Source organism: Sphingomonas sp. Leaf34, from assembly GCF_001421805.1.
GTDB lineage: Bacteria > Pseudomonadota > Alphaproteobacteria > Sphingomonadales > Sphingomonadaceae > Sphingomonas.
Window position 1 is genome coordinate 1 of sequence record NZ_LMLC01000005.1, and the last position, 56,497, is coordinate 56,497.

The window sequence follows — 56,497 nt, forward strand, 5'->3', positions numbered from 1 at the left end:
CGACCGAAGCAACCAGACCATGGGGCCGTTCGCTGCGGTGACATCCCTTTAGGACCACGCCACAAACCCGTCAAACGCTTTTTTACAGTCCCGTGGCAGTTTTTGAATTTCTGGCGCCACAGCGCGCCCCAGGCCTCGCCCTCGTGCACCTACGGCGACCATCTCAGCGCAGATCCAAGCTGGCCACAAGCGAGCGTGCCACATGGTCGTAAAACAGGATGCCCGACGCGCGCGGTCTTGGACGAGCGGCAGATCGGGATGACCGCGTCAGAACCGGGGTTTGTATCGGGCCATGGTTGGCGAATGCGTTTGCAGGCATCGTGAACGATTTTGCGAAGGGGCTGGTCGTAAATCGTTGGATAGTGGCAAACCGCCGACAGCGGTCACGCCCGAGACAGCTCAGCGCGTTGCATCCTTACCGACGAGCGCTTCGAAGGCCTCGATCGGAAGCGGCGTACGGAACTGGCAGCCGGCGGTAAAATCGTCGGCCCACATGATCTCGGCAACGACCTGTCCGATCTGGGGAAGGGTCAACCAGATACTGGTACCGCGCTTGAGCGCCGAATAGGTCTGCAGGCGTGCGCCGTGCACCGAGAGATCGACGACCTTGCACAGCGTCCGTCCCGCCTTGCCGATCCGCACATCAAGCGAAACCGGCGCACGCGGGGAGCGGCGCCGGCTTGAACTTTCTGCGGGTTCGAATTCGGCGGCGAACATGATGACCTCGTTCTTATGAACCCGGTCTAGTCGCCGATGGCTAACGCTGTGTTAACAAACGCAGCCATTTTGGAGAGATTCGAACCCGTTTTGAGAAGTTTACGTACTTACTTGCGCAGCGTGAGACCGCCTCCGAAGCGCTTGTTGAAGCGCGCAACCTGCCCGCCAGTGTCCAGCATCGTGCCACGGCCGCCGGTCCATGCCGGATGCGCGAGCGGATCGATCTCAAGCGTCATCACGTCACCTTCCTTACCCCAGGTGGTGCGAGTCTGGTACTTGCTGCCATCGGTCATCTGGACGGTGATCATGTGATAATCGGGATGCGTATCGGCCTTCATGGGACTTCTCCGGTAGGTGGCTGGTTCCGACCAGCCTGAAATGGAAGGCGCGCCCGTACACGGACGCGCCTGAATTGACAAGATTGCCTCGATGTCAGGCCTTGGGTGGGTCGGCGATCATCGCCGTGAAGTTCGCCTCGGCCACCAATTGCCCATCGACCAGGGCGCGGCCGGCAAACTTGCACACCGCGCTGCGCTTCTGGACGAAATTCACCTCGAGCTTGAGCAGCACGCCAGGTTCGACGGGCTTACGAAACTTCGCGCCGTCGATCGCCATGAAATAGACAAGCTTGCCCGAGCCCGCGAGCCCCAGCGACTCGACCGCGAGAATTCCCGCAGCCTGCGCCATCGCCTCGACGATCAACACGCCCGGCATGATCGGCCGACCGGGAAAATGCCCCTGAAAGAACTGCTCGTTCATCGACACCGCCTTGATCGCGGTGATCGACGTGTCGAGGATCAGATCCTCGACACGATCGACCAGCAGCATCGGGTAGCGATGCGGCAAGGCCGCCATGACGCGCCCTATGTCGAGCGGGCCCATGCCGGTCTTGCCGTCGGACTCAGCCGCGTTGTCGGCAGTGTCGATCTCGGTCATCGGTTCGGCTTAGCGACCCTGCGGGGTGCGCGTCGCGGCTGGCGCACGCGCGGCTGGCGCCGCCGCGGCGCCCTGCTGCTGGCCACCCTGCTGGTTCGGCTGCCAGTTCGCGGGCACGGCCGTGCTGACCGATGGCACCAAGCGATCGAGCTCGGTCGTGATCGCGGCGGTGATGTCGGCGGTCGGCTGTGCGAACAGCGCAGCCTCAGGACGCAGCAACAGGCTGACGTTCTTCGCGCGCACCGCGGCAGTCACGGCGTCGCTGAGCTTCGCCTGGATCTGCTCGATCGCATATTGCTGTGCGCGCTGCGCCGGCTGCGTCAGGCGAGCGAGTTCCTGGTTGGCGGCATTCTCGCGCGTCTGGATCGCCTGAGCCTGCGGACGAAGCGTCGCTTCGGTCGCGCCGGGCGCACGCTGTGCGGTCTGGAACGCGGTGACCAGCGGCTGGAGCTCGCGCGCGACGGCCTGGCGGCGCGTCTCGGCCTGGTCGAGCTGTGCCTTGTAGGTCGTCTCGATCTGGGCGCGAGCCGCGTTCCAGGCCTTCGAGTTGGCGATCGCGCCCTGCGCGTCGGCAACGGCCACGCCCGAAACCTGTGCATCAGCAGCGGTCGCGGTCATGGCAGCCGGTGCGACGAGCGCTGCGGCGAGGAGAAGCGTCTTGAACGTCGTCATCAGAACTGTGTCCCTACGTTGAAAGTGATAAGCTTGGGGTCGTCACCCTTCTGGGTGAGCAAGGCCTTGGCGAGATCGATCCGGAGCGGGCCGAACGGCGAGTTCCAGTTCACGCCGATACCGACCGACAGACGCGGCTTGGCCGAATTGCCGAGGAAAGTCTCCTGGAATGGCGCGGTACCCGGCGCGACCGTGTTGGACTCGCCACCGACACACCCTGCGTTTCCGGTGGTGGGCGTCGCGGAATAGCCCGCGGAGCACGTCGTCAGGCGAGTCACCGGTACCGTCGTGCCCGTCGGGGTGTAGACGTTGTTGTACAGGATGTTGTTTGCGCCGTCGCGAAGCGGCAGGGCCTGGTAGACCCGGTTACCATTTTTATCGAGCGTGAACGGAAAATCTGCGGTCGGGAGCGGCTTCTTGATACCGAAGAGGCTGCCCACCTGCGCATAAATCGACGGACGCAGCCCCAGCTCGCGTGCACCCGACCCCAACGGGATCTCGATCTCCGCGCGGGCCAGATAATAAGCGCGGCCACCGAGCGCGTCGTCCTGCAGCTGGTCGCGGCTCGTCTGCACCGACTGCGTGCCGTCGGCATTGTTGATATACGCCGCTCGCAAGACGCGGGGTCCGACGCCGCGAATGTCGAAGCCGCGGAACTGCGGTTCGCCAAGATAGAAGCGATCGGTGATGCGGATGGGGTCGCGTCCGGGGCCCGGGCTCTTTTCGAGCGGATGGATATAACCACCCTCCGCAATGATCGAGCCGATGAAGCCGCTACCAAGGTTCGCGTATTTCGATCCTTCGAGACGCGTACGGAGGTACTTCACATCGCCGCCAAGCCCGGCGAAATCCTGGCTGAACGAGAAACGCGAGCCCGCGGTCGGGCGCAGGCGACTGTTGAGCGTATCGCGGCTGAGCGAGTAGCCGATCGACGACGTCCAGCGATTGCCGATCGCATCGCACAGATAGTTACCGGCCTGGAGCCTGTTACACGTGCCGTCCGCGTTCAAGAACTGGTTGTCGAGCGTCACCTGATCGTACGACAGACCATAACGACCCGACAGCGACCAGAATTCGGTGAGCGGCACACCGGCGCGCAACTGGAAGCCGGTCGAGACCTGCGAATAATTGGTCTGGCGATCGTTCCCGCTGAAGCTGAACGAGTTGTAATCGCGACGGAAGATGTCGCCACCGAGCGCGATGTTCTTGTCGAACAGATACGGCTCGGTGAAGCCCAGCTCGACCGACTTCGAATAGCTCGAATAGTTCACGCCCGCACGCAGTTCCTGACCCTTGCCGCGGAAGTTGCGCTGCGTGATGTTCGCCTGGATAATGAAGCGTTCGAGGCTCGAATAGCCTGCCGACAGCTGGAGCTCGCCGGTCGACTTCTCTTCGAGGTTGGTCTCGAGAATCACGCGGTCGGGCGCCGAACCCGGCAGCTGCTTGATCTCCATCTTGTCGGCGAAATAGCCGAGCGAGTTGATGCGATCCTGCGAGCGCTTCACCTGGAAGCTGTTGAACGCATCGCCCTCCGCCAGACGGATCTCGCGGCGGACGACCTTGTCCTGCGTCTGCGTGTTCCCGTTGATATCGATCCGCTCGACATAGGTCCGCTTGGCTTCGGCGATGTTGAAATTAATCCCCATCGTCAGCGTTTCGGCGTCCTTCTGGAACTCCGGGTTCACCTCGGTGAAGGCGTAGCCGAACAGGCCCGCGGTCTGGCTAAGGTTATCGACCGAATCCTCGACCAGCTTGGCGTTGTACCAATCACCCTTCTTGAGCGGCAGCGTAGCGGCGAGCTTCGAGTTGTCGAAGTCGCGGATCTGGCTGTCGACGGTGACGTCGCCGAACTTGTAGCGCTTCCCTTCTTCCACCACGTACGTGATGATGAAGTCCTTTTTATCCGGCGTCAGTTCGGCGACCGCCGAGGTGACGCGGAAATCGGCATAGCCCTGCGTCAGGTAGAACTGGCGCAACTTCTGCTGGTCGTAGGACAGGCGATCCTGATCATAGCTGGTCGCCGACGACAGGAGGCGGAACAGCCGCGCCTGCTTGGTCGCCATCTGGCCACGGATCTGATCGTCGGAAAACACCTCGTTGCCGAGGATGTTGATCTGGCGGACCTTCGACTTCGGCCCTTCGCTGATCTCGAACACGACGTCGACGCGGTTCTGGTCGAGATTGACCATCTTCGGGTCGATCACTGCCGCGAAGCGCCCCTGACGGCGGTAGAGTTCGATGATCCGCGAGATGTCCTGACGGACCGCGGTGCGCGTGAAGATCTGGCGCGGCGCGAGCTTGATCTCTTTGGTGATCTTGTCGCTCTTGAGCGCCTTGTTGCCCTCGATGATCACGCGGTTGATGATCGGGTTCTCCCGGACGCGCAACACGATGTTACCGTCTTCGACGCCGGCGATCGAATAATCCGCGAACAGGTCGCTCGCCTGAAGATCCTTCAGCGCCTGGTCGAGCGTCTCGGCGGTGTAGGGAATGCCAAGCCGAAGCTTGGTGTAGGACAGCACCGTCTCGGGCTCGATGCGCTGCGACCCTTCGACCCGCAAAGTCTTGATCGTCCGGACGGATACAGGCGCCGTTACCGGCGTTACAGCATTCGTCGCACCGTTGACCGCGTTGCGCGCGGGCGGCGTGGTCGCCGATGGCGTAGCCGGTGCCGTAGGCGCCGTCTGCGCGAACGCGGGCACGCCGGACAGGATCGTGCCTGCCAAAAGCAGGGCGCCCTTCCGCGCGAAATCGTAACCGTTGATCGCTGTCACCAAACCCACCCTAAAAACGTGCACATACAAGGCGCGCCCGCCCTGCCCTATCGAGGTCAGCCGATCAAGCCAGCCAGATTCTTCCAGAGCCCGAAATTGCCGAGATCGTTGAAGGTCACAATCAGCATCAGCGCCAGGATCGCCGCAAGGCCACCGCGATACGCCCATTCCTGCACCTGCGGCTCGACCGGGCGCCTGCGCACCGCTTCGATCGCATAGAAGAACAGATGACCGCCATCGAGCATCGGCACTGGCAGCAGATTGATGAACCCCAGATTGATCGAAACCAGCGCGATCAGGAACACATAGGCATCGAGCCCCAGCGACATCTGCTCGCCCGACACCTTGGCGATGCTCAGCGGGCCGCCGAGTTCCTTCACCGACCGACGCCCGGTAACGACCTGACTGAGCGTCTCGACCATCATAGAGACGATCTGCCCCGTGCGCTTCACCGCGACGACCGGCGCCTCGATCAGGCTGACGGGGACGATCACGGGCTTGGCGCCGGCGATCCCCAGCCGACCGATCTTGTATTCGTTGCCGAACCGATCGCGCTGGAGCTCGGTGCCGATCACGAGATCGCGCGAGACCGTCTGGTCGCCGCGCACCGCATCGATCTGCGTGCGCTCGCCGGCGCGGATGCGCGCGAAGCGAGCGAGGTCGTCGAACGTCTCGACCGACCGCCCGCCGATCGCGGTGATCCGGTCGCCGACCTGCAATCCCGCCGCCGCGGCCGCGCTGCCGGGCACCGTGCCGCCAACGACCGGTGGCATGCGGATGTCGCCATAAGCCAGGGCGAAGCCACCGAGAATCAGGATCGCGACGACGAAATTGACGACCGGCCCTGCCGCGACGACGATCGCACGCTGCCATACCGGCTTCGATTGGAAGGTGCGCTGGCGCTCGTCGGCCGGCAGCGACAGCCATTCGGCCGAGGGCTGGCTCGCCGGGTTCATATCCCCCGCAAACTTTACATAGCCGCCGAGCGGGAGCCAGCCGAACTTCCAGCGGGTGCCGCGGCGATCGGTGAATCCGGCGATCTCGCGACCGAAGCCGATCGCGAACGCATCCGCCTTGATCCCGAAAAAGCGTCCGGCGAGGTAATGCCCCATCTCGTGCACGAACACGAGCGGCCCGATCACCAGGGCGAACGACAGGACGGTCAACAGGATACCGGGTGTTTCGATCAAACCGCGCAATCCTTCACACGCTCGCCCGCCAGGACCCGCGCCTCGGCGTCGATCGCCAGTACGGCATCGACGCTGTCCGGTGCGGCCGGGTTGTAGCGTTCTAGCGTATCCTCCACGATTGCGGCAATTTCGAGGAAACGAATGCGGCGCTTGAGGAAGGCCTCGACCGCGACCTCGTTGGCGGCGTTGAGGATCGCCGGCCGCGCGCCCCCCGCATCCAACGCCTCGCGCGCGAGTCGCAGCGCCGGAAAGCGCACCGGATCGGGGGCCTCGAAGTCGAGTCGGCCGATCGCCACCAGGTCGAGCGGCGCCATCGGCGTCGCCATCCGGTCGGGCCATGCTAGTGTGTGGGCGATCGGCGTCCGCATGTCGGGGGGACCAAGTTGCGCCAAAACGGACCCATCGACGTAATCGACGAGGCTGTGGACGACCGATTGCGGGTGGATGACGATCTCGATCCGGTCGTGCGGAATCGGGAACAGCCGTGCGGCCTCGATCAGTTCGAGGCCTTTGTTCATGCAGGTCGCCGAATCGACCGAGATCTTCGCGCCCATCGACCAGTTGGGATGCTTGACCGCCTGTTCGAGCGTGACGCCGCGCATCTGCTCGGTCGTCCAGTCGCGAAAGGGGCCGCCGCTGCACGTCAGGATGATCCGGCGGACGCGCTCGGGCCGACTCGCGTCGAAACACTGGAAGATCGCGTTATGTTCGGAATCGGCAGGGAGCAGCGTCGCGCCGGTCCGCTTCGCCGCGGCGAGGATGACGTCGCCCGCGGAGACCAGCGGCTCCTTGTTGGCGATGACGACGGTGCCCCCCTGCTCGATCGCCGCCATCACCGGCTTCAGCCCCGCGCACCCGACGATCGCGCCCATCGTCCAGTCGGCGCCCGACGCTGCCGCCTCGGCGATCGCCTCGGCGCCGCCACCCGCACGGATCCCCGTGCCGGCCAGCGCGTCACGAAGATCGGGAAGGCAGCCCGCATCGGCAACGACGGCAAATTCCGCCTTGGTCCGGATCGCGGCGGCGGCGAGCTTGGCCACGTCGCAATTCGCGGTCAGCGCGACGACGCGGAAACGGTCGGGCTCCCGCTCGATCAGGTCGAGCGTCGACGAGCCGACCGAGCCGGTCGCGCCCAAAATCGTGACGCTCTTCATGCGTAGAAATGCGGCAACAGGACGAGGAACGCTGCGACCGGCGCGACCGGGACCAGTCCGTCGAGCCGATCCATCACGCCGCCATGCCCCGGCAGGATATTCCCGCTGTCCTTCACACCCGCCACCCGCTTCATCCAACTCTCATAAAGATCGCCCATCTGCGCCAGCACGGCGAGCACGGGGGTCGCGAGCGCCAGCCGAATCGGCAAGCCGTGCTGCGTGTGCAGGACCGCCGCGACCGCACCGGCCAGCACAACGCCACCAATCAGCCCCGACCAGGTCTTGTTCGGGCTGATCACGGGCGCGAGCTTGGGCCCGCGCAGCGTCCGCCCGGTGAAGAACGCACCGATGTCGCACGCCCACACCAGCGACAGCGCCCAGAGCGTATAGAGAATGCCGTCGTCCTGCCGCCGGATGATCATCAGCGCCAGCACGGGAAGCCCGCAGTACAGGATACCAAGCGCGAGCTGCGGCCGGCGCGTGGTGATGACGACGAAGAACGCCGCGCCCGCGAGCAGGCCAAGCGTGAAGAAATCATGGATCACAAGGATCAGCGATGCGGGTGCCATCAGCGCGAGCGGCACCGACAGCGCGAACTGCGTCATCCGCTTGGTCTTGGCGTCGGCACCGTGCAGCGTCGACCATTCCGCCATCATGAACAGCGCAGCAACCACGCCCAACAGCCAAAACGCGATCCCGCCAAGCGTCAGCGCAAGGCTGGCAACGACGATCATCGCGACGCTGGCGATCATCCGAAGTTTGAGGTTTGAAGGCGTTCGCAGCACCTGATCGGGCGCGTTCGCCGGGTCTGGCAGAGTCGTCAAAAGGCCACTCCAAACCGAGTATTTTTCCCCGCCCCCCCGCGCTCGCGCGGGAACAGCGGAGTCACAGACCACCGTAGCGGCGCTGGCGTTGCCCGAACGCCGTGACCGCATCGGCGAGCGCGGCGGCATCGAAATCGGGCCAGAGCGTGTCGACGAAGAGCAACTCGGCATAGGCCGCCTGCCACAGCAGAAAGTTCGACAGCCGTTGTTCGCCCGAGGTGCGGATCATCAGATCGAGCGGCGGCAGATCGTGCGTATCGAGTTCCGCCTCGATCGTCGTCGCGTCGATGCTCGCAGGGTCGAGTGCACCGTCGCGCGCGCGCTCCGCCAGGCGCCGCGCGGCCCCCACCAACTCGGCATGCGCGCCGTAGTTAAGCGCGATCGCCAGAATGGGGCCGGTATTGCTCGCGGTCCGCGCGATCGCATCGTCGACCATTGCCACCAGATCGGGCGAGAAGCTGTGATAATCGCCGATCACGCGCAGACGGACGTTCTCGCGTGCCAGTTCGTCGAGATCGCTGCGGATGAAATGCCTGAGCAACCCCATCAGGTCGCTGACCTCTTCGGGCGGACGCCGCCAATTCTCCGACGAGAACGCGTAGAGCGTCAGCGCCTCGATCCCCATCGCGCGGGCGGCGCGCGTGATCTTGCGCACCGCCTCTACGCCGGCCTTGTGCCCGGCGAAGCGCGGCAGGAACCGCTTCTTCGCCCAGCGGCCATTGCCGTCCATGATGATCGCGACATGACGCGGCACCGCCCCGCCCGACGGGACGGCAGCCAACGGCGCAGGCGAAGAGGCCAACGGCCTCACTTGCCCAGGATTTCCTTTTCCTTGGCGGTCGCGGTCGCATCGAGCTCGGCGATGATGCTGTCCGTCAGCTTCTGAACTTCGGTCTCGTGACGCTTGCGCTCGTCCTCGCCGAACACGCCCTTCTTCTCATCGACCTTCAGCGAATCCATCCCGTCGCGACGCACGTTGCGCACCGCGATACGCGCCTTCTCGGCATACTGGCCGGCGAGCTTGGCGAGCTCCTTGCGGCGCTCCTCGGTCAGGTCGGGGATCGGCAGACGCAACGTCTGGCCGTCGACGATCGGGTTGAGCCCGAGGCCGGCCGAACGGATCGCCTTGTCGGTCGGGCCGACGTTCGACTTGTCCCAGACCTGCACCGACAGCATCCGCGGCTCGGGCGCGGACACGGTCGCGACCTGGTTCAGCGGCATAGACGAGCCGTACACCGTCACCATCACCGGATCGAGCAGCGCGGTCGACGCACGGCCCGTGCGCAGGCCTGCCAGATCGCTCTTCAGCGCTTCGACGGCACCGGCCATGCGGCGTTCCAGGTCGCTCTTGTCATACGCTGCCATCTTAACTCTCCTGCTCGTTCTGAACGACCGTCGACACGCCATCACCCGCCAGGACCGCGGCGAGATTGCCGGGTTCGCGGATGTTGAAGACGACGATCGGGATATTGTTGTCGCGGCACAGCGCGATCGCGCTCGCGTCCATGACCTTGAGGTCGTCGGACAGCACGCGGCTGTACGACACCGTTTCGTAACGCACCGCGTCGGGGTGAGTCTTCGGGTCGGCGTTGTAGACGCCGTCGACCGATGTGCCCTTGAACAGCGCGTCGCACTTCATCTCAGCGGCACGCAATGCAGCGCCCGAATCGGTGGTGAAATAAGGGCTGCCGACACCCGCCGCGAAGATCACGACGCGGCCCTTTTCGAGGTGGCGTTCGGCGCGGCGGCGGATGAACGGCTCGCACACGCTCGCCATCGGGATCGCGGACTGGACGCGCGTGTCGACGCCGATCTGCTCTAGCGCGTTCTGCACCGCGAGCGCGTTCATCACAGTCGCGAGCATGCCCATGTAATCGCCGGTCGCGCGGTCCATGCCGCGTGCCGCGCCGGCCATGCCGCGGAAGATGTTCCCCCCGCCGACGACGATGCAGATCTCATAGCCCTTGGCCTTGATGTCCGCGATCTCCTGCGCGACGCGCGCGGTTACTGTGGGATCGATCGACAGGCCGGACGGTCCCATCAGGACCTCGCCCGACAGTTTCAGCAGGATACGGTTGTAGCGCGGAGGCGTCATAAATCTCGAATTGTGATTGGCGGGGCGGCGCGGACCTTAGGCGGCGGGGGCGGCGATGGGAAGCGCTGCGCGGCGGTTGCACCGAATCTGGACGGCAAAGCGACGGAAAATCATCCGTCGCAGGAGTGCGCACAAGACATTACCGGCATTCCCGCGGAGGCGGGAACCCATAGCGGCTGGCGTCGCGATCGATCACCGCCCGGGGAGGATATGGATCCCCGCCTGCGCGAGGATGACGAGGCAGGTGGAGTGCCACCGCCTTAATCCTTCGCCCCTTGGGGAGAAGGTGGCCCGGCAGGGCCGGATGAGGGGGCGTGAGGTTCGAGACCTTGCCACTCCCCTCACCCCTCCCACGGCCAAGTAGCCGCGAGCCCCTTCCCTCTCCCCGGAGGGGCGAGGGAGGAAGTCGGCTTAGGCCTGCGGAACGCCCGAAGCGGCAGCGACTTCGGCGGCGAAGTCGGACTGTTCCTTCTCGATGCCTTCGCCGAGCTGGAAGCGGACATAGTCCACCAGCTTGATCTCGGCGCCCGCATCCTTGCCGGCCTTGGCGACGACGTCGGAGATCTTGGTCTTGCCGTCCATCACGAACAGCTGGCTGACCAGCGCATGCTCCTTGCGGTACTTGGCGATGCCGCCCTCGACCATCTTGGCGATGATGTCGGCAGGCTTGCCCGACTCGGCAGCCTTCTCGGTCGCGATCGCGCGCTCGCGCTCGATCTCGGACTCGTCGAGGTCGGCTTCGTTCAGCGCCTTCGGGAACGCAGCGGCGATGTGCATCGCGAGCTGCTTGCCGAGCGCCTGGAGAACCTCGTCTGAAGCCTCCGATTCAAGCGCGACGAGCACGCCGATCTTGCCGAGGCCGGGCGCGGCTGCATTGTGGATGTAGGGCACGACCGCGCCCTTGCTGACTTCCAGCGTGCGCGAGCGGCGCAGCGACTGGTTCTCGCCGATCGTCGCGACGTTGTTCGTCAGGACTTCCTCGACGGTCTTGCCCGATGGCATCGCCTGCGACTTGAGCGACTCGATGTCGCCGCCCTTCGCGAGCGCGATCTGCGTCACGTCACGGACGAACGACTGGAACTGGTCGTTCTTGGCGACGAAATCGGTTTCCGAGTTCACTTCGACCGCTGCTCCCTTGGTGCCCGACACGGCGACGCCGACCAGGCCCTCGGCCGCGGTACGGCTGGACTTCTTGGCGGCAGCAGCAAGACCCTTGGTCCGCAGCCAATCCATCGCCTGATCCATGTCGCCGGCGTTCTCACTGAGCGCCTTCTTGCAATCCATCATGCCCGCGCCGCTCTTTTCGCGCAGATCCTTGACCATTGCTGCCGTGATATCGGCCATGTCTCTCATCCTTGTTTAGGTCTGAATGTAGTTGCGGGCGAGGTAAGGCGAATGCCCTACCCCGCCCGCATGACGGTTCGGCGACGACGCTTACGCGTCGATCTGGCGCTCACCCTCGGCTGCGAACTCGGCAGCGGTATCCGCATTCGCCGCAACCTGCGCCGTGTCGGCGGTTGCCTCGACGACCGGCTCAGCGACGGCCTCTTCCTTCGGCGGCTCGATCATCGCGCCGATGTCGGTGCCGGTGCGGCGCTGCTGCTCCTGGCCGCCACGCGTCGCGGCGATCGCGATCGCCTCGCAGTACAGGCGGATGGCGCGGGCAGCGTCGTCGTTCGCGGGAACCGGGAAGGCGATGCCGTCCGGCGACACGTTCGAATCGAGGATCGCGACGACGGGAATACCCAGCGTGTTCGCTTCCTTGATCGCCAGCTCTTCCTTGTTCGCGTCGATCACGAACATCACGTCGGGAATGCCGCCCATGTCGCGGATGCCGCCAAGCGAAAGCTCGAGCTTGTCCTTCTCGCGGGTAAGCTGAAGGACTTCCTTCTTGGTCAGGCCGACGGTGTCGCCCGACAGCATTTCCTCGAGCGTCTTAAGACGCTTGATCGAACCCGAGATGGTCTTCCAGTTGGTGAGCATGCCGCCCAGCCAGCGATGGTTGACGAAGTGCTGACCCGAACGACGCGCGGCGTCCGCGACGGGATCCTGCGCCTGGCGCTTGGTGCCGACGAACAGGACCTTGCCACCACCGGCGACGGCCGACGAGACGAACTCGAGCGCGCGCGCGAACAGCGGCACGGTCTGCGAGAGGTCGAGGATGTGGACGCCGTTACGATCACCGAAGATGTAAGGCTTCATCTTGGGGTTCCACCGGTGAGTCTGGTGGCCGAAATGCGCGCCCGTTTCAATGAGCTGCTGCATGGAGACGACTGGTGCCGCCATAGGGATATATCCTTCCGGTTGTGCCTCTGGGAAGCGGATGACGTCCTGGCCGAATGACCGTGACGCACCGGGCTATGATGCTTCCCATGCGGGGTTAGAGGCGCGCCCCTTAGCGTGGCTTTATCCGAAAGGCAATCGCTCAACCACAGCTTGACTCATGGAACGCAATGAGAACATAAAGGGCTCAGAGAGGAACAGATGTTCGACTCGGCGCGGAATCACCCCGGCAGGGCGAGATTCGAAATGCGACGAGTGGAACGATGTTTCTGACCAAGTGTTTGCGGATATTAGGAATTTGTTCGCAACTCATAGGAAGGCGGACGTGATGTTGGTTCTGAGCTTCATGGTTTTTGCAGGTGCATTCGCGGTCGCAGGCATGATGATCGTATCGTCGATCGCGCCGCAATGGGATCGCATTGTCCGGCTCGCGCTGGGCAATGTCGAACCCGCCTTCCAGCCGCTCCGGACGCTTGCTGTCGCCGAGCGCCGGATCGCCGTCAGGCGCTGGGCGTCGACGAAGGCTCCGTCGTCCGCGCGCCGCTGGAACGCTGCCGCCTGATCTTGGCATAGCTGGCGATGCTGAACGGCATTGAGATCAGGTACAGGACGCAGATGATGCTGAGCGTATGCCACGGCGCGCTCACCATCGCGGCACCGAGCAGGACGACGAGCGCGAGTGCCTCGAACCGCACGTTGCTGCGGAGCTTGAGCGAGCCCCAGGAATAGGTCGCGACGCTCGACACCATCAACAACGCGATGAACGCGACCCACGGCGCGACGAAATAGGGCGATGCGAAGCGCGCCTCGTCGGTCCAGAACCAGAAGAACATCGGCATCAGTGCAAGGCCGGCACCCGCGGGCGCGGGCACGCCGGTCAGGAACCCGGCCGATTTATGCGGCTGATGGCTCTCGTCGATCTTCGCGTTGAACCGCGCGAGGCGCAGCGCGCAGAATACCGCGAAGATCAGCGCGCAGATCCAGCCCACCCGCGGCAGCGCTGCGAGCGACCAGAGATAGACGATCAAAGCCGGCGCGACGCCGAACGAGATTGCGTCCGACAGCGAATCGAGCTCGGCACCGAACCGGCTCTCGCCATGAAGCATCCGCGCGATCCGGCCGTCGAGGCCGTCGAGCACGCCCGCGACCATGATCATCGCAACCGCGCTTTCCCACTGCCCTCCGATCGCGAATCGCACGCCGCTGAGACCCGAGCAGAGCGCGAGCGCGGTTACCGCATTCGGCGCCACCGCGCGCAACGGAAGCCCACGCGGCGCACGGCGCGTGCGGCCGAAGCGGCCACGCCCGCGTCCTTCGATCGAATCGGTCGAGCCGTCGTCAATGTCGTTGCGGTCCATCACTGCGCGATACCCCCGACAGGCACGCCACCGACGCGACCGAGAATGGTCTCGCCCGCGATGCTGCGCTGACCAAGGCACACCTGCGGCACGACATGGTCGGGCAGATACACGTCGACACGGCTGCCGAACCGGATCAGGCCGATCCGCTGCCCGGCTGCGACCATGTCACCCGCCTTCACGAAGCCGAGGATACGGCGCGCGACGAGGCCGGCGATCTGCGTGAAGCCGATCCGCATTCCGCTGCGGTCCTCGACCACGAAATGCTGGCGCTCATTTTCTTCGCTCGCCTTGTCGAGATCGGCGTTGAGGAACTTGCCCGAGATATAGACCACCTGACGGATCGTCCCCGCGATCGGGGTGCGGTTGATGTGCACGTCGAACACCGACATGAAGATCGAGACGCGGACCAGCGGCGCGTCACCCAGACCATTCTCGCCGGCGAGTTCGCGCGGGATGGGAACGCGCTGGATCATCGTGATCAGCCCGTCCGCCGGTGCGACGACCAGCCCCTCGCCCTGCGGCGTGGTGCGGACCGGATCGCGGAAAAACGTCGCGACCCAGATCACCACGCCGACCATCGGCCAGAACAGCACGTGGCTGACGATCGTCAGCAGCAGCGTGATGCCGGTCGCGATCGCGACGTATTTGTGGCCTTCCGGATGGACTGCGGGAAATCGCCATTTGACCGTGGAGGTCGTGACGGGCGGCTTGTCGAGCGATGCCATAACGCGCGGGTCTATCCGTGCACGACGCGCGATACAACGATGAACCGGCTTTTCCTGACAGGGCCAACGGTTGCGCAATGCTCGCCTCGGGGGGTGCCCAACGGTTGATCGACGCGGCGCGCTCCCCTAGACGCTCCCCAAACCCCTCCCCGAAGGACGCGCACATGGCGAAGATCAAGGTTAAGAATCCGATCGTTGAGATCGACGGCGACGAGATGACGCGGATCATTTGGGAATGGATCCGTGAGCGCCTGATCAAGCCGTATCTCGACATCCAGCTCGATTATTACGATCTCGGCGTCGAGCATCGCGACGCCACCGACGACCAGGTCACGATCGACAGCGCGCTCGCCACGCAGAAGCACGGCGTCGCGGTCAAGTGCGCGACGATCACGCCCGACGAGCAGCGCGTGACCGAATTCGGCCTGAAGAAGATGTGGAAGTCGCCGAACGGCACGATCCGCAACATCCTGGGCGGCACGATCTTCCGCGAGCCGATCGTGATCAAGAACGTCCCCCGCCTGATCCCGGGCTGGACTCACCCGATCGTCGTCGGCCGTCACGCGTTCGGCGATCAGTATCGCGCGACCGATTTCCTCGTCCCCGGTCCCGGCAAGCTGCGTCTCGTGTTCGAAGGCGATGACGGCGCGACGATCGACCGCGAAGTGTTCCAGTTCCCGTCGGCAGGCGTTGCGATGGCGATGTACAATCTCGACGATTCGATCCGCGATTTCGCCCGCGCGTCGATGCATTACGGCCTGAACCTGAAGTGGCCGGTGTACCTGTCGACCAAGAACACGATCCTCAAGGCCTATGACGGCCGCTTCAAGGATCTGTTCGCCGAAGTGTTCGAGGCCGAGTTCAAGGACAAGTTCAAGGAAGCGGGCATCGTCTACGAGCACCGCCTGATCGACGACATGGTGGCCTCTGCACTCAAGTGGAACGGCGAGTTTGTCTGGGCCTGCAAGAACTATGACGGCGACGTCCAGTCGGACCAGGTCGCGCAAGGGTTCGGGTCGCTGGGTTTGATGACCTCGATCCTGCTGACCCCGGACGGCAAGACCGTCGAGGCCGAAGCCGCGCATGGCACGGTCACGCGTCACTTCCGCATGCACGAGCAGGGCAAGGCAACCTCGACCAACCCGATCGCGTCGATCTTCGCATGGACCGGTGGCCTGAAGTATCGCGGCAAGTTCGACGATACGCCCGACGTCACGAAGTTCGCCGAGACGCTCGAGCGCGTCTGCGTCCAGACCGTCGAGAACGGCCACATGACCAAGGATCTCGCAATCCTGATCGGCCCCGACCAGCCCTGGATGACGACCGAGCAGTTCTTCGAGCAGGTCCGCGCGAACCTTGAAACCGAAATGGCCAACTGGGCATAACTATAGCCCGACTATAGACAGGCCGATCGCGATCGTTTCCGACGCGATCGGCCTGTACTTCTCCGACTACCCAACCAATACATCACCCGGGGCGTCCCAGACGCTCCGGGTTTTTGCGTTTGGCGACGATCCGGAGACAGCAGATGCCTATCACGTCAAAGAACTATGTTTGGCTCGATACCGTCGGCACCTTGCCGCGCGTGGTGACCGAGGCGCGCAAGCTGGTCGGCGTCCTCGAAAAACCCGGTGCCGTTAACAACCCGACGATCCTCGGCTGGGCCGACGAACTCGGCGGCAAGGTCGAAGACGTGTTCACCGCCGATTCGATTCCCTGGTGCGGGCTGTTCATGGCGATCGTCGCCAAGCGCGCCGGCAAGACGCCCCCGGTCGATCCGCTCTGGGCGTTGAACTGGGGCAAGTTTGGCGAACCCGCGGGACAGCCGGCGCTGGGCGACGTGCTGACCTTCATCCGGCCGGGCGGCGGCCATGTCGCGCTGTATGTGGGCGAGGATTCCGACGCCTATCACGTGATCGGGGGCAACCAGAGCGATCAGGTGTGCTTCGACCGCTTCGGCAAGGATCGGCTCAAGGCCGCGCGGCGGACCCCCTATATGAACAAGCCCGAGAGCGTGAAGCCCTATGTGCTCGCGGCGAAAGGCGGTCTTTCCACCAAGGAGGACTGATGCGGCTTCTAACCGCACCGCCCTGCCCCTAGGGTAGGCGGATGGCACTCAGGCTCGACAATCACGGTTTCAGCGATGCGCTCGTCATTCTCGGCGCTGCCGGGCTGGTGATCCCCGCATTTGCCCGATTCAGGGTGAGCCCGGTCATCGGGTTCATCCTGGTCGGATTGCTGGTCGGTCCCGCCGGGCTTGGAGCCCTCACCGGCGTCGCGCCGTGGCTGTATTACCTCACTATCTCGAACCCCGAATCGATCGAGCCGTTCGCCGAGTTCGGGATCATCCTGCTGCTCTTTTCGATCGGGCTCGAACTATCCTTCAAGCGGCTATGGTCGATGAAGCGGCTGGTGTTCGGTACCGGCGCTGCCGAGCTGATCGGCTCCGCGCTGATCATCGGCGTCGCGCTCCACTTTATCGGCCAGGGATGGGCGGGCGCGATCGGGCTCGGTTTCGCGCTCGCGCTGTCGTCAACGGCGCTGGTCCTGCCGCTCGTCGGTACCACCGGCGCGGTCGGCCGCGGCGCGTTCGCGATGCTGTTGTTCGAGGATCTGGCGCTCGTCCCGATCATCTTCGTGCTCGGTGCGCTCGCGCCGACCGCGAGCGCCGATGGCTGGGCGGACATCGCCGGGGTGGCTTTGCGCGGGGGCCTGACGGTGGTCGCGATGTATGTTGGCGGGCGTGTCGTCCTGCCCCGGTTGTTTGGCCAGGCCGCGCGGACCAAGAGCCCCGAGCTGTTCCTTGCGGCGTCGCTGCTGGTCGTCATCGTCGCCAGCGTTGCGACCACCGCCGCCGGGCTATCGCCGATCGTCGGCGCGCTGCTCGCCGGGCTGCTGATCGCCGAGACAGAATATCACAGCGAGGTCGAGGTCATCACCGCGCCGTTCAAGGGCCTCGCGCTCGGCGTGTTCCTAATCTCGGTCGGCATGAGCCTCGACCTGCGCCTGATTGCGCAGAATTGGCCGTCGCTGCTGCTCGCGGTGACGGGCGTCGTCGCGGTCAAGGCGATCGTGACGTTCCTGTTCCTGCGCGTCGCCAATTCGCGGCGCGGCGTGGCGGCGGAAACCGGCCTGCTTATGGGGAGCCCGTCCGAGACGACGCTGATCGTGCTCGCCACCGCCGCGCAGGCACAGCTGATCCTGCCCTCGACCGCGGCCTTTTGGCAGACCGTCACCGCGATCGGGCTGACGATCACCCCGTTGCTCGCCAAGCTCGGCCGCACCGTCTCGCGTCACCTGGAGAGCCGGTCGGTAGCCGATCCGGGCGATATCGAGATTGACGACGAGGGGCCGGGCACGGTCGTGATCGGCTTTGGCCGGGTCGGGCGGATGGTGGCGGACATGCTCGCGGTCCACGGGCAGAAATATGTCGCGGTCGAGGCGGATATCGATTCGGTCGAAGCCGCGCGGCGACAGGGACACCCGGTGCTGTTCGGCGACGTCTCGCGCGCGGAACTGGTCGATCGGCTGAAACTGCACACCGCCAAGGCGCTGATCCTGACGATGGACGACCCAGTGCTGACGGTACGGCTCGCGCGGCGGGTGCGCGCGTTGGCGCCCGACCTGCCGATCGTGGCGCGTGCCCGCGATACCGCGCATGCCGCCGAGCTGTACCGCGCCGGCGTGACCGACGCGGTGCCGGAGACGCTGGAGAGTTCGCTCCAGCTGGCCGAGGCGGTGCTGGTCGATCTCGGCGTGGCGATGGGGCCGGTGATCGCCTCGATCCACGAAAAGCGCGACGAGCTCCGGCAGGAGATCAAGAAGGCGGCGGACATGCTGGTCGAGCCGCGCATCAGGAAGGCCAAGCGCACGCCGCGCTCGGTTTAGTGCCTCCCGTCAGTCGGTTGTTTGCCCGCGAAGGCGGGAGTCCAGTCTGGGTCCCCGCCTTCGCAGGGAGACGGGGTTTGTGGATTGCTGAAGTGCCATCCCCCAAGACGGGCGGCGAGCTCAGCCATGCCAACCCCCGCACCACCCCGGCGAAGGCCGGGGCCAAGTTGGAAAGGTCGTTGTAACGGAGATCCGCGTCTCGTTATCGCCGTCCCCCAACTGGGCCCCGGCCTTCGCCGGGGTGGTAGAGGGGTGGTGACTGCCTAACCCATCCCTCTCCGCGCCCCTGCCATCTGGTCTGGCGCGAGCCCCCCTAGCGATGGGCAACGCGCGGCTCTGGCGCAGAGGCGTTCAGCCTAGGCCACGCTCGCCCGGCTCGTCATAAGCGGCTGGATCCGCGTCCCGAACGCCTCCACCCCTTCGAGGAAATCGTCGAAGGTCAGCAACACGCCTCCGGTGTTCGGCACCGCGGCCATCTCGTCGAGCATCCGCGCGACGCTTTCGTACGAGCCGACCAGTGTGCCCATGTTGATGTTCACCGCGCCTTCGGGGGCGGCGAGCTGGCGGACGTTGGTGTCCGTGTTGTGCGTGTCCTTGGCGCCCTGATCCATCAGCCAGGCGATCGCCTCGACATCGACGCCGGCGTTGTAATGCTGCCACTTGGCCATCGCTTCATCGTCGGTTTCGGCGGCGATGATCATGATCAGGACGAAGACCTGCACGTCGCGGCCGGTCTTCGCGGTCGCGAGCGCGAGGCGTTCGTTGTTGACTGCGAACGCCGTAGGCGTGTTGACGCCCTTGCCGAGGCAGAAGGCATAGTCCGCCCATTTGGCGGAGAAGGCTAGGCCGTCATCGGACGATCCGGCACAGATGATCTTCATGTCACCGGTCGGCCTGGGCCAGACGCGGCAGTCGGTCATCTGGTAATAGTCGCCCTTGAAGTCGGACGTTCCCTCCTCCCACAGCTCGCGCAGGATGTGCGCATATTCTTCAAGCATAGTGTAGCGATTGCGGAAATGCGTGTCGCCGGGCCACATGCCCATCTGCGTATATTCGGGCGGCTGCCAGCCTGTGATGAGGTTCAGCCCGAACCGGCCATGGCTGATCGAATCGATCGTGTTGCACATCCGCGCGGCATAAGCGGGCGGGATCAGCAGCGTCGGGCAGGTCGCGAAGATCTTGATCCGCTCCGTGACCGCGGCGAGCCCGGCCATCAGCGTGAAGCTCTCCAGCCCATAGTCCCAGAACTCGGTCTTGCCGCCAAAGCCGCGCAGCTTGATCATCGACAGCAGGAAATCGAGGCCATGCTTTTCGGCCGCCTGCGCGATCGCCTTATTGAGGTCGAAACTGGGTTTGTACTGCGGCGCAGTCTCGCTGATCAGCCAGCCATTGTTGTTGATGGGAACGAAGACGCCGACCTGCATTGGATGCTCCCTATTCGTCGTCGAGCCAGTCGAGCAGCCACATGTTGAAATGCGCCGCACGCGTCACGTTGCACGCGTGCGCGCCGACCGCCATCCGCGCGAGCTGCGCGCCGGGGATGCCCGCCGCGAGCTTTTCGGAGGCGGACGGCGGCACCAGCATATCGTCGTCGGACGCGACCAGCAGCGTCGGCACGCGGATCTCGTCGAGGCGGCCGGCGATGTTGAAGCGCCGCACCGCCGCCACCCGCCGCTCGATCATGTCCGCACCGGGGAAATGCGCGAGCATCGCCTCCTCCTCGTCCTGAAGCTCGTCGTGGTGATCGGCAATCCATTGCGGCGGGTAGAGGAACAGCGGCTGCGCGTGGAGATACGCGCGCGGGCCGCTGTTGCGCAGCAGTGCGAGCCGCGTGTCGAAACAGCGCGCGGTGTGGAGGTCGAGCTTGGCCCAGCCGTTGATCACGACGAGCCGGTCGAGCCGGGTGGGCACTGTGAGCGCGAGCGCCAGCCCGATATGCCCACCGAGCGCGTGGCCGATAAAGGTGCAGCGATCGAGCCCGATCGCATCCATCAGCGCGACGACGTCCGCGGCCATCGCCTCCACGGTCAGGTCGCCCGCGACATGGCGATCGGAGCGCCCGGTGCCGCGGTGATCATAGGTGATCACGCGGTGCCCGGCGCCGAGCGCGGCGAGATTGGGCTGCCAATAGCTGCCCGATCCGCCAAGACCGCTCGACAACAGGATCGCCGGGCCGTCCGGCTGGCCGTTCGACTCCCAGTGGATGCCGCCTGCGTTGGGCATCAGGCGAGGTGGGCGATGCTGGCGATCTCGACAAGGCAGTCGGGTTTCACCAGCTCGGTCTTGATGCAGTAGCGTGCGGGCTTGGGGCCGGGGAAATACTCCGCATACACCGTGTTGAACGCGGCATAGTCGGCGAGGTCTTTCAGGAAGATATGGTTGAAGGCGATATCCGCCATCGTCGCGCCCGCGGCCTCGAGCGTGGCCTTGATCGTCTCCAGCACCGCGCGGGTCTGCGCTGCGGCGTCGCCGACATGGAGCACGATGCCCCCCTCGCCCAGCGCCAGCACCCCCGAGACGTAGACCGTGTTGCCGGCCTTCGCCGCCGCCGAATAGGGCGCGATCGGAGTCGGGAACTGCGGCGGGTTGACGGCGTCGAACGGCATGTGTTTTCCTTCTACGTGCTCACCATCGCCAAGCCGTTCCCCCGCGAAGGCGGGGGTCCAGGGTCGCAGGCGATATCGTTCGTGATTCCTGGGCCCCCGCGTTCGCGAGGGAACAAGGGATCGCCGATCACTTCGGCAACTGCCCGAACGAACCGTAGAAATCGCCGACGGTGCTGACCCAGCCGAAGAACTTCTCGACATTGTAGACGGTGGCAGCCTGCATCTCGGGCGGGCCGAGATGGTGCGTCGCATCCTCCAGCATCACGCCGAAATATTCGAGGTGGAAGCCGTCGCGCAGCGTGCTCTCGACGCAGACGTTGGTGGCGATGCCGACGAAGACGAGGTTGCGGATGCCGCGGCTGCGCAGGGTGCTGTCGAGCTGCGAATTGAAGAACGCCGAATAGCGCGTCTTGTGGACGCGGATGTCACCCGGCTGCGGTTTCAGCGCGTCGACGATCTCGTAATCCCAGCCGCCGCGGGCGAGGAACTGGCCCTGCAGCTCGGGGCGCGCGCGCATCGTCTTGAGCGCATTGGATTTGTGCCAGTTGGGCGAGCCGGGGCCGCCGGCCTCGATATAGTCGGGGTCCCAGCCGTTCTGGAGGAAGACTACAGGCATCGCTGTGGCGCGGGCCGTGGCGAGGACCTTGGCGATCTGCGCGATCGTGGCGGCCGCGCCGGCGATGTCGAAGCCCGCGGTGTCGACATAGCCGCCGGGCGACGCATAGGCATTCTGCATGTCGATGACGATCACCGCGGTTTCGGCGGGATCGAGACGCAGCGCCTCCGGCCGCGCGGGCAGCGTGACGGCATTCGCCTCGTTCGCGCCGGTACGCAGGATCGGGGGGCCGACTGTCATTGTGACAAGCTCGCTGGATCGTAGGCATTGTGCAAGTGCGAAATGTTGGGGCGGGTTAGTACGCCGTGGTGCCTCCCTTCGGCGTATTGACCAACCTCTCCCGTCCGCCGCTTCGCCCGATCCGTCATCCCAGCGAACGCTGGGATCTCTGCGTGGTGTGCGCCGAGACCCGAACCGGGAGATCCCAGCTTGCGCTGGGATGACGGACGTTGCTGTGGCCGACTTCGGTGTCTCAAACGTCAGTGGCGCGGCGAGTCAGTCGAACGCCGCCGCCTTACGCCGCCGCCAGCGCGAAATCCTTGAAGCGGTCGCGCAACGCCGTTTTGAGCAGCTTCCCCGTCGCGGTGTGCGGCAGCTCATCGACGAAGACGATCGCGTCGGGGAGCCACCATTTGGCGACGTGCTTCGACAGGTGATCGAGGATCGCCTGATCGCCGACGTCGCCGCCGGGTTTGCGCACCACGATCAGCAGCGGGCGTTCGTCCCATTTGGGATGATACACGCCGATCGCCGCCGCTTCCGCGACGCCGGGACAGCCGACCGCAGCGTTTTCGAGATCGACCGAACTGATCCATTCGCCGCCGGACTTGATGACGTCCTTCGAGCGATCGGTGATCTGCATCGTGCCGTCGGTGTGGAGCATCGCGACGTCGCCGGTGTCGAACCAGCCGTCCGCGTCGACCGCATCCGCGTCCGCGCCGAAATAGCGCTGGACCACCCACGGCCCGCGGACCTGGAGCTTGCCCGCGATCGAGCCGTCGCGCGGGAGGACCTTCCCCTCGTCGTCGACGATGCGCAGTTCGATCCCGAAGGGCACGCTGCCCTGCTTGCCGACGAGATCGAGCTTCTCGTCGTGCGTCATGTCGTCCCAGTGCGGCGGCGCGAAGCCTGCGGTGCCGATCGGCGAGGTCTCGGTCATGCCCCAGAGATGCTTCACGGTGGCGCCCATTCGCATGATCCGGTCGATCATCGCGCGCGGCGCCGCCGATCCGCCGATCGTCACCTGCTTCAGATGGCGCGGCGCATCGCCGGTCGCGTCCATATGGCCGAACATCGCAAGCCACACGGTCGGCACGCCGGCGGAGTGCGTCACCTTCTCGTCGTTCATCAGCCGGCACAGCACCGTGGGATCGTTGACCGCGGAATAGACCACCTTCGCCCCCGACAGCGCGCAGGCGAACGGCAGCCCCCAGGCAGCGGCGTGGAACATCGGCACGACCGGCAACACCACGGCATTGGGGGACAGATCGAACACCCAGGGCGCGACCTCGGCCATCGCGTGGATCATCGTCGAGCGGTGCGTGTAGAGCACGCCCTTGGGATTACCCGTGGTGCCGCTGGTGTAGCAGAGCATGCACGGATCGCGCTCCGGCCCTTCGACCCAGTCATAGTCGCTATCCTCGGCGTCGAGCAGCGCCTGGAAGCCGTCGGCGCCGAGATCGTCGAAGCAGATATAGTGGCGGACGCTGGTCCATAGCCCGCGCAGCCGGTCGACGAGCGGCTGGAACGCCTTGTCGTAGAGCATCACGCGGTCTTCGGCGTGGTTGGCGATGTAGACGAGCTGTTCGTCGAACAGGCGCGGGTTGATCGTGTGGATCACGCCGCCCATCCCGATCGTGCCGTACCAGGCGACGAGGTGATGCGCGTGGTTCATCGCGAGCGTCGCGACGCGATCGCCGGCCGCGACGCCGAGCTTTTCGAGCGCCTGCGCGAGCTTGCGCGCGTCGCGCGAAACGCCCGACCAGGTCGTGCGGGTCTCGCGGCCGTCGGCCCAGTAGCTGACGAGTTCCCGATGGCCGTGTTCGCGGGCGGCGTGGTCGATCAGCCGGGGGACTCGAAGCTCGAAATCCTGCATTCCACCACGCATTCACGCTCTCCCAAGCAGTTATCCGACCAGAGCGAGCCTCGTTTCAGAGGTCTTTAGCTCTACCTTGGTCACACCGTGCAACGACTCGATGTGCTCCGCAAGTTCGCCGTCGAGCAGGAAGTCGCGGCCGAGCAGCACGCACAGCTCGCCATCGGGCAGTTGCGCCTTCACGCGAACCTCGCCGCGCGCACCGCGATGGTCGGCGAGCAACGATGCGAGCCCGGCGAACGCGGCCATGTCCGAGATCGTCACCACCACCTGGAACCGCGCGAGGTTGGCGAGTCCCTCGAACGGCTGGATGCGTTTGATGCTGATGCGCGGCGTGTCCTCGCCGGGCTTGCGATCGAGCTCGACGGTGATGAGCCCGCAGCCGCCGGCCTTGGCCGCCTCCTCGAGATCCTTCGAGACCTGCTCGTCGAAGCACGTCGCCATGAACTGGCCGCTCGCGTCCGAACACTGCGCCATCATGAAGCGCTTGCCGCGCGCGGAGGTGCGGTAGCGCGCGTCCTCGACCAGCACCGCCATCGTCGCGCCCGCGCGGCTGCCGTCGTCGGGGATGTTGAGCTCGGACAGCGCGGTATAGGCGCGCGCGCCGTGGCTGTTGGCGATGTGGCGGTGGCGATCGACCGGGTGCGCGGAGAAATAGAAGCCGAACGCCTCCTTCTCCTGATCCATCCGCTGGCTGAGCGTCCAGCGCACCGACGGCGGTAGCTTGATCGCGTCGCCCGCGGGCTCGGCATCGCCGAACAGACCGCCCTGCCCGCTAGTCTTCTGCTCGTGCGTGCGCGCGGCGATCGCGAGGATCGTCTCGGCGGTCGCATGGATGCCGGCACGATTGGGCTCGAACGAGTCGAACGCGCCCGCGGCGGCGAGCGTCTCGAGCTGGCGCTTGTTGAGCAGCCGCGGATCGACTCGCTTGGCCAGCTGGTCGAGCCCGGCGAACGGACCGTTCTCGACGCGCTCGACGACGAGCTTCTCCATCGCGCCTTCGCCGACGCTCTTGAGCGCACCGAGCGCATAGCGGACGGCGAGCCCGTCCTCATGCGGCTCGACGTCGAACTCGGCCTGACTCGCATTGATGCACGGCGGCAGCGACGTGATCCCGAGGCGCCGCATGTCGTCCGTGAAGATCGCCAGCTTGTCGGTCTGGTGGAGGTCGTAGCACATCGAGGCGGCGAAGAATTCGTGCGGGTAATGCGCCTTCAGCCACGCGGTCTGATAGGCGAGCAGCGCATAGGCGGCCGCGTGGCTCTTGTTAAAACCATAGCCCGCGAACTTGTCGATCAAGTCGAACAGCTCGTTGGCCTTGGCCTTCGGAATGTTGTTCACCTTGGCGCAGCCCTCGACGAAGATCGCGCGCTGCGCGTCCATCTCGGCCTTGATCTTCTTGCCCATCGCGCGGCGCAGCAGATCGGCGCCGCCGAGCGAGAAGCCGGCGAGGATCTGCGCGGCCTGCATGACCTGTTCCTGGTAGACGAAGATCCCGTAGGTCTCCGACAGGATCGTTTCGAGCGCGGGGTGCGGATATTCGATCGTCTCGGTGCCGTTCTTGCGGCGGCCGAACGACGGGATATTGTCCATCGGGCCCGGTCGGTACAGCGACACGAGCGCGATGATGTCGCCGAAATTGGACGGGCGGACCGCGGACAGCGTGCGACGCATGCCTTCGGATTCGAGCTGGAACACGCCGACCGTGTCGCCCTTCTGGAGCAGCGCGTAGACGCCCGCGTCATCCCATTCGAGCGCGTCGAGATCGACCTTCACGCCGCGCTTGGCGAGCAGCTGGACGCCCTTCTGGAGCACCGAGAGCGTCTTCAGCCCGAGAAAATCGAACTTCACGAGGCCCGCGCCCTCGACATATTTCATGTCGAACTGCGTGACGGGCATGTCCGAGCGCGGATCGCGGTAGAGCGGCACGAGCTGCGCGAGCGGCCGGTCGCCGATCACCACGCCAGCCGCGTGCGTCGACGAGTGACGCGGCAACCCCTCCAGCTTCATCGCCAGATCGAGCAGTTTGCGCACACCATTGTCGTTGGCATATTCCTTGGCGAGCTCGCCGACGCCGTTCAGCGCGCGCTCCAGCGTCCAGGGATCGGTCGGGTGGTTGGGGACGAGCTTTGCGAGCCGGTCGATCTGGCCATAGCTCATCTGCAGCACGCGGCCGGTATCCTTCAACACCGCGCGTGCCTTCAGCTTTCCGAAGGTGATGATCTGCGCGACCTGATCGCGGCCGTATTTCTCCTGGACGTAGCGGATCACCTCGACACGCCGGGTTTCGCAGAAATCGATGTCGAAATCGGGCATCGACACGCGTTCGGGGTTCAGGAAGCGCTCGAACAGCAGCCCCAGCTTGATCGGATCGAGATCGGTGATCGTCAGCGCCCAGGCGACGACCGAGCCTGCGCCCGAGCCACGGCCCGGGCCGACCGGAATGTCGTGATCCTTCGCCCATTTGATGAAGTCGGCGACGATCAGGAAATAGCCGGGAAACCCCATCTGGACGATCACGTCGACCTCGAACGCGAGGCGCTTGCGATACACCTCGCGCCAGCCGTCCTCGCCTTCCCCGTGAAGCTCGGTGATCCGCGCCAGACGCTTTTCGAGACCGGCCTCGGCGTCGTCGCGCAGCAGCTTGGCCTCGCCTTCGATATCGCCGGCGAGGCTGGGGAGGATCGGCTTGCGGTACGGCGCCATCACCGCGCAGCGCTGGGCGACGACGAGCGTGTTGGCGATCGCCTCGGGCAGGTCGGCGAACATCTCGTGCATTACCGCGGCCGGCTTCATCCAGGCCTCTGGACAGCTGCGGATGCGGTCCTCGGTCTCGACATAGGTCGAGTGCGCGATGCAGAGCATGGCGTCATGCGCGTCGCCGAACGCGCTTTCGGTGAAGCAACACGGGTTGGTCGCGACCAGCGGCAGGTTGCGCTCATAGGCGATATCGATCAGCGCCGCCTCGGCGGCGATCTCGGTCGCATCGCCGCGGCGCGAGAGCTCGATATAGAGGCGGTCTCCGAAAAGCCCCTGCAGCCGGTCGAGATAGGCGCGCGCACGGTCGGGCTGCCCTTCGGCGAAAAGCCGCGCGAGACCGCCCTCGCCCCCCGCGGTCAACGCGATCAGCCCGTCGGTGTGACGCTCGAGCGCTGCGAAATCGACATGAGCGGGCATCTCGATCGGGCGGTCGAGATGCGCCATCGAGACGAGCGCGCACAGATTGTCGTAGCCGGTCGTCTTCTGCGCATAGAGCGCGATCCAGTCGAACGGGGTGGCGACGCCGTCGGGCATGTCGGGGCGGCTCACCCCGAGCATCACGCCGATGATCGGCTGGACGCCGTCCTTCTTGGCGGCGTCCGAATAGGCCATCGCGGCATACAGCCCGTTGCGATCGGTCAGCGCCGCGGCGGGAAAGCCGAGCGCGCGCGCCTGCTTGGCAATCGCCTTCGGATCGATGGCGCCGTCGAGCATGGTGTAGCAGGAGAAGACGCGGAGCGGGACGTAACCGGAATGCATCGATGGCAGGTAGGCGCTCGGGCGTGATTCGACCAGTCGCGTTGGGCGAGAAGCCGAGCTGCGACGCGATGAGTTGAGGCGCGGGGTGTGAGGTCGCCTTGCCCTGCCCGTCATCCCGGGCTCGACCCGGGACCCAGGGTCGCGGGCGGTGACGTGCGTGGCTCTGGGTCCTGACTTTCGTCAGGAAGACGGGGGGTGGGTCGGCGCGGTGCGTTCCGCGCCGGCACGTAAGATGGGCGCGCCAGCGTTTTCGCTTTAGAAGTGTTCTCCCGCGAAGGCGGGAGTCCAGTCTGGGCCCCCGCCTTCGCGGGGGAACACGCTTCTTTGGATGCGAACCCCGTCCGCCTCAAACCCCACCCCGGCGAAGGCCGGGGCCCAGTTGGGGGACGTTCCTAACCGAGGTCTACGCTTCTTTACTGCGACCGTTCCAACTGGGCCCCGGCCTTCGCCGGGGTGGTGGGGCGAGCCGAAGTGCTAAAGCAGCTTCTCGATATCCGCCCGAATATCCGCAGGCTTGGTCGTCGGCGCATAGCGATCGACGACCCTCCCCTCCCGATCGACGAGGAACTTGGTAAAGTTCCATTTGATCGCCTTCGACCCCAGCACGCCCGGCGCATCCGCCTTCAGCCGCTCGAACAACGGGTCCGCATCCCCCCCGTTGACGTCCACCTTCGCGAACACCGGAAACGTCACGTCGTAGGTCAGCGAACAGAAATTCGCGATCTCCGCCGCATCGCCCGGCTCCTGCCCGCCGAACTGGTTGCACGGGAAGCCGAGCACCTCGAACCCGCGCTCGGCATAGTCGCGGTGGAGCGCCTCAAGCCCCTCATATTGCGGCGTGAACCCGCATTTCGACGCGGTGTTGACGATCAGCAGCACCTTGCCGCGATACGCCTCGAGCGAGGCGGGCGTGCCGTCGGCGGCCTTGACGGTGAAATCGGTGATGGCAGTCATGCAGCACTCCCGTGGCGGCTCAGCAGATACGTCAGGTTCTGACGCACGCCCGGCCATTCGTGCGCCAAGATGCTGTACACGACGGTATCGCGCAAGCGGCCGTCCGCCATCACCTGATGCCCGCGCAGCACGCCGTCGCGTTTCGCGCCGAGCCGCTCGATCGCGGCCTGCGACCGCTTGTTGAGGCTGTCGGTGCGGATCTGGACGCATTCGCAGCCGAGCGTCTCGAACGCATGGGTCAGCAGCATCAGCTTGGCCTCGGTGTTGACGCCGGTCCGCTGCACCGCGGTGGCGTAGAAGGTGCCGCCGATCTCGAGACGCTTGTTAGCCGCGTTCATCCGCATGAAGCGGGTCGAGCCGACCACGGCGTCGCCCGCGACCACCGCGAAGATCCGCGCGCGGCCGAAATCCTGTTCGCGCAACGCGGCGGCGAACCAGCGATCGGGCGCCTTCATCATCGCGACATTGGCGTAGAACAGGTCCCACAGATCGTCCGCCGACGCGGCGGCGACCAGCGCGTCCTGGTCGTCTGCGACCAGCGGGCGGAGCGTGACGTGACGCCCGACCAGAGTCGGCGTCGCGTCCCAGCTCATGCCAGCCGCCCCTCGTGCAGCCGGAACACGCGGTCCATCCGCGCGGCGAGGCGCTCGTTATGCGTCGCGACCAGCGCCGCGGTGCCCTGCTCGCGGACCAGCCGGACGAATTCGGCGAAGACGATGTCGGCGGTATGCTCGTCGAGGTTGCCGGTCGGCTCGTCCGCCAGCACCAGCGCAGGCTTGTTGGCGAGCGCGCGGGCGACCGCGACGCGTTGCTGCTCGCCGCCCGAAAGCTGGCTCGGGCGGTGTGTCAGGCGGTGGCCGAGCCCGAGCTGCGTCAGCAACTCCGCCGACCGCGCATCCGCCTCGGCGCGCGTGGCGCCGTGGACGAGCTGCGGCAGGACGACGTTCTCGGTCGCGTTGAAATCTGGGAGCAGGTGATGGAATTGGTACACGAAGCCCAGGCTGTCGCGGCGCACGACGGTGCGCTCATGCGCGTTGAGCTTCGACGCCTCGGTCCCCGCGATCTTGATCGATCCCTGGAAGCCACCTTCGAGCAGCCCGACCGCCTGCAACAGCGTCGACTTGCCCGACCCCGACGGCCCGAGCAACGCGACGATCTCGCCCGGCGCGATCGCCAGGTCGACACCGCGCAGCACGTCGATCGTCGCGCCGCCCTGCGTGAAGCTCTTGGTCAGCCCGCTCGTCTGGAGGACATAGCCATGATCGCGCTCGATCTGGCGGTCGATCTTCAGGCCATTATTCATAACGCAGCACCTGCACGGGGTCGGTACTCGCCGCTTTCCAGGCCGGATAGAGCGTCGCGAGGAAGCTGAAGATCAGCGCCATCAGCGCGATCACGACGATCTCGACGGGGTCGGTCTTCGACGGCAGCAAGGTCAGATAGCGGATCGACGGATCCCACAAATCCTGCCCAGTGACGAGCTGGACGAAATCCACCACCCCCTGGCGGTAGAACAGGAAGATGAAGCCGAGCACGAGGCCCGCCAGCGTCCCGAGCGCGCCGATCGTCGTGCCGACGACGATGAAGATCCGCATCAGCCCCCCGCGCGTCGCGCCCATCGTCCGCAGGATCGCGATGTCGCGCGTCTTGGCGCGCACCAGCATGATCAGCGACGACAGGATGTTGAACACCGCGACCAGGATGATGATCGACAGCACGGTGAACATCGCCACCCGCTCGACCGCGAGTGCCTCGAACAATTGCGCGTTCATCGTCCGCCAGTCCTGGATGATCGCCTGCCCGCCGATCCTGTCGGCCAGCGGTTTCAGGATCTCGCCGACCTTGTCCGCATTGACCGTCTTGATCTCGACCATGCCCGCCGCATCGCCCATCAGGAGCAGCGTCTGCGCATCCTCGATCGGCATGATGATATACGCCTTGTCGTAGTCATAGACGCCGATCTCGAAGATCGCGCCGACCGTGTAGCTGACGATCCGCGGCACCGTGCCGAACGGCGTCGTCTGCCCCTGCGGGCTGAACAGCGAGATCTCCGAGCCGACCTGCGCGCCGAGCGATTCGGCGAGCCGCGAGCCGATCGCGATCCGGCCGGACCCTTGCGTGATCGAGGACAGCGAGCCCATCACGATCTTGTTCTGGATCGTCGAATTGCGGCGGATGTCGTCGACGCGCATGCCGCGTACCAGCACCGCCTCGGCTCGCCCGTTATAGGTGGCGGCGAGCGGCTGTTCGATCAGCGGCACCGCGCTGGTCACGCCCGGCGTGGAACGCGCCTGCGCGACGATCTCGCGCCAATCGGGCAGCTTGCCGCCGACGCCCTGCACCACCGCATGGCCATTGAGCCCGACGATCTTGTCGAACAGCTCGGCGCGGAAGCCGTTCATGACGCTCATCACGATGACAAGCGCGGCGACACCGAGCATCACCGCGACCAGGCTGATCGAGGCGACGAGGAAGATGAACGCCTCGCCCTTGCCCGGCAGCAGATAGCGGCGGGCTATCATCCGTTCGTAGCGGGACAGGATCATGGGCAACCGGGTTCGATCGTTAGGGAAACAGTCCAGTGGCTCTAGGACGCGGCCCCGCGCGAGGCAACCGCGCCCGCGTCACGCGCTGCCATTGGTTGCGTCCTGCCGCATGGCTAGATTGGTATGTTGCGCAATCGCCACAGGGCCTATCCAATCGTGCCAGCACTCTCGCAAATACCGTGACAAAGCCCGCTGACATAACTAGCAAAAACCTCGCTGAGACACAGGCAACGGCCGTGGTTCGGGGACTGCTTTTACGCCGCACCCAAGGTGCAGAGCGGAAGCACAAAAATGGGGGCTGACGAGCGATCGTCACGCAGGCGCCCGGATCGGCAACGGTCCGGGCGTTTGCTTGTCCGGTAAAGTTTATTGCAGCCTCTGAACTTGATGATGCCTGTTGGAATGTCGCCAGCGTAGCGTTGGTCGCGCGAGTTTGCGCATCGCCCAAGATAAAACCTGTCACTATACTTGGCCAGTAAACGTCGCGGGCGCCTGCCGGCAGAGCGAGGTCGCGGTCACGCCCTGCGCACATGCGCGCCGCAGCTGTTGTCGCGACGTCGTCGTGGCGAGAGGATTGACCGGACGGTCGGCATGGGTCGCATCATGCGGAGACGGAGCGCTGTTCCTCCACATCATCGATATCGCGGTCGACCCCTAGCATCACGGTCACGGGAAGGTGATCGTTGCGACGCTGATGGCGCACATCGACGCCAACGTGGCGGCGGAGGCCATGTCCGTCCCATCGCGAACGGGATCTGAACCCGTCGCGCCACGGGTGCAGCAAGCCGGACTCGATGCTGTGGCCGTAGCGGGAAAGCGGTCAGCCTGTTGCAGGCTTTGATAGGCGACACGGGTTGGAGGGCGCGCCGCTCAACGCCCGCCGAAGCCGTCCCGGAAGCCATGCTCAAAGTCGCGAACAGCGTCTTTCACGCCGGTATAGTTTGTGATCGCCACAAGAACGACGACGGCCGCAATCAAGAGGTGCCTTCTTCCGGCTCGGCGACGGTCATCGGTAGCGTTCATGCGATTGTTCCTCATTGGTAGACCACCCTAGTGTGCGCCGGCGTCGGATCGGGGGCAACCGAAACGACGCGTCGGCGCGCGGGCGCAAGACGTCGGACGAGTATCATGAAGCCCAGCCAGACCATCCGCGGCCGACATAGCGTTTTGCCGCATGCAGAAATAAGAATCCAATCATCATTCGACGTTCGGACATGCGCCATCAATCGCAGTTCGCACCACCACGGTACAACGCGGCGCTTTGTCCGAAATATTTGGAGTTCCCGCCATTTAGGCAAATAATGGCTTAGAGAGTAGGGCCCGAGATAGCACCTCTATATTCTAAAATGTAAAAGTATTTTTTGAGTCTACACGATAGCTCATCATCAAATACACCGCATTTTGTATGAGCCAGCTGGTCGTCAGACATGGAGAAGACAGACCACTAGCAATTTTACGCTCGGACATCGAAGAAACGATGGAACGAACATTGCCCCGGATATGCTGATTGGCGTGGTGAATATGACCCGGCCGCCGACGATCTATTCCGATGCTCGCGGACAAGACCCGACGCGGGTCAGTTCGGTCGGATCCAGGGAGTCTTTACAGTCCCCGACAGGCACCCTTGCGATCACGACCCACGCTTTGGCCTGAGGTCCGATCGGAGATTGCGTCGCGCGCTGTCGCCCGCAATCAACGATCCCGGGACGTCAATCACCGTCGTCGAAGCCGGAACGCGCGTACTCGCGGCCGATTCGAGACAAGCCGGTCCCGCGACTGTCGCACCGGCGTAGCCTATGCCCGGCCTGGCCTTTGCAGGAGATGCTGACACGACCAACCCGATCGCTGGGGGTGGCGCTGGCGCAACTTATTGGCAGTATTCGCAGTCGGCAGCGCTGCACCGCTGGGCGACCTTGGACGGCTGCTCGAGACCATATGCGCGCGCCGTCACTGCCTGTTCGTACGAACAGAGGTACGCACAATGCGCCGACCGCACCTCCGTCGCTGCGCGCGTGATGCGGGGCGGGCGGCATAGTTGGTCGGTCGTTAGCAACGAGGTGATGTGGACGTGCCTGTCCCGCCACAAGCGGTGATCCGGCGGGCAGACGCTGTTCCCAGGGGACGGAGTGGCATCTCGCCTGATAACGAGTTGGCGCCGACAGCGCGCCTTGCATATAGCCGGGGCCATGCCATTTATTTCGCACGCCTCATCCCGCCTCGTCCTCGCCGCGATCCTGCCGCTACTCACTGCTCTGCTGCCGGCGACCGCAGCGGCGAACCCAGCGCAGAAGCCGCGTCCCGCAGGACAGGCCAATGCCAAGACGGATAACACGATAATCGCGTTGCCGCTGAACCCCGTGGTACCGGCAGCGCAACGGCGGTGTTCAACGACGGCACCGTCCGGCTTGGGATCGACGATGCTGCGAGCAGGCTCCAGGGCCAAGCCGGCAGCAGGCGATGTCGTGCTGGTAAATTATATTGGCTATCTCGCGACGACAGGGGCCGTGTTCGACCAGGGAATGCGGTCTCCTTTGCCAGTTAACGGCGTGATTCCGGGGTTCTCGCAAGGATTACAGACGATGGCCCGGTCCGGGGTCGCGCGTTTCTGCGTTCCGGCAGCCATGGGGTATGGCGCCCAGGCTTCGGGGCCTATTCCCGCCAATTCCGATCTCGTCTTCCAGGTCGAATTGCTGGACTTCAAGACGGCTGCCGAGGTCGAGGGCATGAACCGCGACGAAGCCGCCCAACCTGCGGCGCAGAAGGATGCGCCACCCCAACCATAACTCCGCTATTCCGGTCAAAGTCACAAGACAGTCGATCGCGCTACCGGTGCCACAACCTGCGCCAGGACAGCGCAAGCCACATCGCCGTCCTGCTCCGACGGCACAGATAACGCGTGGTCACTGCATCGTCCGCGCGCACGGCGGTCCGTTGCAGCTGTTCTCTGGTGAAATGCCTATCGAACGCGTCAGCTATTGGCGGTGGAGGCTGGCGTGTTCCGCTTCGGGGCCTCGAACGTCGCCCAGTCGCCATCGCCCTCGGGCCTTGGCGGCGGGCCGGCGATGCTGTCGGGCTCCACGATCTCCGCGATGCGAAGACGGTGCAGATGAACCTTTGCGATCATGTTCGCCGAGATCGGCGCCGTGATGAACAGGAACAGCGATATCAACAACTCATGCGCCGTCCAGATGCCGAGCCGGCCGTGAAAATAGACGACCGATGCCAGCAGGAGAGACCCCAGCCCCAGCGTCGTAGCCTTGGTCGGGCCATGCAATCGCTCCATCGTCGACGGGAGCCGCACGAGTCCCCAGCTGCCGATGAGGACGAAAGTGGCGCCAAGCAGCACCAACGCCGTGACGGCGATATCGACAAGCTGGCTCATTCGACGATGTCCCCGCGCAGGATGAACTTGCAATAGGCGATCGTGCTGACGAAACCGACCATGGCCAACAGTAGCGCCGCTTCGAAATAGCTCGAGGTCTCGCCGATCATCCCGATCAATATGATCAGCGCGATCGCATTGATGACCATGGTGTCGAGAGCGACGATCCGGTCGCCGAGCGCCGGCCCCTTGAGCAGGCGCCATCCGTTGCACAGCAGCGCGAGCGCGACGCACCCCGTCGCGACCTGAAGGGCGATGGCGATCATGCGAACACCCGCTGCAGCCGCGCTTCGTAGCGCGATTTGATCCGGGCAATCTCCGCGTCCGGGTCGTCGACGTCTAGCGCATGGACCAGCAACGAGAGACCGTCCGCCGAAACGTCGGAGGATACCGTGCCCGGCGTCAGGCTGATCGTGCCTGCCAATACCGTGATGGCCTCGGGTGTCTGCAGGTCGATCGGAACGACCAGCCAGCGCGACCGAAGATCGCGGTTGCGGCGAAACAGGATGAGGCGGGCAACCTGGAAATTGGCGACGACGATGTCGAACAGGACGATGCCGACATAGCCGATCGCCGCGCGGCCGAACCGGACCCGCGGCCGATCGGGCCAGAAGGGTTCGGTGAACTTGGGCAGGATCAACCCGAACAGCCCGCCGAGTAGGAAGCCCCCGAGCGTGATCTCGTTGGCCATCAGCAGCCAGACGACGACCAGCATCGCCGACAGAGCGGGGTGCGGCAGGACGCGCTTCATCATCGGGGGTCTCTCTGCAGAACGGCAGCGACATAGCGCTCGGGCGCGAAGATCTGTGCGGCGGTCGCCTGGGTCTGTGCGGTCGCCCAGCCGGCGGCCAGCGTCAGCACCGCGAGCAATGCCACCAGCAGGACAGGCGCGGCGAGTTCGGCGCGCGTCCGGTCGGGGCACGCGATCGTATCGGCATCCTCGGCTGCCGGCTTCCAGAACAGCGTGCTGCCGCTGCGCGAAAAGCCGATGACACCGATCAGCGTCGTACCGAGCACGGTCGGCCAAATCACGATCCAGGCCGGGGTGCCAGCGGTCGTCTGGAGGATGAACAGCTTGGCCACGAACCCCGATAGCGGCGGCAGGCCGACCGCGGCGATCGTCGCACCGAGGAACAGCAATCCGATGGCCTGTTGTCCCTCGAAGCGCGGACTGGGTACGACCGCGTCGCCATATTGACCGCGCCGGCGCAAGGTCACGTCCGCCACCAGGAACAGCGCGGCACCGGCCAGCGTCGCGTGGAAGAGATAGAAGAGCGCCGCCGCGGTCGTCGCCTGCGTCCAGCACGAAACCGCGAGCAACAGCGTCCCCGTCGATCCCAGGATCGCGAACGCAGCCTGTTCACGCATCGCGCGCGCCGCTAGCACCCCGGCAAAGCCGATGACCGCGGTCAGCACGGCCGCAGGCAGCAACCACGGGGCGGGCACCCAGGCCGCCGCCCCCGCCGCGTCGCCAAAGATCAGCGGCACGGTGCGGATCATCGCATAGACGCCGACCTTGGTCATGATCGCAAACAGCGCGGCGACGACGGGCATCGTCGCGGCGTAGGTACGCGGCAACCACAGATGGAGCGGCACGACCGCGGCCTTCAGCGCGAAGACGGTAAGCAGAAGCAGCCCGGCGAGGCGGACAAGCCCCTGATCGGGCGCGCCGAGCACCGCGATCCGCCGCGCGAGATCGGCCATGTTGAGCGTTCCGGTCAGGCCGTAGAGCAGCCCCAGCGCGAGCAGGAATATCGCGGAGCCGACGATGTTCACGACGACATAGGCGACGCCAGCCTTCAGCCGCGCGCCACCCTGCCCGTGGAGCATCAAGCCGTAGGAGGCGATCAGCAACACCTCGAAGAACACGAACAGGTTGAACAGGTCGCCGGTCAGGAACGCACCGTTGAGGCCGAGCAGCTGGAAATGAAAGAGCGGATGGAAATGCCAGCCCTTGCGATCGACCGCGGTCACGATCGCATGACTCATCACGACGAGCGCAAGGACGGACGCCAGCACCAGCATCATCGCCGACAGGCGGTCGAGCACGAGGACGATACCGAACGGTGCGGGCCAGCCGCCGAGCGGATAGGCGCGGATCGCGTCGTCCTGCGCCACGCCGAACAACGCGACCGCGGCGACGAGCAGCGCGACGCACCCGGCAAGCGAGATCGCCACGCCGACCCGCCGCCGCCGCCGCATCGCGAGCAGCGCGAGCGGCGCGACGACCGCGGGAATCACGACCGGCGCGATGAGGAGATGATCGAGCGCGGTCATTGCAGGTTTTTCCGGAAATTCGTGTCGTCCGGGGTCTCGGCGGCGTCGGCGATGCCGTCGACCTGGTCCGAACCGCTTTCGAGAAAGCTGCGCAGCGACAGGATGACGACCAGCGCCGTCATGCCGAAGGTTATGACGATCGCGGTCAGCACGAGCGCCTGTGGCAAGGGGTCGGCATGCTCGATCACGTTCTTCGCGAACAACGGCGGCCGATCGATGACCAGCCGACCGATCGCGAACAGGAACAGGTTCACCGCATAGGACAACAATGTCAGCCCGAGCACGACCTGGAAGGTGCGACCGCGCAGGCTGAGATACACGCCGCCCGCGGTCAGCACGGTGATCGCGCTGGCTATCAGGAATTCCAGGCTCATCGCGTCTGCTCTCCGTCGATGGCGTCCGTCTCGTCATTGGCCTCGGCGTGGCGCGCGGCACGCTGGGCGACGTGGCTGAGTTGCGCCAGCGCCATCATGACGGCGCCCAGCACCACGCACGTCACGCCGACGTCGAACAGCGTCGCGGTCGCCAGTTCGACTTCGCCGATCAGCGGCACGTCGAAATAGCCGAAGCTGCTCGACAGGAACGGCGCACCGAAGACGAGCGAACCGAGTCCGGTCGCGGCTGCGATCAGGACGCCCGACGCGATCAGCGGATGCTCCCCGATCCGGCGCCGCTCGTCGGTCCAGTCGAAGCCCGAGGCGAGATACTGGAGCAGAATCGCGATCGCGAACACCAGCGCCGCGATGAAACCGCCGCCCGGCTGATTATGCCCCCGCAGGAAGATGTACATGCCGACGAGCAGCGCGAGCGGCATCAGCAACCGCGCCGCCATGACGAACATCATCGGATGGCGCTCGGGCGAATGCGGCAGGTCTTCCCGCCATGCGCGCAGCCGTCGCCCGGCGACGCCCCGAGCGGCGGGCTCCAGCAGCGCGAAGATCGCCAGCCCCGCAATGCCCAGCACGATGATCTCGCCCAGCGTGTCGAAGGCGCGGAAATCGACGAGGGTCACGTTCACGACGTTCTTGCCGCCGCCGCCCGAATAGCTGTTCGCCCAATGATAGGACGACACGGTGTCGCGTGTTTCGCGCGTCATCACCGCCCAGGCGGTCCAGCCGGTGCCGATCCCTGCGACGATGCCGACGACGGCGTCACGGACCTTGCGCGATACGCTCGACAGGCTCGGCGGCGCCTTGGGCAGGAGGTGGAGCGCCAAGAGCATCAGCAGGATGGTGACGACCTCGACCGCGACCTGGGTCAGCGCGAGGTCGGGCGCCGAAAGGTGGACGAAGATGAGCGCGATGACGAGGCCGATGACGCTGATGACGATCAGCGCGAGAAAACGCTGCCGTTGCCGGATGACGACGACCAGCGTGGCCGCGACCAGCGCGATCCACGCAACGACGGCGACCGGCGAGGCCGGGATCGTCGGCCGGACCCCGCCCGGCAGTCCACCCGGCGTCAGCGCCGCGTCGAAGCCCAGCACGATCGCCACCACGAACAGTGCGAGCAGATAGCGTTGCAGCGATCCGGCATGCAGCGCGAGCGTAAACCGGCGCGTACCGCCGACGATCGCCTCCATCGCAGCGTCGAACATGCGCCGGGCGTCTAGCGCCGCCCGGCCGTCCAAACATGCCGCGATCGGTGCGCGTCGCCAAAGCAGGAGGGCACCGATCGCGACCGCGGCCACACTCATCGCAAGTGCCGGATTGATGCCGTGCCAGAGCGCCAGGTCCAGCGAGGGTGCAGGGCCACCGACCACCGCGCCGGCCGCAGCCGCGACGAGCGGCCCGGCGACCGTCATCGGCAGCAGACCCAGCGCGAGCGCAATCAGTACGAGTATCGCCGGCGGCGCCAACATCGCCATGTTCGGGTCGTGCGGCGCGGCAACCTCGCCGGTGCGGCGTGTGCCGAAGAACAGGCCGGTGGCATAGCGCAGCGAATAGGCAACCGACAGGACGGCCGCGATCGTCGCCAGCAGCGGCACGACGAGGGCCTGACCCGCAAAGACGGTATGCGCGCTTTGCTCGAGCATCATCTCCTTCGAGATAAACCCACCAAGCGGCGGCAGTCCCGCCATCGCCGCGACCGCGAGCGTCCCCAGCGTCGCGGTGATCGGCATCAGCGCGGCCAGCCCGCCGAGCCGGCGGATGTCGCGCGTGCCCGTCTCGTGATCGACAATGCCCGCGTTCATGAACAGCGCCGCCTTGAAGGCCGCATGGTTGAGGATGTGGAAGATCGCGGCGGTCGCGGCGGCGGGCGTGCCGAAGCCGAGCAGCATCACCATCAGCCCGAGCTGGCTTATCGTCGAATAGGCCAGGATCGCCTTGAGATCGTCCCGGAACAGCGCGACTGCCGCGCCGAAGATCATCGTGACCAGGCCGGTCGAGGCGACGATGTAGAACCAGGGCTCGGTCCCCGCGAGCACCGGCCAGAGCCGCGCCAGCAGGAACACGCCGGCCTTCACCATCGTCGCAGAGTGCAGATAGGCGCTGACCGGGGTCGGGGCAGCCATGGCGTGCGGCAACCAGAAGTGAAACGGGAACTGCGCCGACTTGGTGAAGGCGCCCAGCAGCACGAGCACGAGGATCACGGGATAGAGCGGCGAGGCCTGGACCTGGTCGACGCGACCGAGGATCGTCGAAAGCTCGTAGGACCCCGCCGCCTGGCCGAGCAGTAGCATGCCGCCAATCAGCGCGAGCCCGCCACCGCCCGTGATCGTCAGCGCCATGCGCGCGCCTTGGCGGGCATCGGCGCAATCGCGCCAGAACCCGATGAGCAGGAACGACGACAGACTGGTCAATTCCCAGAAGACGAGCATCAACAGGATGTTGCTCGACAGCGCGATACCGACCATCGCCCCCTGGAACAGCATCAGGCATGACAGGAACCGCCCCGTCGCCTCGCTCTTCGCAAGATACCCCTGCGCATAGATCACGACCAGCAGGCCGATGCCGAGGATCAGCCCCGCGAACAGCAACCCCAACGGATCGAGCCAGAGGTCCAGATTCAGCCCAAGCGCCGGCACCCAGCCGATCCGCGTGACCATCGGCGTCCCCGCAAGCACGGCCGGCGCCGCGACCAGCAGCACGACCAGCCCCGCCGCGCTCGCCCCTGCCGCGATTGCCATGTGGACCCGGCGCGACGTGCGCGCGCAAAGCGCCAACAGCGCCGCGGCAGCGAACGGCAATAGCAGCAGGGCCATCAGGGCCATCGTCAATTCTCCAGAGGCCGTGAGGCTCGTCCTTGCACGGTCCACGCCCCTGGGTCGACGCTCTCAACCAGAAACCTGAACGTACGTTCATTCAAGGCGATGATATCTGCATCACGTTTTAGCAAGGAGAGCGCATTTCCGCGTCAGGCGAACGGCGCTAAGGAACCGGCATTGGAGAAACCGGTTGGACCATGTTGCTTGGTGGCAGAGCTATCTGAACCGTTGGGCGGCGCTACCGTTCCATGACCTGATTGCCGCTGTCGCGATCCTGAGTACCGCGCTTCTTCTTGGCGTCCTCGCAGCGCGCCTCGCCTGCCGATACCTTCTGCCTGCCTTGGCGCCGAAATATGCCGACGTGATCTCATCGCGGCTGATGGCGCTCACACGCTCCGGCGTGACAGCCCTGGTTCTGGCGGCGTTCCTCGGCATCCGTGGCCTGGACCCGGGCGCAGATCTTCTTCTCGCCGCCGCGCTCGCCATCGCCGTTGCCGCGTTCGCGTATGAAATTGCCCGTTCGCTTGGCCTGCAAAGCCGGCCGGCGTCGCTGATCGCGGCAGCGTTGCTGTTCATCGTGCTCGCAAGTCGCCTGGGTGGCCTGACCCCGTTGGTAGCCGGATTGGACCGCGCCAGCATGGGTATCGGCACCCGCCGCATCTCGCTGCTCGACGTCGTCAACGCGGTGGGGTTGTCGCTTCTCCTGTTCCTCGCCGCCCGCGCGTTGCTCGGCTTGATCCTGCGCTGGATCGGCCAGGCACGTGTGCTCGATGCGGCGCAACGGGTGCTGTTCCAGAAGCTCGCGCAGATCGCGGTCGTCACCTTCGCGATTTTCATCGGCATCGACCTGCTCGGCATTGATCTCACCGCGCTTGCCGTATTCTCGGGAGCGTTCGGGCTGGCGATCGGTTTCGGCCTCCAGAAGACACTCGGCAACCTGATCGCGGGACTGATCCTGCTGCTCGATCGATCGATCAAGCCCGGCGACGTCATCGCGGTCGGGGATACCTTCGGTTGGGTCAACAAGATCGGTGTCCGCGCGGTTTCGGTGTTGACCCGTGACGGCAAGGAGCATCTGATCCCGAACGAACGGCTGATGACCGACGAAGTCGAGAACTGGTCCTTCTCGAGCCGGGACGTCAGGGTTCATGTCGGGTTTCGGGTTTCGTTCGATTGCGATCTGCGGCTGGCGCAAAGGCTTGCGGTCGAGGCCGCGAGCGTCTCGCCACGCGTGCTCACCGACCCTGCGCCTGTCTGCTGGATCAAGGCGTTCGGCGACAACGGGGTCGAATTTGACCTGCGGATCTGGATCGACAGTCCCGAAGCGGGAGTCGGGAACGTCACGAGCGACGTGTTCTTTCGCATATGGGACCTGTTCAAGGAACACGGCGTCACGATGCCGGTGCCGCAGCGCGATCTGCGCTTCCACCCCATATCAGAGACTCAGTCAGCGCCCATGACTGAGCCTCACCAAGACGGCCCGACGGTGAACCGGTAGGCCCCACAGGCTGCCAAACGCGCGTCGCCCCATAGTCTCGAGTGTCACCGGCTTGGCATCGACGGGTGGGTGCAGGACGATGACGACGGGGCGAGACAGTTGCCTGCAAATGCCGATGCTATCGATATTGGTCCCTGACATATCCCAGTTATGAGAACGTCACCTTGCCATCAGCACGTGGGGCTTCGACTCATGGTCGTTCGAAAATAAGGGCAGCACCACCGTTTGCGGACATGCGGACGCCCAGTGTGCCGGTAGCGCCGACCTCGCCTGTCCGTCGATCGAGCGCGGTGGGCGTGGTGCCGTCAAGCCAGGCGCGGACCGTCCACCGTCCGTCCTTCAGGAAGGCGAGTGGCAGGGAAACGGCCCTCGTCCTGCCGTCGGTTATCGCGCCCACGTACCAACGGTTGCCTTTGCGGCGAGCGACGGCGATCCATTCGCCCATCGCACCCGCAATGCCGCGGGTTTCGTCCCATGTGGTCGGCACGTCGCGGAGGAAGGTGACGCCTGGCGCCCAACGCCCGTCTGATGTCCGATACGCAACCGGCGCGTCGGCAAGGCTCGTCAGGGGACTGGGATAGAGCACGAACAGCGCGAGTTGATGCGCCCGCGTCGTCATCACCTCGGGAGCAGGCGCCTGCGGCGAGAACGCGGCCGGCGTGACGTTGCGGAACCCGCCCGGCGTATAATCCATCGGCCCGATCGTCGCACGCGTATAGGCCGCCCTGACATCATAGCCCGCGGTGACCTTGCGGCTCCAACGGTTATACTCGTTGCCCATCGCCCCTTCCTGGGTGAGGAAATTGGGGTACGTCGTTTCCAGCCCACGCGGCACGAACGCGGCGTGCATGTTGATCAGCATGCGGCGCTGGGCTGCCGTGGCGAGCAGACGGTGATAAAAACCGACGACGGCCTGATCCTGGCGATAGATGAAGTCGACCTTCATCCCCGCCACGCCCCAGCCCTGCCAGCGCGCCAGGACGGTATCCATGCGTCCGTCGAGCGATTTCCAGTCGGTCCACAACCAGATCCTGACACCGCGGCGCCGGGCATATTCGACCAGTTCAGGCACGTCGATGCCCTTGGCCGGGGTCAGCACATCGGCAGGACGGCCCCTCCCCGATGGCGTGGATGCCCAGCCCTGATCGATGACATAGTAGCGGAGCCCCATGCGCCCGGCAAAGTCGATGTAGCGCCGGTACGTCGCCATATTATGACCGGCATTGGGCACATCCGGTGCGAGCAGGCCCGACCACCAACCCCACGCGGCCTTGCCAGGCTGTATCCACGTCGTATCGGCAAGCCGCGATTTTGCAGCGAGCCGCTGAACCATTTGATTTTCAACCAGCCGTTCCGGGCGGTCGGCGATCATCACGATGCGCCACGGCGTCTTGATCGGCTGCCGGACCGGCAATATGGCGGCCAGACGGTCGTCATCGGGGCGCGGCGTCAGTCGGATCGAGACGCCGTCACCAGATGCCGTACCCGTCAGATACGCAGCGGCGTAATTTTCGATGTTGCTCTCGGTAAGCGCATAGGTTTCGCCCGCCTGACCGGTCGCACAGGTAAGGGGGAGATCGTAGAGATCGTCGTGCGTCAGCGCGCGCAGGCGAACGGGCCGGTAGTCGCCTTCGTGACTGTTGAAGAACTCCGCATGGCGAACGCCCAGACAGGCGTCGTTGCGCGCCGTGACAAAGCGGGTCGACTCTCCGGTGACACGCCATTTGCCCGGCCCCGCCATCGCCGGGACGATAAGCCGGAATGCTGCACCGTCATCGCAGGCGCTAGTCTCGAGGACGACCATCCGACCACCCTGAACCTTCTCGCGGGCGCTCAGCCGCTCGCCTGAGCAGCCGAACGCCGGGACGAAGGCCTGGCGGCCTGTTTCCACCAGAGACCTGAAGGGACGGTCTGCCAGGAGGATCCCTACCGGTGACGGAGAGATCAGCGTTTTGTCGTGATGCTGGATCGAAACCTGGAACGCGCCGGCAGACGAGATTCCGGCGTCGATACCGATGGTTCCGTCCGGTGACAGGCTTACTGTCGACACTGCGGGTTTCGAGCAACTGTCGAGTATCACGGCAAGCGCCAAACCAAACGCACCTTTCAGAAACATGGGGTGCGTACTCCTAGGCGACGTCGACCCCGGCTCCATGTCCGATCGTAGCCGATCCCGCCAGCCTTCCGCCGGTTGGCTTACAGTTCGAATCCAACAGTCCGGGGTCCGTCGAACGCCTCGATGGTCGGACGGTGACCCGCTCTGGTTCCCTCGGAGGCTTCCGCCAAGCGGTGGAGCGCGGTGCGGGCGGCTTGCCGTATGCGCCAGTCGCACGGTGATCCATGCCGCCGCAGCACCACCCGCACGCGCGACGGGGTTATCTTTGCCTCGTCCGCGACCGCGGCGCTCAGCTGGCTCGACACCGCACCGATCAGGACGAAGATACCTAGCGCCGGCGCGATCAAATCCATGATGTCGAGAATACCGGCAACGCCTTCCGTCGTTGCAGCCCGCGACAGGAACGGCGTCAGCAGCGCGATGAAGGCGAGGTAGATGCCCGAGGCGATCCACTGTGCGTGACGCATCGTCCGGATCCGCATCTCAGCGGGGTAGTCATGCCCGAGATAGCGCGACGTCTCGAACCCCTGCACGGTGATGATCAGGCCGAGCAACATCGGAATGCTCGCCCAGGACAGCCGCACCGGCGGCAACGGGTCGGTGATGCCATTCGTCAGCCAGGCGATTCCGAGCGCGACCAGCAGGCCCGAGATGATCCCGATCTTGATCGACACCGTCCCGTGCGCCAGATGCTCGACCCTGCGCAGACTCCCGCCGAGCGCGAGCACGGTCATGAGGACGATGATGTTGGCGGCAACTGGCTGCTACGCCGGGTCGATCGACACCGGCTTCAGCGAGAATTCGGCGAGAAGCTTCAGGTAATAGGCGACCGACACCGCATAGGCGAGCGCGAGCACGCCTTGGGTGATCCGCGCGATCCAGGCGATGGGATCGTTGAACGGCGCGTTCGCAAGGTGATTTTCGACGTGAACGATGTTGAACCGGATGACCCAGCCTGCGGCGTAGGCAATCGCAAGCAGCGTCGCCATCGCAAGGATCGCGGCGCTGCCGAATTCGCGCGCGAGCAACGGGCCGCAGATCAGGAACCCGGAGCCGATGATCGACGCGAGCGGGGTTACGGTCGCGCGCCATCCGTCGCTCCGTGCGAACGTGCCGAAGGTCAGCGCCAGCGTGACGATCAGGGCGACGACCAGTGCAATGGCGACGATCATGCAGTACCTCCCAGCCAAGCCTGGCTGTCGCGAAGCCGGCGTTTGTAATCGGGTTGGGCGAGTGCGCGCAGCAACTCGTCCGCGCGGTCGAGAACGGCATCGCGGTTCGAGCCCTTCAGCGCGCCATCGGCGAGGTCGCGGAACTGGCTGGCCTGCTTGGCGAGGATCGCAACCCGCGATGCGGCGCCACAGCTCAGCGCGACGTCCCCCAGCGCGGCGAGGAAACGCTTGCCCGCGATCATGTCGGCGGACGCATATTGCGCCAGCGCGCCGAACCCCCGGTCGATGAACCCGGCAAAGGTCAGCGGATGCGCGATGACCCGCAGCTCCCCGTCGTCATCGGCGCGCAGCCGCGACGGCAGGTCGCGCCGTGCGAGATCGGACAGCGCCGCCCCCAGCCAGTCGAGACAGGAGTTGGCAGTAAACGGGTCGTTGACGCCCGGCGACAGCGCGCGCGCCGCGATCTCGACCAGTTCGTCGATCAGGAAGCGCAGGTCCTGCATGCCTGTTCGCCGCGATCCGATCGCAAAGGCGGCGCGTAGAGCGGTCTGTGCTTCATCCTCGAGCGCGTCGCCGGGCCACGCCTCGACCAGAATGCTGCCGCGATGCACGAAGTCGCCGGACTGATATTGCAGCCGCAAGACCAGCTTGCTTTCACGCGCGGCGCAGATCAGCGCGTCCTCGTCGATCAGCTGGATATAGCCGGTATGCTTGGCACGGATACCAGCCCGGCGCTCGATCGCAGTGGTGCTGGCGTCGGGGCGGAACGCGTCGGGGATACGGTCGTCGTCGCGCTGGTCTAGCGCCTTGCCGACGAACACGGGAAATCGCTCGTCGATTTCCTTTAACAGACTATCGCCGATACGTTCGATCACGCTGTTGATGTGGATACGGCTGGGAACGTGGTGGATGAAGTAGATCAGCACCGCGATCGAGCACAATACGAGGAGCACGCCGACCAGCACCGCCAGCTGCGGCACGAACGCCGCCTCCCCCGCGGCCTCACCCGGTGACCGGATCGTCCGCACCACGACCAGTGAATAGAGAAAGGTCGCGATGAAGGTGCCGAGCGTCACCTGGTTGCCCCGGTCCGACATGAAGTTGCTCAACAGCCGCGGGCCATATTGTCCCGATGCGTAGACGACGGCGGCGATCGTTACCGAGAAGGTCGTGCCGGCGACCCCGATCATCGACCCGCCGATCGACGACAACAGGCTGCGCGCGCCGTCGGGGCGTGCGGCATAGAGCCACGGCAGCCGGTCCATCCACTGCGTCGCATGATGACTGTCCAGCCACACCATACCGGCCGCGAGCAGCAGGGCGCCGACTGCCATCACCGTGGGGACGAACCAGTAGCTCTCGCGCAACTGGTGGGCGAGACGGAGCAATCGTGCCCTCATCGGGTCGTTTCCTTGGCTGTCAGACGTTCGAGGACGCGCTTGATGGTGCCGCCCTGGCCGATAACGCAGAAGAGGACGACGCTATACGTCGCCGCGAGAATGACCGACCGTGCCGGACCATCGGGAAGACCCAGCGCGAGGGCCGCAGCGAGTACGATCCGGATCGCGGCGGCAGCGAACGGCGTGAGCGCGAGACCGCCGATCATTGCGCAGGCGCCGTCACGCCGGTGACGAGCGCGAAACGCTGGCCGGCAGGCGGGGCTGGAACGGGGGTGAGGCCCTGCGTGCGCATCAGCGTCGCGATCGCAAGCGCCCTGCGCTGGGGAAGGCTCGGTGCCGCCGGCGCCTGCCCCTCCGGAAGGCCCGGCACGCCAAGCGCCGGCATGTTCCAGCGCCGTGCCGCCCAGATCGACGTCGCGACGCCGGCGCGGGCCGCATCGTCCAGCGCGTCCACATTGTCGGCAAACGCGATCTCGGGCAGCGGCCCCTGCGGCGGTACGATCACGACCGACCAGCCTTCGGTCTCTGCCGCCGCGCGTGCCTCGAGCGTACGATAGGTCGCAACAGTCGCTCCGGGTAACGCCGCGGCCGACGCGGTAGCGCGGCGATGGTCACGATCGATCGTGACCTCGTCGGACGCGATACCCGTCACCAGGGCAATCATCTTGGCTAGAGACCTTATGCGCTGCGCTTCGGGACTGGGGGTATCGCCCGCCTGACGAAGCTCTTCGCGTTGTGCCTCCAATGCTCCTGCCCCCGGCTCGAGCAGGATCTGATCGAGATCGAGCCGGACGGGGCGGCCAAGCGTCTCGATCAGCGCCGCCTGGATCATCGGCGTCTTCTGCATCTTACCACGCGGGGTAATCACCACGGCCCGTACGACCAGCGGCTGGGCGGCAAAATCGAGATCGAGCTGCGTGACGCGGGCTTCGTCGCCGAACTTGGCCGTCAGCAGGGAGCGCGCCTGCGAGACCGCCACCGCCTCACGTCCGATCGTGTTCAGCGATATGCCAAGCGGAACTGCCATCGCGACGAAGACGAAGAGCAAGACGATCGTCTGCATCCAGCTTTGCCGCCGGGACAGGTGATGGCCGAACCCATAGAAGCGCGCCATCGCGGTCGCCGACAACGCGATGGTGATAAAATTGGTGACGAACAGCGCGAACGCCCCTGCCCCCACGGGCATATTGCGCGTTGCGATGCCGTAGCCGACGACCGCGAGTGGCGGCATCAGCGCGGTGGCGATCGCGACACCGACGATCGTCTCGCCGCGACCGCGGATGATCGCAAAACTTCCGGCAAGCGCTGCAAAAAGCGCAACCGCAAGATCGAACAAATTGGGTCTGGTCCGCGCGACGATCTCCGCGGTAGGCGCCTGAAGCGGCGAGATGGTGACGATCAGCGCGGTGAACGCAATCGCTGCGACAGCGCCCAGCGCCAAGGCCTTCAAAGACCGACGCAGCTCGCCGAAATCGAAGAGCGCGAGGCTGAAACCGAAGCCGAGAATAGGGCTCATTAACGGCGAGATCAGCATCGCGCCGATGACTACGGCTGGCGAAGACAGCAGCAGACCGAGCACGGCGATACCCGCCGACATCATCGTCATGAACGCGTAGCGCGGCGACCATCCGCTATCTTCGACGATCCGCGCGATTACCGTTTCATGATCGACCCGGCCCACAACCGATCGTCGCCACCAGCGATACAGCGCGAGGCGCGCCAATCGGTTGGTCAGGTCGGATCGTGCAGCGGCCAAATCATTCATTCGTTGGGCTTATGCCCCGCGGGTGGCGCTCCGTCACCTTCCGACGGCTCTTTCCGGCGCGGACCCGGCGGGGTCGCCCCAGCGGGCCATCCCTCGCGCTGTGACGATCGAGATGATGCCGATCTGCTATCTCGTTGTCAGGCCGTGCCGGGAGGAGCTTTGGCCCCCAGCACGAGCATCGTCAGCACGCCGGCCAGCATGGCGGCTAGCCCGACCCCGGTGATCTCGAAGATGCCGAAAGCAGCCTGCCCGTTAGCGCGCGCCACGCCATCGACGAGCAGGTTGGTCGAGGTACCGATCAGCGTCATCGTGCCGCCCAGGATGGACAGGTAGGACAGTGGAATGAGCAGCCGTGTCGCCGGGATACCGACTGTTTTCGCGAGGCGCCGCACATGCGGGATCAGCACGACCACGACCGGGGTATTGTTGATGAAGGCCGGCGCGGTCGCAGCCCCTGCCAGCATTTCAGCAACGGTCCGTCTCGGCGCTTTTGCAGCTCGGCGAACGATAACGCTGGCTAGCGCCTCGATCGTGCCGGTGCGAACAAGTGCGCCCGAGAGAACGAAGAACGCCGCGATCGTGATAGGGGCGGAATTGGCAAAGGCCGCAGTGACGAGCTTGGGGGTGAGCCAACCCAGCGCGATCATCACGCCCGCACCGAACACCGCGATCGTCACCGGCGGAAACCGCCCGGTCGCAAACGCGATCAAGAGCGCGGCCACGAAGGCGAGGCCCAGCATCGGCTGATGCGCATCGACTATCGCCACCAGATTATCGACCACGTCACTCGCCTGCGCACCTGTTTTGCCGTTGCTGGCAGGAAGACAGATGGCTGTCCAACGCTTCGATACGCGCTAAACCTGCATTCATGCCGCCCCGAAACCGGAAATCTACAGAGCTTCTACCGATGTTGCGTCAACGCAGCCGGGCACCCGTGTGGCTCGCGCTGTCATGGCGCATCCTGCTCGCGCTCGCGCTGATCGGGGTGGCGCTGGCGGTCCACTGGTTCGACCGGGAAGGCCTGCGCGACAACAGCGACGGCCATGTGAGCCTGATCGACGTCGTCTATTTCACGATGATCACGGTCACCACGGTCGGCTATGGCGACATCGTGCCCGTCACCGACCGGGCGCGACTGTTCGATACGTTCGTGGTGACGCCGGTCCGTCTGTTCGTGTGGCTGATCTTTCTCGGCACCGCGTATAACTTCGTTTTCAAGCAGGTTTGGGAGAAGTGGCGCATGCGCGTCCTGCAACGCGACCTTCACGGTCACGTCATCGTCGCCGGTCACGGCACCAGCGGCATGGAAGCGGTAGCCGAACTCATACGGCGGGATCGCAAGCCCGGTGAGATCGTCGTGATCGACCCACGCGCCGATGCACTCGACAAAGCCGAGGCTGATGGCGTCGTCGTGCTGGCCGGTGACGCCACGCGCAACGCGACTCTGGAGGCGGTAAAGATCGCCCGCGCGAGCGCGCTGATCGTCGCCGCGGGGCGTGACGATACGTCGATCCTGATCGTGCTGACCGCACGGCGTCTTGCCGCCGACCTGCCGATCAGCGTCGTCATCCGGTCGGAGGATAATGAGGCGCTCGCGACTCAGGCGGGTGCCAATACCGTCATCAACCCGGCCAGCTTCGCAGGATTGCTGCTCGCCGGCTCGACCAGCGGTCCGCATCTGGCCGACTATATGATGGACCTGGCCGGGCTCCACGGCGCGGTGTCGCTGCACGAACGCGCGGTCGCACCGCACGAGATCGGCCAGCCGCTATCAAAGATTGCTACCGGCCTCGGCCTGCGTATCTATCGCGGCGAACAGCGCTACGGTTTCTGGCAGCCGCAAGTCGCCGTGCTGGAAGCCGGCGACCGGATCATCGAGGTGGTGCCAACAGGGCGTTAAGGTTTGCTGGCGGCGATCCGCCGGGCGGTATAGCCGGCCAGCGCCTACAGGATCGAGCCCGCGAGCGCGCCGATCTTCACCTCGTCAACCAACATGGGATAGGCAAAAGCGAGGCCGCCTTTGAAAAGGCTCATCGTAAAGCCGATCCCGCACGACGGCGCGGCGTCATAGGGCTGCCCCCATGATGCCCAGCGCGGACGGGATGCCCGGCCTGGCTTTATGGCACCCAGGACCGCGCCGCGCACACCAACCTGTCTGCCGATGAACAACCCGGCCGCGACGCCGGCCGGCAACGGCATCATCAGCCTGCCCGCGCCCACGCCACCAATTGCGACTCCGGCATTCGCAGCACGATCACGAACGCGAACTAGGGTTGCAAGCCATGCTTGAGCGGATGCAGCGGCGAATTCTTCGCATCGGGCGCGCCGTGTGGCTTGCGGATCGGGTCCAGGCGGGCGGCCAGCTCGCCGGCGACCGTCGCGTCGATACCGGACATCCATACCGCGATCCACAAAAGCAGCGTTAGCACGAGGTATGGCCAAAAGCCGTGCGACGCCAAGGCATGTTACGCTGTGATTAGCGCAATCGGGCGTAAGCCTTTGGCTACGCACCTTTCCAGCAATGACCGTTCAGCTTTTGCGGGAGGCAGCGCCTCATTAACTCACGGCATCATCGAGCGCCTGTGGTTCCAGCAAGACGCCATCGTTCCAGTTGGGTTAGCACGTCGCTGACGATTTGATCAGAAGAGAAGCCGGTCAGGTCGCGAAACCGGGTTCCGCTATTCGTCTGCGCTGCCAACGTCCAAGCCATGGTGCGGCGGGCTTCCGACGCCTCCAATGCGGTATAGGCTGTAAGAGGTCGGGCTCGTGGCGCCAGACGGTAGACGAATGAATTGTCACCGCCAGTGCCGACCGTTAGCACGATCAGGCCCTCCTCAACCGCTAGTTCATTGGTCGTCCAGCCCTCTACCTGCATAGCGTCATATACCGACCTGATCGCCGGTTCCCCGTTACGCGCCATCTGTTCGATGATGTCGGTACGACGCGCCGGGACGAGCAGTCGCTTGATCCGTTCGCTAACCGCGGGCGCGTCGTCCGCCAGCGTTATGCCGGCCAGATCGGCGTTGGTCTGGCGAACGAGGCCGACCGCCAGCAACAGCATGATGAAACAGAATGGCAGCGCTGCGAGCAGCGTCGCGGCTTGCAGCGCGCCAAGTCCCCCCGCCACCAGCAACAACGTAGCCGTGACGCCCAGTAGAACACACCAATAGACGCGCTGCCAGCGCGGCGTGTCCTCGGCACCCCCAGATGCCAGCGTGTCGATCACCAGTGCTCCCGAATCCGCAGAGGTGATGAAGAAGATTGCAACCAGTGCGATCGCGAGTGTGGAGGTAACGCCTGCGGCCGGCAGATATTCGAGAAACTTGAACAGGGCCGTGGACAGGTCCGCCTGCACCGCATCTGCGATCCCGCCTGCCGCAGGGCCCAGATCTAGCGAAATGGCAGTGTTGCCGAAGACGGTCATCCACAGGAACGTGAAGGCGGTGGGGACGAACAGGACGCCGATGACGAACTCACGGATCGTCCGCCCGCGCGAAATACGGGCGATGAACATGCCGACGAATGGCGACCATGCGATCCACCACGCCCAGTAGAACAATGTCCAGTCCGCCATCCACGCGCGTGGTTCGTAGGCGTACAGGGTAAAGGTGCGCATCACGAAATGGTCGAGGTACAGGCCGAAGTTCTGCACCAGCGCACGCAGCAGAAACAGCGTCGGGCCGACCGCCATAACGAACAGCATTAGCAGCACGGCGACCGTTAGATTGAGTTCTGACAGGCGCCGGATGCCGCGGTCTGCGCCACTCAGCACCGACATCGTGGCAGCCCCCATGACGAGCACGATCACGATGACCTTGATCGTGATCGTATCGGGCAGGCCGTAATTATAAGCGAGGCCCGCGGTCATCTGGGAGACGCCGAAGCCGAGGGAGGTCGAGACGCCGAATACCGTCCCGCACACCGCGAAGATGTCGATTGCGTCCCCCAGCGGACCGTTGATGCGCTTGCCCAGGATCGGCAACAAGCCAGACCGCAGCGTCAGCGGCATGCCCTTCCGATAGGTGAAATACGCCAGGCTAAGCCCTACCAGTGCATAGATAGCCCAGGCGTGAACGCCGTAATGGTGAAAGGTGATTGCCATCGCCTCGCGCGCGGCCAGAATGGTGCCGCTCGTGGCCTCCGGGGGCTTGATGTAATGCTGGATAGGTTCGGCCACGGCGAAATACATGAGCCCAATGCCCATGCCTGCGGCGAAGAGCATCGCAAGCCATGACAGATACGGGAAATCGGATTCGGAATCATCCGGTCCGAGCTTCAGCTTACCTGCCGGCCCGAAACCGAGTGTGAGCACCACCATCAGGAATATGGCCACCGATGCAACGTAGAACCATCCAAAGGTGTCGATCGCCCAACTTTGCGCCGCCTTGAAAGCGGCGTCTGCGGTACCCGGCATCGCGAGCGTCGTCGCCAGGAGCAGGGCAATGATAGCGGACGCACCCCAAAACACGCGCGGATTGATTTGGCTCTTCATCATTCCGGCCATTTAACGCCGGCTGCCGACGATGGCTAATCAATGGGAAGAGAGACATCATCGTAAGCTGTGCCCGCTGTCCGCGGAGCGATCCACGCGATCGACGGCGTCCTGAATACGATGACGCGGATCGACAGCAGCAGACCCAGCCTTCGGTAATCGCCGAATCGATAGCTGTCCGGCCCTATCACCAGCGTGTTGCCGTGGTGACAGACAGGAGCCAGGAAATCGCATCCGGCATCGAACATGCTGTGAATGTCGGACTGCATCAGCACGACCTCCTCACACATAGTATCGAAACCGGTCGTTTCCGATACGACCGGGCATTCATGCGAGATGCCGCTTGAGATGACGGCAGCAAGCTCCACTTCCAGCGCGACAATCTGCTATCCGCCCACCGTGAAATCGCACGTGACGCAGAGAGATCGAGCTTGGAGCAGGGCTTCCCACGCTCTCCGCGATTACCTTTTTAGGTGATTGTTCCCCCTCAACTCTCTCGCAAATCCTCACTTTTCCACCGTCTGGGTGCGACAAACTGATACTCTTTCCCGCCTGCGGGGACGACTTCAGGGATCGCCTATCCCACATCAAATCTCGGCAAGAAGCGGATAGCCTGCGCGCGGACATCGATTGGCCATTCGGCATAGGCCTCGCCTACGCTACGCGGCACGTCCCCTTGAATAGCATGTCGTACTTCCGGCGCGATCCCCGCTCGACGGGCTAACGTTTTGAACAGGTGCCTTCAGCCATGGTTCGGTTGGACGTGAGGGTCGTCCACCCCCAAATCGCGCACCTATCCGGCCATCCGCTCGCCGACCTTCTTATGGTGCGCGTTTCCAGCCAAACCTCCGCGCGCCCGCTCGGGGTCATAGATGATCGGCTTACCCCGGCTCGGCGGGCAATCGTCAGCAGACCCTGCTCCAGTAGGTGTGGGTGCAGCGACGATCCCGCTGTGCCCGTTCTTCCTTGACCCGGCCTCCGGAGTGATACGCATTGCCCACACTCCGTCTATCTCGACAATGTCGGACCCGCGCATCTGGGCGATTTCGCCGACACGCGCACCGCTATAGGCGCACATCCAAGGTATCCATCGTCGAGCCAGTGCATGCTCGGGGCTGACGCGCCCCTGATCCATGACAAGCGACCCAGACAGAATGGTGCGCACCTCCATTGCGGTGAAGCTCGGCCCCCGAGACCGGACGCGCTTTGGAACGCAAACTATAAATCCCGTCGCCGGGTTCGTTGCCAGCTTGCGGTTCTCGACGGCCCAAGGGAACACAACTTTCGCCGCCGCCAGATAGAGTTCCCGGATGGTTCGACCGCTTATGCCATGGTCCATAAGCGCCTCTTTCCAATCTACGGTGTCATCGGCGCTGACCCGCGGGGCTTCATTATGACCTAGATGGTGAGCCAGATTGGCGATCACGGGCCGCCACCGTTTGATCGTGGCCGGTGACGGCTGCCGCTCTCGAACATAGCCGTCAAATAATGCCATCATACGTCGGCCTGACGATAATCGATGCGCTGTGAGACGCGGTTGCACGAGGAGCCATGTCCGCGTCCGCTAGCTCATCGGCTGACGCTACGCTCGCTCGCGCAATCTGGGTTGGAATCGTTCGATTACTGGGCCTGCGCGACGATTGACCTCAGCTTTTGGAAGCCGCCCAAGGCCCTGCGTGAGGTTCGTTTTGCCGATCGTCGATCGAAGCCCGGCTGGGACGACGATTCGCCTCCCCGATCACTGGTTGTTCGGACACGGGCCATCAATCGCATTTTGTAGGATCGCTTCGTAACACCCGGACGGTGAAAAAGCGACGATTTGCGAGAGAGTTGAGGGGGAACAATCACTTACGAAAGTAATGGCGGAGAGGGTGGGATTCGAACCCACGGTACCCTCGCGGGTACGCCGCATTTCGAGTGCGGTACGTTCGACCACTCTGCCACCTCTCCGCAGGTCATCCGAAGCTCTGCGAACAGCGCCTCCGATCGGTCGAAGCGCGGCCTCTAATGAAGTGCCCCCGGGGACGCAAGCGGATTTTGGCCTCACGCGCACCGCCTGACGCGTTTTCCTTGTGCAGCGCAAAACAGACCCTAAATTGACGGATATGCCCCGACACGACAGTATCGCTCACGACATCACCAGCCCGCTTATCCCCGTCGAGGTGGTCGCGCCGCCGATCTCGCACGCAAGTTTTTCGATCGGCGACGTGGTGCGGCACCGCCTGTTCGATTTCCGCGGCGTGATCTTTGATGTCGATCCGGTGTTTGCGAACAGCGACGAATGGTATGCGGCGATCCCCGAGGACATTCGCCCGCGCAAGGACCAGCCCTTCTACCATCTGCTCGCGGAGAACATGGAGTCGAGCTACGTCGCCTATGTCAGCCAGCAGAACCTGGTCCCCGACGATAGCGACGAGCCCGTCGATCATCCCGCGATCTCGGGGTTGTTCAGCGACTATGCGGACGGGCGATACGCGTTGCGGCAGGTCCACCGCCACTGAGGCGAATCACCTCCCTTGCCAGCGGGGCGTGATGGTCCGGCGCCCATCGTCGCTAGTGATGCGCGACGCCATGCTGATTCGCGAAGCCATTGCTTGCGGACCAGGTCCGGCGCGTGGCGAAGCGCATCGTTTCCTTGCTCCTAAACCGTCGTGCCGCGCCCGTTCGCGGTTGACAACGCCGCCCCCCTCGCTTAGCTGCCCGGCTTCTCCCGGCGGACCCTGCGTTCGTGGGGCACATGTATTTGGAAAGTGACAAGGGCCATGTTCGCAGTCGTGCGCACGGGCGGCAAGCAGTATCGCGTCGCCGCCGGAGATAAGATCGTCGTCGAGAAGATCGAGGGCGATGCAGGTGCGTCGGTGACGCTGGGTGATGTGCTGCTGGCGGGCGAAGGCTCGGAGCTGCGCTCGGTCGAGGGTTTCACCGTCGCCGCAGAGATCATCGCGCAGGCGAAGGCGGACAAGGTCATCGTCTTCAAGAAGCGTCGTCGTCACAACTATCGTCGCAAGAACGGCCATCGCCAGCAGCACACGATCCTGAAGATCGTCAGCGTTGGTGGCCAGACCGCCAAGAGCAACCAGGGCGACACCGCCCCGGCCGCTCAGGCATAAGGAGTAGCTTCAGATGGCACATAAGAAAGCAGGCGGCTCTTCGCGCAACGGTCGCGATTCGGCCGGTCGTCGCCTCGGCGTCAAGAAGTTCGGTGGCCAGGCGTGCGTCGCCGGCAACATCCTCGTGCGTCAGCGCGGGACGAAGTTCTACCCGGGCACGAACGTCGGCATCGGCACGGACCACACGCTGTTCGCGCTGGTCGATGGTCGCGTCGTGTTCAGCCAGGGCAAACTTGGGCGCAAGTTCTGCTCGGTCGAGCTGGCAGCGAACGACGCCGGTCAAGACGGTGCCGACATGGCAGCAGCAGCCGAATAACATCGGGTAACCATCCGGGTTGCCCACCAGGGTGACCCGGGTCGCGAAAGCGAACCTGAACAAGGGAGGCGGGTCACCCCGGCTCCCTTTTTTATTGCTCCCTCCCCCTCGCCTGTCGCTGCCCTGTCATCCGGACATGGCAGGGCGTCAGGCGCGATGCGTGAAGGAGAGAGCCGTGTTCGCGCGCACCAAGAGACTGACGTTGCGGCCGGGCTGGCCGGAAGATGCGCCTGCATTGGCGCGGGCGATCGGCCACGAATCGGTGATCGCCAAGCTGGCGCGTGCGCCCTGGCCCTATACGCTGGGCGATGCCGAGGCGTTCCTGGCGCAGCCGCGCGGCGCGCACGATCCGCATTTTATGATCGAGACGATGGACGCCGGTACGCCACGACTCGTCGGCGGGATCGCCATCCGGGCGGCGAAGACGGGCCATGAGCTCGGTTATTGGCTGGCGCCGGACGCCTGGGGTCGCGGCTATGCGACCGAGGCTGGGGAGGCAGTGGTGGCGATGGCCCGACATGCGCTGGGATTGCGGCGGCTGGATGCGTTTCACTTCGTCGACAACCCGGCATCGGGGCGCGTGCTGGCAAAGCTCGGGTTCCGGCCAACGGGCCGGATCGAGCCGCGGACCTCGCGCGGGCGCGGTGGCGAGGCGCCCGCGGTGATGTTCGAGCTGGATCTCGATGAGGATCGATGCGCGCCGATGCCGATGGCGGCGTGAATCGCGCGGCAGCCCTTAGAACATAACCCACTATCCCGGCGAAGGCCGGGGCCCAATTGGGGAACGTTGCTGACGGAGCTCAATG

At 64.9% G+C, this 56,497-nt stretch carries 54 protein-coding genes, 1 tRNA gene and 2 pseudogenes; 12 read left to right on the forward strand and 45 right to left on the reverse strand.

What is annotated here, in order from left to right; translation table 11 throughout:
- Positions 1-399: 399 nt before the first annotated feature.
- From ASF00_RS14375 to rpsB, 13 genes are all read right to left on the reverse strand, one after another.
- Positions 400-717 carry a PilZ domain-containing protein gene (locus ASF00_RS14375; protein ID WP_055880667.1) on the reverse strand — a complete coding sequence of 106 codons (318 nt, stop codon included), beginning with the start codon at positions 715-717 and terminating at the stop codon, positions 400-402.
- A gap of 107 nt (positions 718-824) precedes the next feature.
- Positions 825-1,055 (reverse strand): 50S ribosomal protein L31, encoded by a 231-nt coding sequence (rpmE, locus tag ASF00_RS14380; protein WP_055880673.1) that lies wholly within the window; start codon positions 1,053-1,055, stop codon positions 825-827.
- A gap of 94 nt (positions 1,056-1,149) precedes the next feature.
- Positions 1,150-1,599, reverse strand: a complete 450-nt coding sequence (gene fabZ / locus ASF00_RS14385) for a 3-hydroxyacyl-ACP dehydratase FabZ (protein WP_055882297.1) — start codon at positions 1,597-1,599, stop codon at positions 1,150-1,152.
- 63 nt (positions 1,600-1,662) lie between these two features.
- Positions 1,663-2,325, reverse strand: coding sequence for an OmpH family outer membrane protein (locus tag ASF00_RS14390; RefSeq protein WP_055880676.1), 663 nt, complete (start codon positions 2,323-2,325; stop codon positions 1,663-1,665).
- The gene (gene bamA / locus ASF00_RS14395; protein WP_055880681.1) at positions 2,325-5,102 is read right to left on the reverse strand and encodes an outer membrane protein assembly factor BamA; all 2,778 of its coding nucleotides are present in this window, start codon (positions 5,100-5,102) and stop codon (positions 2,325-2,327) included. The genes ASF00_RS14390 and bamA overlap by 1 nt, the downstream gene beginning before the upstream one ends.
- Before the next feature lie 53 nt (positions 5,103-5,155).
- A complete protein-coding gene (gene rseP / locus ASF00_RS14400) occupies positions 5,156-6,289 on the reverse strand; it encodes an RIP metalloprotease RseP (RefSeq protein WP_055880684.1) in 1,134 nt (377 codons plus the stop codon).
- Entirely contained in the window at positions 6,286-7,443 is a 1,158-nt protein-coding gene (locus ASF00_RS14405) for a 1-deoxy-D-xylulose-5-phosphate reductoisomerase (RefSeq protein ID WP_055880688.1), read from the reverse strand. The genes rseP and ASF00_RS14405 overlap by 4 nt, the downstream gene beginning before the upstream one ends.
- Positions 7,440-8,195 (reverse strand): phosphatidate cytidylyltransferase, encoded by a 756-nt coding sequence (locus tag ASF00_RS14410; RefSeq protein ID WP_055880693.1) that lies wholly within the window; start codon positions 8,193-8,195, stop codon positions 7,440-7,442. Before ASF00_RS14410 ends, ASF00_RS14405 begins: the two co-directional genes overlap by 4 nt.
- A 133-nt stretch (positions 8,196-8,328) precedes the next feature.
- Positions 8,329-9,078 carry an isoprenyl transferase gene (locus ASF00_RS14415; protein WP_082463473.1) on the reverse strand — a complete coding sequence of 250 codons (750 nt, stop codon included), beginning with the start codon at positions 9,076-9,078 and terminating at the stop codon, positions 8,329-8,331.
- Positions 9,075-9,632, reverse strand: a complete 558-nt coding sequence (frr, locus tag ASF00_RS14420; protein WP_055880700.1) for a ribosome recycling factor — start codon at positions 9,630-9,632, stop codon at positions 9,075-9,077. The genes ASF00_RS14415 and frr overlap by 4 nt, the downstream gene beginning before the upstream one ends.
- Before the next feature lies 1 nt (position 9,633).
- Positions 9,634-10,362 (reverse strand): UMP kinase, encoded by a 729-nt coding sequence (pyrH, locus tag ASF00_RS14425; protein ID WP_055880703.1) that lies wholly within the window; start codon positions 10,360-10,362, stop codon positions 9,634-9,636.
- 411 nt (positions 10,363-10,773) lie between these two features.
- The gene (gene tsf, locus ASF00_RS14430; RefSeq protein ID WP_055880706.1) at positions 10,774-11,706 is read right to left on the reverse strand and encodes a translation elongation factor Ts; all 933 of its coding nucleotides are present in this window, start codon (positions 11,704-11,706) and stop codon (positions 10,774-10,776) included.
- A gap of 90 nt (positions 11,707-11,796) precedes the next feature.
- Positions 11,797-12,648: a 30S ribosomal protein S2 gene (gene rpsB, locus ASF00_RS14435; protein ID WP_055880709.1), complete on the reverse strand. Its 852-nt coding sequence runs from the start codon at positions 12,646-12,648 to the stop codon at positions 11,797-11,799.
- Between the two features lie 325 nt (positions 12,649-12,973).
- Between rpsB and ASF00_RS14440 the strand changes: the two genes are divergently transcribed.
- The gene (locus tag ASF00_RS14440; RefSeq protein WP_055880713.1) at positions 12,974-13,207 is read left to right on the forward strand and encodes a hypothetical protein; all 234 of its coding nucleotides are present in this window, start codon (positions 12,974-12,976) and stop codon (positions 13,205-13,207) included.
- On the opposite strand, the gene ASF00_RS14445 is transcribed toward ASF00_RS14440, so the two are convergent.
- Positions 13,146-14,003, reverse strand: coding sequence for a CDP-alcohol phosphatidyltransferase family protein (locus ASF00_RS14445; protein WP_055880716.1), 858 nt, complete (start codon positions 14,001-14,003; stop codon positions 13,146-13,148). The genes ASF00_RS14440 and ASF00_RS14445 overlap by 62 nt on opposite strands.
- Positions 14,003-14,731, reverse strand: coding sequence for a phosphatidylserine decarboxylase (locus ASF00_RS14450; RefSeq protein ID WP_055880719.1), 729 nt, complete (start codon positions 14,729-14,731; stop codon positions 14,003-14,005). The genes ASF00_RS14445 and ASF00_RS14450 overlap by 1 nt, the downstream gene beginning before the upstream one ends.
- 164 nt (positions 14,732-14,895) lie before the next feature.
- Here ASF00_RS14450 and ASF00_RS14455 point away from each other — a divergent pair, with 164 nt between their 5' ends.
- The 3 genes from ASF00_RS14455 (at position 14,896) to ASF00_RS14465 (ending at position 18,619) form a co-directional block, all read left to right on the forward strand.
- Positions 14,896-16,116, forward strand: a complete 1,221-nt coding sequence (locus ASF00_RS14455; RefSeq protein WP_055880724.1) for an NADP-dependent isocitrate dehydrogenase — start codon at positions 14,896-14,898, stop codon at positions 16,114-16,116.
- A 143-nt stretch (positions 16,117-16,259) separates the two neighbouring features.
- Complete coding sequence (locus ASF00_RS14460; protein ID WP_055880727.1) at positions 16,260-16,799, forward strand: TIGR02594 family protein; 540 nt, start codon at positions 16,260-16,262, stop codon at positions 16,797-16,799.
- 41 nt (positions 16,800-16,840) lie between these two features.
- Positions 16,841-18,619 carry a cation:proton antiporter domain-containing protein gene (locus tag ASF00_RS14465; RefSeq protein WP_055880731.1) on the forward strand — a complete coding sequence of 593 codons (1,779 nt, stop codon included), beginning with the start codon at positions 16,841-16,843 and terminating at the stop codon, positions 18,617-18,619.
- 356 nt (positions 18,620-18,975) lie between these two features.
- On the opposite strand, the gene rutA is transcribed toward ASF00_RS14465, so the two are convergent.
- The 11 genes from rutA to ASF00_RS18595 form a co-directional block, all read right to left on the reverse strand.
- Positions 18,976-20,043 (reverse strand): pyrimidine utilization protein A, encoded by a 1,068-nt coding sequence (rutA, locus tag ASF00_RS14470; protein WP_055880733.1) that lies wholly within the window; start codon positions 20,041-20,043, stop codon positions 18,976-18,978.
- A gap of 10 nt (positions 20,044-20,053) precedes the next feature.
- A complete protein-coding gene (gene rutD, locus ASF00_RS14475; protein ID WP_055880737.1) occupies positions 20,054-20,842 on the reverse strand; it encodes a pyrimidine utilization protein D in 789 nt (262 codons plus the stop codon).
- On the reverse strand, positions 20,842-21,225 hold the full coding sequence (gene rutC, locus ASF00_RS14480) for a pyrimidine utilization protein C (RefSeq protein ID WP_055880741.1): 384 nt from the start codon (positions 21,223-21,225) through the stop codon (positions 20,842-20,844). The genes rutD and rutC overlap by 1 nt, the downstream gene beginning before the upstream one ends.
- 127 nt (positions 21,226-21,352) lie before the next feature.
- Complete coding sequence (gene rutB / locus ASF00_RS14485) at positions 21,353-22,081, reverse strand: pyrimidine utilization protein B (protein ID WP_055880745.1); 729 nt, start codon at positions 22,079-22,081, stop codon at positions 21,353-21,355.
- Positions 22,082-22,355: 274 nt separating this feature from the next.
- The gene (locus tag ASF00_RS14490; RefSeq protein ID WP_055880750.1) at positions 22,356-23,948 is read right to left on the reverse strand and encodes a long-chain fatty acid--CoA ligase; all 1,593 of its coding nucleotides are present in this window, start codon (positions 23,946-23,948) and stop codon (positions 22,356-22,358) included.
- Between the two features lie 18 nt (positions 23,949-23,966).
- On the reverse strand, positions 23,967-27,455 hold the full coding sequence (gene dnaE, locus ASF00_RS14495; RefSeq protein ID WP_055880753.1) for a DNA polymerase III subunit alpha: 3,489 nt from the start codon (positions 27,453-27,455) through the stop codon (positions 23,967-23,969).
- A gap of 474 nt (positions 27,456-27,929) precedes the next feature.
- Positions 27,930-28,409 (reverse strand): glutathione peroxidase, encoded by a 480-nt coding sequence (locus tag ASF00_RS14500; RefSeq protein ID WP_055880758.1) that lies wholly within the window; start codon positions 28,407-28,409, stop codon positions 27,930-27,932.
- The gene (locus tag ASF00_RS14505) at positions 28,406-29,002 is read right to left on the reverse strand and encodes a GNAT family N-acetyltransferase (RefSeq protein ID WP_055880761.1); all 597 of its coding nucleotides are present in this window, start codon (positions 29,000-29,002) and stop codon (positions 28,406-28,408) included. Before ASF00_RS14505 ends, ASF00_RS14500 begins: the two co-directional genes overlap by 4 nt.
- Positions 28,999-29,712, reverse strand: a complete 714-nt coding sequence (locus tag ASF00_RS14510; protein WP_055880764.1) for an ABC transporter ATP-binding protein — start codon at positions 29,710-29,712, stop codon at positions 28,999-29,001. The genes ASF00_RS14505 and ASF00_RS14510 overlap by 4 nt, the downstream gene beginning before the upstream one ends.
- Entirely contained in the window at positions 29,705-30,955 is a 1,251-nt protein-coding gene (locus ASF00_RS14515; RefSeq protein WP_055880768.1) for a lipoprotein-releasing ABC transporter permease subunit, read from the reverse strand. The genes ASF00_RS14510 and ASF00_RS14515 overlap by 8 nt, the downstream gene beginning before the upstream one ends.
- 870 nt (positions 30,956-31,825) lie before the next feature.
- A complete protein-coding gene (locus ASF00_RS18595; protein WP_156348380.1) occupies positions 31,826-31,978 on the reverse strand; it encodes a hypothetical protein in 153 nt (50 codons plus the stop codon).
- Positions 31,979-32,481: 503 nt separating this feature from the next.
- Between ASF00_RS18595 and ASF00_RS18600 the strand changes: the two are divergent.
- Both ASF00_RS18600 and ASF00_RS18115 read left to right on the forward strand, forming a co-directional pair.
- A pseudogene (locus tag ASF00_RS18600) lies at positions 32,482-32,748 on the forward strand (DUF2254 family protein); the annotation flags it as partial.
- Between the two features lie 393 nt (positions 32,749-33,141).
- Positions 33,142-33,738 carry an FKBP-type peptidyl-prolyl cis-trans isomerase gene (locus tag ASF00_RS18115; protein ID WP_156348381.1) on the forward strand — a complete coding sequence of 199 codons (597 nt, stop codon included), beginning with the start codon at positions 33,142-33,144 and terminating at the stop codon, positions 33,736-33,738.
- 185 nt (positions 33,739-33,923) lie between these two features.
- On the opposite strand, the gene ASF00_RS14525 is transcribed toward ASF00_RS18115, so the two are convergent.
- Genes ASF00_RS14525 through ASF00_RS14550 form a run of 6 tightly spaced genes read right to left on the reverse strand, consistent with a single transcriptional unit; the run spans position 33,924 to position 39,828 of the window.
- Complete coding sequence (locus ASF00_RS14525) at positions 33,924-34,337, reverse strand: Na+/H+ antiporter subunit G (RefSeq protein WP_055880774.1); 414 nt, start codon at positions 34,335-34,337, stop codon at positions 33,924-33,926.
- Positions 34,334-34,603: a K+/H+ antiporter subunit F gene (locus ASF00_RS14530; protein ID WP_055880778.1), complete on the reverse strand. Its 270-nt coding sequence runs from the start codon at positions 34,601-34,603 to the stop codon at positions 34,334-34,336. The genes ASF00_RS14525 and ASF00_RS14530 overlap by 4 nt, the downstream gene beginning before the upstream one ends.
- Positions 34,600-35,091, reverse strand: coding sequence for a Na+/H+ antiporter subunit E (locus ASF00_RS14535; protein ID WP_055880783.1), 492 nt, complete (start codon positions 35,089-35,091; stop codon positions 34,600-34,602). The genes ASF00_RS14530 and ASF00_RS14535 overlap by 4 nt, the downstream gene beginning before the upstream one ends.
- Complete coding sequence (locus ASF00_RS14540; protein WP_055880786.1) at positions 35,088-36,614, reverse strand: monovalent cation/H+ antiporter subunit D; 1,527 nt, start codon at positions 36,612-36,614, stop codon at positions 35,088-35,090. The genes ASF00_RS14535 and ASF00_RS14540 overlap by 4 nt, the downstream gene beginning before the upstream one ends.
- Positions 36,611-36,988, reverse strand: coding sequence for a Na+/H+ antiporter subunit C (locus ASF00_RS14545; RefSeq protein WP_200910553.1), 378 nt, complete (start codon positions 36,986-36,988; stop codon positions 36,611-36,613). Before ASF00_RS14545 ends, ASF00_RS14540 begins: the two co-directional genes overlap by 4 nt.
- The gene (locus ASF00_RS14550) at positions 36,985-39,828 is read right to left on the reverse strand and encodes a monovalent cation/H+ antiporter subunit A (RefSeq protein ID WP_055880791.1); all 2,844 of its coding nucleotides are present in this window, start codon (positions 39,826-39,828) and stop codon (positions 36,985-36,987) included. The genes ASF00_RS14545 and ASF00_RS14550 overlap by 4 nt, the downstream gene beginning before the upstream one ends.
- A gap of 184 nt (positions 39,829-40,012) precedes the next feature.
- On the opposite strand from ASF00_RS14550, the gene ASF00_RS14555 reads away from it, so the two are divergent.
- Positions 40,013-41,320, forward strand: a complete 1,308-nt coding sequence (locus tag ASF00_RS14555) for a mechanosensitive ion channel family protein (RefSeq protein WP_082463476.1) — start codon at positions 40,013-40,015, stop codon at positions 41,318-41,320.
- Positions 41,321-41,510: 190 nt separating this feature from the next.
- Here ASF00_RS14555 and ASF00_RS14560 read toward each other — a convergent pair whose 3' ends face one another.
- The 7 genes from ASF00_RS14560 to ASF00_RS14590 all read right to left on the reverse strand — a co-directional run bounded on the left by ASF00_RS14560 (position 41,511) and on the right by ASF00_RS14590 (position 48,555).
- Positions 41,511-43,436, reverse strand: a complete 1,926-nt coding sequence (locus ASF00_RS14560) for a glycoside hydrolase family 97 protein (RefSeq protein ID WP_162233596.1) — start codon at positions 43,434-43,436, stop codon at positions 41,511-41,513.
- A gap of 80 nt (positions 43,437-43,516) precedes the next feature.
- Positions 43,517-44,170: a hypothetical protein gene (locus ASF00_RS14565; RefSeq protein WP_055880796.1), complete on the reverse strand. Its 654-nt coding sequence runs from the start codon at positions 44,168-44,170 to the stop codon at positions 43,517-43,519.
- 30 nt (positions 44,171-44,200) lie between these two features.
- Positions 44,201-44,608, reverse strand: coding sequence for a hypothetical protein (locus tag ASF00_RS14570; RefSeq protein ID WP_055880799.1), 408 nt, complete (start codon positions 44,606-44,608; stop codon positions 44,201-44,203).
- Positions 44,605-46,008 carry a DUF2254 domain-containing protein gene (locus tag ASF00_RS14575; protein ID WP_055880801.1) on the reverse strand — a complete coding sequence of 468 codons (1,404 nt, stop codon included), beginning with the start codon at positions 46,006-46,008 and terminating at the stop codon, positions 44,605-44,607. Before ASF00_RS14575 ends, ASF00_RS14570 begins: the two co-directional genes overlap by 4 nt.
- A complete protein-coding gene (locus ASF00_RS14580; protein WP_055880804.1) occupies positions 46,005-46,214 on the reverse strand; it encodes a hypothetical protein in 210 nt (69 codons plus the stop codon). The genes ASF00_RS14575 and ASF00_RS14580 overlap by 4 nt, the downstream gene beginning before the upstream one ends.
- The gene (locus ASF00_RS14585; protein ID WP_055880807.1) at positions 46,211-47,773 is read right to left on the reverse strand and encodes a DUF389 domain-containing protein; all 1,563 of its coding nucleotides are present in this window, start codon (positions 47,771-47,773) and stop codon (positions 46,211-46,213) included. The genes ASF00_RS14580 and ASF00_RS14585 overlap by 4 nt, the downstream gene beginning before the upstream one ends.
- Before the next feature lie 137 nt (positions 47,774-47,910).
- On the reverse strand, positions 47,911-48,555 hold the full coding sequence (locus ASF00_RS14590) for an SLC13 family permease (protein WP_055880810.1): 645 nt from the start codon (positions 48,553-48,555) through the stop codon (positions 47,911-47,913).
- A 125-nt stretch (positions 48,556-48,680) separates the two neighbouring features.
- On the opposite strand from ASF00_RS14590, the gene ASF00_RS14595 reads away from it, so the two are divergent.
- On the forward strand, positions 48,681-49,673 hold the full coding sequence (locus tag ASF00_RS14595; RefSeq protein ID WP_235525888.1) for a potassium channel family protein: 993 nt from the start codon (positions 48,681-48,683) through the stop codon (positions 49,671-49,673).
- A 44-nt stretch (positions 49,674-49,717) separates the two neighbouring features.
- Here ASF00_RS14595 and ASF00_RS19185 read toward each other — a convergent pair.
- From ASF00_RS19185 to ASF00_RS14625, 6 genes and pseudogenes are all read right to left on the reverse strand, one after another.
- Positions 49,718-50,008, reverse strand: a pseudogene (locus ASF00_RS19185) (Na+/H+ antiporter NhaA); the annotation flags it as partial.
- Positions 50,009-50,040: 32 nt separating this feature from the next.
- Entirely contained in the window at positions 50,041-50,169 is a 129-nt protein-coding gene (locus ASF00_RS19190) for a Na+/H+ antiporter NhaA (protein ID WP_162233597.1), read from the reverse strand.
- A 173-nt stretch (positions 50,170-50,342) separates the two neighbouring features.
- Complete coding sequence (locus tag ASF00_RS14610; protein ID WP_082463515.1) at positions 50,343-52,268, reverse strand: BCCT family transporter; 1,926 nt, start codon at positions 52,266-52,268, stop codon at positions 50,343-50,345.
- 32 nt (positions 52,269-52,300) lie between these two features.
- Positions 52,301-52,534: a hypothetical protein gene (locus ASF00_RS14615; protein WP_156348383.1), complete on the reverse strand. Its 234-nt coding sequence runs from the start codon at positions 52,532-52,534 to the stop codon at positions 52,301-52,303.
- Between the two features lie 524 nt (positions 52,535-53,058).
- Positions 53,059-53,760 carry a hypothetical protein gene (locus tag ASF00_RS14620; RefSeq protein WP_156348384.1) on the reverse strand — a complete coding sequence of 234 codons (702 nt, stop codon included), beginning with the start codon at positions 53,758-53,760 and terminating at the stop codon, positions 53,059-53,061.
- 365 nt (positions 53,761-54,125) lie between these two features.
- Positions 54,126-54,215: transfer RNA gene (locus tag ASF00_RS14625), tRNA-Ser, on the reverse strand.
- A gap of 155 nt (positions 54,216-54,370) precedes the next feature.
- On the opposite strand from ASF00_RS14625, the gene hspQ reads away from it, so the two are divergent.
- The 4 genes from hspQ (at position 54,371) to ASF00_RS14645 (ending at position 56,412) form a co-directional block, all read left to right on the forward strand.
- Complete coding sequence (gene hspQ, locus ASF00_RS14630) at positions 54,371-54,766, forward strand: heat shock protein HspQ (protein ID WP_055882303.1); 396 nt, start codon at positions 54,371-54,373, stop codon at positions 54,764-54,766.
- A 261-nt stretch (positions 54,767-55,027) separates the two neighbouring features.
- Positions 55,028-55,375 carry a 50S ribosomal protein L21 gene (gene rplU / locus ASF00_RS14635; protein WP_055880834.1) on the forward strand — a complete coding sequence of 116 codons (348 nt, stop codon included), beginning with the start codon at positions 55,028-55,030 and terminating at the stop codon, positions 55,373-55,375.
- Positions 55,376-55,388: 13 nt separating this feature from the next.
- Positions 55,389-55,691 (forward strand): 50S ribosomal protein L27, encoded by a 303-nt coding sequence (gene rpmA / locus ASF00_RS14640; RefSeq protein ID WP_055880837.1) that lies wholly within the window; start codon positions 55,389-55,391, stop codon positions 55,689-55,691.
- Between the two features lie 175 nt (positions 55,692-55,866).
- Positions 55,867-56,412, forward strand: coding sequence for a GNAT family N-acetyltransferase (locus ASF00_RS14645; RefSeq protein ID WP_235525889.1), 546 nt, complete (start codon positions 55,867-55,869; stop codon positions 56,410-56,412).
- The last annotated feature ends 85 nt before the right edge of the window (positions 56,413-56,497 follow it).

Bases quoted from the DNA above. Each gene is read 5' to 3' on its own strand.
- ASF00_RS14375 (WP_055880667.1), bottom strand. From the start codon at position 717: ATGTTCGCCGCCGAATTCGAACCCGCAGAAAGTTCAAGCCGGCGCCGC.
- rpmE (WP_055880673.1), bottom strand. From the start codon at position 1,055: ATGAAGGCCGATACGCATCCCGATTATCACATGATCACCGTCCAGATG.
- fabZ (WP_055882297.1), bottom strand. From the start codon at position 1,599: ATGGGCCCGCTCGACATAGGGCGCGTCATGGCGGCCTTGCCGCATCGC.
- ASF00_RS14390 (WP_055880676.1), bottom strand. From the start codon at position 2,325: ATGACGACGTTCAAGACGCTTCTCCTCGCCGCAGCGCTCGTCGCACCG.
- ASF00_RS14405 (WP_055880688.1), bottom strand. From the start codon at position 7,443: ATGAAGAGCGTCACGATTTTGGGCGCGACCGGCTCGGTCGGCTCGTCG.
- ASF00_RS14410 (WP_055880693.1), bottom strand. From the start codon at position 8,195: ATGATCGCCAGCGTCGCGATGATCGTCGTTGCCAGCCTTGCGCTGACG.
- frr (WP_055880700.1), bottom strand. From the start codon at position 9,632: ATGGCAGCGTATGACAAGAGCGACCTGGAACGCCGCATGGCCGGTGCC.
- pyrH (WP_055880703.1), bottom strand. From the start codon at position 10,362: ATGACGCCTCCGCGCTACAACCGTATCCTGCTGAAACTGTCGGGCGAG.
- tsf (WP_055880706.1), bottom strand. From the start codon at position 11,706: ATGGCCGATATCACGGCAGCAATGGTCAAGGATCTGCGCGAAAAGAGC.
- rpsB (WP_055880709.1), bottom strand. From the start codon at position 12,648: ATGGCGGCACCAGTCGTCTCCATGCAGCAGCTCATTGAAACGGGCGCG.
- ASF00_RS14440 (WP_055880713.1), top strand. From the start codon at position 12,974: ATGTTGGTTCTGAGCTTCATGGTTTTTGCAGGTGCATTCGCGGTCGCA.
- ASF00_RS14445 (WP_055880716.1), bottom strand. From the start codon at position 14,003: ATGGACCGCAACGACATTGACGACGGCTCGACCGATTCGATCGAAGGA.
- ASF00_RS14450 (WP_055880719.1), bottom strand. From the start codon at position 14,731: ATGGCATCGCTCGACAAGCCGCCCGTCACGACCTCCACGGTCAAATGG.
- ASF00_RS14455 (WP_055880724.1), top strand. From the start codon at position 14,896: ATGGCGAAGATCAAGGTTAAGAATCCGATCGTTGAGATCGACGGCGAC.
- ASF00_RS14460 (WP_055880727.1), top strand. From the start codon at position 16,260: ATGCCTATCACGTCAAAGAACTATGTTTGGCTCGATACCGTCGGCACC.
- ASF00_RS14465 (WP_055880731.1), top strand. From the start codon at position 16,841: ATGGCACTCAGGCTCGACAATCACGGTTTCAGCGATGCGCTCGTCATT.
- rutA (WP_055880733.1), bottom strand. From the start codon at position 20,043: ATGCAGGTCGGCGTCTTCGTTCCCATCAACAACAATGGCTGGCTGATC.
- rutD (WP_055880737.1), bottom strand. From the start codon at position 20,842: ATGCCCAACGCAGGCGGCATCCACTGGGAGTCGAACGGCCAGCCGGAC.
- rutC (WP_055880741.1), bottom strand. From the start codon at position 21,225: ATGCCGTTCGACGCCGTCAACCCGCCGCAGTTCCCGACTCCGATCGCG.
- rutB (WP_055880745.1), bottom strand. From the start codon at position 22,081: ATGACAGTCGGCCCCCCGATCCTGCGTACCGGCGCGAACGAGGCGAAT.
- ASF00_RS14490 (WP_055880750.1), bottom strand. From the start codon at position 23,948: ATGCGTGGTGGAATGCAGGATTTCGAGCTTCGAGTCCCCCGGCTGATC.
- dnaE (WP_055880753.1), bottom strand. From the start codon at position 27,455: ATGCATTCCGGTTACGTCCCGCTCCGCGTCTTCTCCTGCTACACCATG.
- ASF00_RS14500 (WP_055880758.1), bottom strand. From the start codon at position 28,409: ATGACTGCCATCACCGATTTCACCGTCAAGGCCGCCGACGGCACGCCC.
- ASF00_RS14505 (WP_055880761.1), bottom strand. From the start codon at position 29,002: ATGAGCTGGGACGCGACGCCGACTCTGGTCGGGCGTCACGTCACGCTC.
- ASF00_RS14510 (WP_055880764.1), bottom strand. From the start codon at position 29,712: ATGAATAATGGCCTGAAGATCGACCGCCAGATCGAGCGCGATCATGGC.
- ASF00_RS14515 (WP_055880768.1), bottom strand. From the start codon at position 30,955: ATGATCCTGTCCCGCTACGAACGGATGATAGCCCGCCGCTATCTGCTG.
- ASF00_RS18595 (WP_156348380.1), bottom strand. From the start codon at position 31,978: ATGAACGCTACCGATGACCGTCGCCGAGCCGGAAGAAGGCACCTCTTG.
- ASF00_RS18115 (WP_156348381.1), top strand. From the start codon at position 33,142: ATGCCATTTATTTCGCACGCCTCATCCCGCCTCGTCCTCGCCGCGATC.
- ASF00_RS14525 (WP_055880774.1), bottom strand. From the start codon at position 34,337: ATGAGCCAGCTTGTCGATATCGCCGTCACGGCGTTGGTGCTGCTTGGC.
- ASF00_RS14530 (WP_055880778.1), bottom strand. From the start codon at position 34,603: ATGATCGCCATCGCCCTTCAGGTCGCGACGGGGTGCGTCGCGCTCGCG.
- ASF00_RS14535 (WP_055880783.1), bottom strand. From the start codon at position 35,091: ATGATGAAGCGCGTCCTGCCGCACCCCGCTCTGTCGGCGATGCTGGTC.
- ASF00_RS14540 (WP_055880786.1), bottom strand. From the start codon at position 36,614: ATGACCGCGCTCGATCATCTCCTCATCGCGCCGGTCGTGATTCCCGCG.
- ASF00_RS14545 (WP_200910553.1), bottom strand. From the start codon at position 36,988: ATGAGCCTGGAATTCCTGATAGCCAGCGCGATCACCGTGCTGACCGCG.
- ASF00_RS14550 (WP_055880791.1), bottom strand. From the start codon at position 39,828: ATGGCCCTGATGGCCCTGCTGCTATTGCCGTTCGCTGCCGCGGCGCTG.
- ASF00_RS14560 (WP_162233596.1), bottom strand. From the start codon at position 43,436: ATGTTTCTGAAAGGTGCGTTTGGTTTGGCGCTTGCCGTGATACTCGAC.
- ASF00_RS14565 (WP_055880796.1), bottom strand. From the start codon at position 44,170: ATGACCGTGCTCGCGCTCGGCGGGAGTCTGCGCAGGGTCGAGCATCTG.
- ASF00_RS14570 (WP_055880799.1), bottom strand. From the start codon at position 44,608: ATGATCGTCGCCATTGCACTGGTCGTCGCCCTGATCGTCACGCTGGCG.
- ASF00_RS14575 (WP_055880801.1), bottom strand. From the start codon at position 46,008: ATGAGGGCACGATTGCTCCGTCTCGCCCACCAGTTGCGCGAGAGCTAC.
- ASF00_RS14580 (WP_055880804.1), bottom strand. From the start codon at position 46,214: ATGATCGGCGGTCTCGCGCTCACGCCGTTCGCTGCCGCCGCGATCCGG.
- ASF00_RS14585 (WP_055880807.1), bottom strand. From the start codon at position 47,773: ATGAATGATTTGGCCGCTGCACGATCCGACCTGACCAACCGATTGGCG.
- ASF00_RS14595 (WP_235525888.1), top strand. From the start codon at position 48,681: ATGTTGCGTCAACGCAGCCGGGCACCCGTGTGGCTCGCGCTGTCATGG.
- ASF00_RS19190 (WP_162233597.1), bottom strand. From the start codon at position 50,169: ATGTCCGGTATCGACGCGACGGTCGCCGGCGAGCTGGCCGCCCGCCTG.
- ASF00_RS14610 (WP_082463515.1), bottom strand. From the start codon at position 52,268: ATGATGAAGAGCCAAATCAATCCGCGCGTGTTTTGGGGTGCGTCCGCT.
- ASF00_RS14615 (WP_156348383.1), bottom strand. From the start codon at position 52,534: ATGCAGTCCGACATTCACAGCATGTTCGATGCCGGATGCGATTTCCTG.
- ASF00_RS14620 (WP_156348384.1), bottom strand. From the start codon at position 53,760: ATGGCATTATTTGACGGCTATGTTCGAGAGCGGCAGCCGTCACCGGCC.
- hspQ (WP_055882303.1), top strand. From the start codon at position 54,371: ATGCCCCGACACGACAGTATCGCTCACGACATCACCAGCCCGCTTATC.
- rplU (WP_055880834.1), top strand. From the start codon at position 55,028: ATGTTCGCAGTCGTGCGCACGGGCGGCAAGCAGTATCGCGTCGCCGCC.
- rpmA (WP_055880837.1), top strand. From the start codon at position 55,389: ATGGCACATAAGAAAGCAGGCGGCTCTTCGCGCAACGGTCGCGATTCG.